This is a genomic window from Bacillus sp. L_1B0_5 (genome assembly GCF_000836715.1).
GTDB classification, from domain to species: domain Bacteria; phylum Bacillota; class Bacilli; order Bacillales; family Bacillaceae_G; genus Bacillus_A; species Bacillus_A thuringiensis_S.
This window is the reverse complement of the sequence record NZ_JXIS01000051.1, coordinates 115,343-168,538: the sequence shown is the minus strand read 5'-3', so window position 1 is coordinate 168,538 and position 53,196 is coordinate 115,343. Positions and strand designations below refer to the sequence as shown.

The window sequence follows — 53,196 nt, the reverse complement described above, 5'->3', positions numbered from 1 at the left end:
ATCAATTTTACCCATTTCAGTTGTTGCTGCAGTTACAGCAGCTGCTGTATCAGCACCAGTTAAAGTTCCAACAGCCGCTCCAAGTAATGTATCTGCCTTTGCATTAATAGCTGTAATATCAAGTGTATCGTTTGCAGCGTCAGAAAGTTGAATCTTAATATCTGTACCACCACCAGCTTGGTTTAAGAATGAATTACCGTTAAAGTTAGTTTTTTCAGCAATATGGTCAATTTCCTTTGCTAATTGTTGGTACTCTTTGTTTAAAGAAGCCGAGTCTTTAACGTTATTCGTACCACTAGCAGCTTGTGTAGCAAGATCACGCATACGAAGTAAGATGTTAGAAATTGAGCCTAAAGCAGCGTCACCAGTACGTAAAGCAGACATAGCGTCTTGCGTGTTACGAGCTCCGACGTTTAATCCGCCTTCTTTTGCACGCATACGAGTAGCGATAGCTAAACCAGCCGCATCGTCAGCTGCACTGTTAATAGATTTACCGCTAGATAAACGATTCATCGCAGTATTCATTTTGTCTTGGTTTTGTCGCATGTACTCTTGCGTACGCATGCTGTTAATGTTTGTATTAATTCTCATGTTAAGAAACCCCCATTTTTTTATATTGATTTTTCTGTTAATTGTTAAACGTAAATATGCAAAAAAATCAATTTCGAGATTAATTGTAATCCTTGGTATATATCGTGTCAACGAATAATTGTAATTAATGAATATAAAAAAATGATAATTTCCTATTTGTTCATTTTTTTATTACAATATTATCAAAAGGATTATTGCAAACTTTAAAAAAAAACTCTAATATTAGATTATCTTTGTTTACCGAAAAGGTGATATTATGATAGTTGGAAATATAGTAAAAGAAGTGCTTGCATATAAGAAAGGACAAATTCAGCAAAAGCTAAGTAGTCCACAAGCATTTGTTAGTAGTCGTTTTCAAGAGAAGTTGCAGAGTGAACCTGCGAAGGAGACGAAGGCTACTACGCAGCCGGCAAAAATAGAAGATATGAGTCAGCCGGTACAATCTACGAAAATAGAAACGGTTGTTAATAAGCCGGAACAATCTATTAATAAAGTAGATGAAGCGGGTAAGCCCGAAGAAAAGGGTGAAACGAAAAAAGTAGATGAAGCGAGTAAGCCCGAAGAAAAGGGTGAAACGAAGAAAGCAGATGAAGTGCAAGTTGCGCAAAAAGAGTTTGAACGACGTTTCCCAGAAACGAAAAATGAGGCTGCTGATACGTGGGAATTAACGAAGAAGTATAATATTCAAAAAATACGTTCTTCCAATGAAGGGAAGTATGAGGATATTATTGATCGTGTAAGTCGTACATATGGAATTCCAAAAACGTTAATTCAAAAAATGATTGAAGTAGAGTCTAATTTTAATCCGAAAACGGTGTCACATGCAGGTGCGATGGGACTTATGCAGCTTATGCCAGCGAATGTGAAGGAGATGGGCGTGAAGAATCCCTTTTCACCAGCTGAAAGTATTGAAGGTGGCGTGAAAGAGTTAAGCGGTTATTTAAAGAAGAATAACGGCGACTTAGTATTGGCACTTGCTTCTTATAATGCTGGCCCTGGGAATGTGAGAAAGTACGGAGGCGTACCGCCATTTAAAGAAACGCAAGGATATATTAAAAAAATATTAAATATCGACGTTTCAAAATAGGGAGTTTCATATATAGAGAGAACATGAAATTTTCGTGAACATGATATGGGAGTTGGCTAGATTTGAAATTACAAGATGATATTCCGTTAACAATTTATTTTGAAATCGGAAATACGAAAAAGAAAATTGAAGATTTGCTTCATATTACGAAAGGTACATTGTATCGTCTTGAAAATTCAACGAAAAATACGGTGCGTCTTATGCTTGAGAATGAAGAGATTGGAACCGGAAAGATTTTGACGAAGAATGGGAAGATGTACGTTGAAATCGTTGAATTGAAAAGGTAGGGAAGGGGATTGTCATGAGTGGCGAAAAATTAAGCCAAGAGCAAATTGATGCCCTGCTGAAGGCGGTAAATGAAGGCGAGGAAATGCCAGCTTTCGCACAAGAAGCAGGAAAGCAAGAGAAATTTCAAGAGTATGATTTTAATAGACCAGAGAAGTTCGGTGTTGAGCATTTACGTAGTTTGCAAGCGATTGCTTCTACGTTTGGAAAACAGACGTCACAGACGTTATCAGCGCGTATGCGTATTCCAATTGAACTAGAGCCTTCAACAGTTGAGCAAGTTCCATTTACGAGTGAGTATGTGGAGAAGATGCCGAAAGATTATTATTTATATTGCGTGATTGATCTCGGTTTACCAGAGCTTGGAGAAATTGTTATTGAGATTGATTTAGCATTCGTTATTTATATTCATGAATGTTGGCTTGGCGGAGATAGTAAGCGTAACTTTACGATGCGCAGACCGTTAACAGCATTTGAGTTTTTAACGCTTGATAATATATTCTTGCTTCTTTGTAAAAATTTAGAGCAATCATTTGAAAGTGTTGTTGCGATTGAACCGAAATTTGTAACGACGGAAACAGATCCGAATGCATTAAAGATTACGACAGCGAGCGATATCATTTCATTACTTAACGTAAATATGAAAACAGATTTTTGGAATACGACGGTGCGTATCGGGATTCCGTTCTTATCTGTTGAAGAAATTATGGATAAGTTAACGTCTGAAAATATTGTCGAACATTCTTCGGACAAACGTAGGAAGTATACGTCTGAAGTGGAAGTGAAAGTAAATCAAGTGTACAAACCTGTTCACGTTGCGATTGGTGAGCAGAAAATGACAATGAGTGAGATTGAACAAATTGAAGAAGGCGATATTATTCCGCTTCATACGAAAGTTTCGGATGAATTACTTGGTTATGTAGATGGAAAGCATAAATTTAATTGTTTTATTGGAAAAGATGGAACGCGTAAGGCGCTCCTATTTAAAAGTTTTGTAGAGTAGGAGGATCCATATGAAGCATGAAGTATCTCCCGTGTCATTAATGGGATTAGAAGATTTTGCAGGAAAGCGAAATGAAGCAGGTAAAGCACATATCGATACTGTTTCAGATATTTCGATTGAACTTGGTGTAAAGCTTGGAAAGTCATCTATTACGCTTGGAGATGTAAAGCAGTTAAAAGTTGGCGATGTTCTTGAAGTAGAGAAAAACTTAGGACATAAAGTAGATGTGTATTTAAGTAATATGAAAGTCGGCATCGGTGAAGCAATCGTAATGGACGAGAAATTCGGTATTATCATTTCTGAAATTGAAGCTGATAAGAAACAAGCGGCGCTTATGAAAGCGCAAAGTCAAATGCAAGATAAAGAGTAGAGGAGGAGTCATATGTCGTATATGACGACCTTATTTCAAGTCGTTTTACTGTTTGGTGCGCTCGGTTACGGTGCATATTATATGACGAAAAAGACGCGCAAACAGCAGTTTTTTAAGCAGGGTGAAAATGGCCATATTCAAGTAAAAGACGGCGTGTATTTAAATCATCAAACGAGTGCCTTTTTATTTGAAGTGGACGGAAAGCAAGTGTTCACTGTTATTAGTAATAACGGTGTGCAGTCTGTGCAATTAACCGGAACAGGAAATCAGTTTCAACAAGCACTAGAAGACGCGGTGAAGACTGAAACGAAAAAAGTAGAGGATCCATCATGAGAATAAAGAAACAGTTATCATTATTAGCCGTTATTTTCGTATTTTCTATCGTTTTTTCAATTATTTTTGTAAATCCAGCGTATGCGGCCCCGAACGGTTTTATTAATTTCGAAAATGGAAAAGAGTTTACGAGTAATTCAAGTGTACAACTATTTGCGCTCGTTACCCTTTTATCATTATCTTCTTCTATCGTTCTATTATTTACACATTTTACTTATTTTATGATCGTTCTTGGGATTACACGTCAAGGACTTGGGGTAATGAATTTACCACCAAACCAAGTGCTTGTTGGACTTGCATTATTTTTATCACTCTTTACGATGCAGCCTGTACTCGGGCAACTGAAGAGCGATGTGTGGGATCCGATGACGAAAGAGAAAATAACAGTAAGTCAAGCTGCGGAAACGACAGCTCCTATTATGAAAGAATATATGTCAAAGCATACGTATAAGCATGATTTGAAAATGATGCTGAAAGTACGCGGAGAAGAGTTGCCGAAAGATTTAAAGGATCTTTCCTTATTTACACTCGTACCATCCTTTACGTTAACGCAAATTCAAAAAGGTTTACTAACAGGGATGTTCATTTATTTAGCGTTTGTATTTATAGATTTGATTATTAGTACACTTTTAATGTACCTCGGGATGATGATGGTACCGCCGATGATTTTAAGTTTACCGTTTAAAATACTCGTTTTCGTATATTTAGGTGGATATACAAAAATCGTCGATATTATGTTTAAGACGGTCGCCTGAAGCGCTTGATGCTATGTGATAGGAGTCATATAAATGAATACGTCACCAATTATAGATATTTTCCAAACCTTTTTTTATAAAGGGGTTATGATTTTAATGCCGATTGCCGTTGTAAGTCTGATTGTCGTTATTATTATCGCGGTTATTATGGCAATGATGCAAATTCAAGAGCAAACGCTGACGTTTTTACCGAAAATGGCGAGTATTGTGCTCGTTATTATCATTTTAGGTCCGTGGATGTTCCAAGAGTTAACGATGCTTATTTTAGATTTATTTGATAAAATCCCATCGCTATTGCGTTCGTACTAAGATAGGTGAACTGAAATGAATATGGAATTATGGGCGGCGACGTTTTTTGCGTTTTGTCGCATTACTTCATTTTTATATTTTCTACCGTTTTTCTCAGGTCGATCAATTCCGGCGATGGCAAAGGTTACATTTGGACTTGCTCTTTCAATTACAGTGGCCGATCAAGTGGATGTCTCTCACATCAAGACAGTTTGGGACGTTGCAGCTTATGCAGCAACGCAAATTGTAATTGGTTTATCACTTTCAAAAATTGTAGAGATGCTGTGGAACATTCCGAAAATGGCAGGGCATATTTTAGACTTTGATATCGGTTTATCACAAGCAAGTTTGTTTGATGTAAATGCGGGCTCACAGTCTACTTTACTATCAACCATTTTTGATATATTTTTTCTTATTATTTTTATTTCACTTGGCGGCATTAACTATTTCGTTGCCACGATTTTAAAGTCGTTTCAATATACAGAGGCGATTTCAAAATTGTTGACGACTAGTTTTTTAGATAGTCTACTCGCAACGTTATTATTTGCGATAACATCAGCGGTTGAAATTGCTCTGCCGCTTATGGGAAGTTTATTCATCATTAACTTTGTTCTTATTTTAATTGCAAAAAATGCTCCGCAATTAAACGTTTTTATGAATGCATACGTAATTAAAATTACATGTGGTATTTTGTTTATTGCGATGAGTGTACCGATGCTCGGTTATGTGTTTAAAAATATGACGGATGTATTACTTGAAGAGTATACGAAACTATTTAACTTTTTCTTAACGAAGTAGGGGGACGCGCATGGCAAAGGATAATAAAACAGAAAAGGCCACCCCGCAGAAGCGTAAAAAATCGCGTGAAGAAGGGAATATCGCCCGGAGTAAAGATTTAAATAATTTATTTTCCATTCTCGTATTAGCAGTTGTCGTTTACTTTTTCGGAGATTGGCTAGGGTTTGAGATTGCGAATTCCGTAGCGGTGCTGTTTGATCAAATTGGAAAAAATACAGATTCAACCGAGTATTTTTATTTAATGGGGATTTTATTACTGAAAGTATCGGCTCCGATATTAATACTCGTATATGCTTTTCATTTATTCAATTATATGATTCAAGTCGGCTTCCTATTTTCTTCTAAAGTCATTAAACCGAAAGCGTCACGTATTAATCCGAAAAACTATTTTACGAGATTGTTTAGTCGTAAAAGTTTAGTAGATATTTTGAAATCACTGTTTTATATGGGATTAATCGGTTACGTTTCGTACGTTCTCTTTAAAAAGAATTTAGAGAAAATCGTCAGTATGATTGGATTTAACTGGACTGCGTCACTTACTGAAATTATTAGGCAAATTAAATTTATCTTCTTAGCCATTTTAATTATTTTAATCGTTCTTTCTATTATCGATTTCATTTATCAAAAATGGGAGTACGAACAAGATATTAAGATGAAAAAAGAAGAAGTGAAACAAGAGCATAAAGATAATGAAGGGGACCCGCAAGTAAAAGGGAAACGAAAAAACTTTATGCATGCAATCTTGCAAGGGACAATCGCGAAGAAGATGGATGGTGCAACGTTTATTGTGAACAACCCGACGCATATTTCAGTGGTGCTTCGGTACAATAAACAAGTTGATGCGGCGCCTATTGTCGTTGCAAAAGGGGAAGATGAGCTCGCATTATATATACGAACGCTTGCCCGTGAACATGAAATACCAATGGTGGAAAACCGTCCGCTTGCTCGTTCTTTATATTATCAAGTCGAGGAAGATGAGACAATTCCTGAAGATTTATACGTAGCTGTAATTGAAGTTATGCGCTATTTAATTCAAACGAATGAACTTGAAGTATAATAGCGCGTTTGGAGGGGATCTCTTTGTTTAAGATGGATTCTGCAAGAACCTATTTTTCTATCTTTTTAGCAGCGTCATTCGTTGTGGCGCTCTTAATTCCACTTCCACCATTTATACTTGATATCGTTATCGTTTTTCTACTAAGTATGTCAGTGCTTATTTATATGCGAGCGACAAGTATTAACGAGTGGGATGAGTTAAAGTCATTTCCGACGATGTTGTTATTAATCGGGATTTTCCGCGTATCGATTAACGTTTCGACGACGCGAGCGATTTTAACAGACGGAAATGCGGGTCATGTTATTGAAGAGTTTGGCCAGTTCGTAATTGGCGGGAACTTATTAATTGGTATCGTTATTTTTATAGTTTTAATCATATTCCAGTTTATCGTTGCAAACGGTGCGTCTCGTACAGCTGAAGTAGCAGCTCGTTTTACACTTGATTCTTTACCAGGGAAACAAATGTCTATCGATGCTGATTTAAACCAGCGTATTATTTCAGAAAAAGATGCACAAGCAAAACGAAAAAAATTAAATATGGAAACAGAGTTTTACGGAGCGATGGATGGTGCCGGGAAGTTCATTAAAGGGGACGTTATTTTCGGGATTGTCATTTTATTCGTAAACATTATTTTTGGTTTAATTGTCGGAATGATGCAGCAAGGAATGAGCTTTGCAGATGCAGCTCTTCATTATACACAGTTAACTGTCGGTGACGGAATCGTAAACCAAATCGGTTCGTTAATGCTTGCAATTTCAACAGGTATTATCGTAACGCGTGTATTTGACGGCTCACCGGATACAGTAACAGAAGGTATCTTTAAAGAGCTATTAGCACATGAAGTCGTTGTATATGCACTTGGTGGTTTATTTATTGCAATGGGTATTTTTACTCCGCTACCGTTTTTACCATTCGCACTCGTTGGTGGAACGATTATCTTCTTAGGCATTCGTAATAAAAATCGAATAAAGAAAGAAAAAGAAGACGAGCTTCAAAAAGAATTAGAAATGATTCAAGGTGAAGATGAGCAACTGCAACAAGTGGAAGATTCATTCGGAGTATTTACGGATAAATATCCGATTATTGTAGAACTCGGTTTAGATTTAGCAGCACTTGTAAAGCAGAAAATTAATGGGGAGACAGCTCGTGATAAAGTTGTTCTTATGCGGAAGTCGATTATTACTGACCTCGGTATTAACGTTCCTGGAATTAACTTTAAAGATAATACGAGCTTTAGACCACGTGGTCGTTACATTATTCGTATTAAAGGTGCGAAGGCGGCTGAAGGTGTTTTAAAATCAGGTTATTTATTAGCACTAAAAACACCGAACGTAATGGCTGATTTAGATGCAGAACCAGCGAAAGATCCAATTTTCGGCGAAGATGGATATTGGATTTTAGAGCATATGGTGCAAGATGCACAAATGAAAGGCTATCAAGTGTTAGAGCCACTTAGCATATTAATTACACATTTAGATGTTGTCGTAAGACGTAATCTGCATGAATTAATTCAGCGCCAACATGTAAAAGACTTAATTAACTCGCTTGAAAATGATAATGGCGTTCTATTAGAAGAGATTAAGAAGAAAGAAATTGATTTATCACTCGTTCAAAATGTTATTAAACAACTTCTAAAAGAAGGTATTTCTATTCGTGATTTACCAACAATTATTGAAGGTATTATTGACGGAAAAGAAGTGTATCAAAATCACGTTGATGGTGTGACATCATTTGTTCGTGAATGTATTTCAAAAGTTATTTGTGAAAATGCGAAAAATCCGGACGGAAAAATTTATGCAGCGCTCTTCTCTGATTCAATTGAGTTAGATGCGGATGTTGTGAATAATTCATATCAAGGTTACTTGTTAAACTGGGATTTAGATTTAGAAACACGTGTCGTTGAGCAAGTGCAGCGCGTCTTTAAGCAAGCACGTTTAATGGGAAGAGAACCAGTGTTATTAACACGTAGAAAAGATTTTAGATTTGCAATTGTAAGACTGCTAGAACGTTATCAAGTAGAAGCACAAGTACTTTGTATTAGCGAATTAGCACCAGAAATTGTTGTGGATCAAATTGCCTATATTGAATAGTAGGGGGTGAAGTAATGGAAAGTACAGAAAAGAAAGAAGCGTTAATGCGAATAAAAGCAGCTTCGAAAAATGAATTGTATCGAAAGTTATTTGACCAATATGGTACAGATTATTATTACGTTGTCGATGAAAGTGTAAAACGAAATATACCGTTTTTCTGGAAAAAGGATTATGAAATGTTAGTTGCTTTTCCAGAAGAAAAACAGGAAGAAGTGAATGAAGGTACAGCTCAATTTCATGAACAGTTAATGGATGTTGTGAATGATCCTTCAGAACAAATTGTGAAGGCGAATGGAATTCAATCAGTACTGCACAATTTAGAAAACGTAACGACTTCTATGTCATACGCGGCAATGCAAACAGGAAATAGTGAAGAATGGGCAAGAAAAAAAGAAAAACTATTAAAGCTGTTTGAAAAAGGAATTGTCGTGGTGAAACAGACGAAAGAAACGGAAGTACCGAAAAAGAAAAAAGTTGTGAAACAAGTCGTTCCGGTAAAGAAAGAAGAAGTAGTTCCAAAGAAAGAAAGTCAAGAATCTGTACCGTTTATTATTCAAAAGGTAATTCGGATGCTAGAACAAAACGATGTGGAACAATATTTCATTTATGCATATGCTGAAAAGTTAAAAATAAAGTTTGAAAATGCAACGATGATTACGGAAGAAGAAGTTATTAGGTACATATTGGAAGATATGAAATCTCATTTCAATACGGAAAACGTCTTTGAAAAAGAAGTACAAACAATTGCATTAATCGGTCCAACTGGTGTTGGTAAAACGACGACGCTTGCGAAAATGGCATGGCAATTTCACGGTAAGAACAAAACAGTTGGTTTTATAACGACAGATCATTCGCGCATAGGGACAGTGCAGCAATTGCAAGATAACGTAAAGACAATTGGATCGGAAGTAATTGCTGTGCGTGATGAAGCTGCAATGACAAGAGCGCTTACGTATTTTAAAGAAGAAGCGCGCGTCGATTATATTTTAATTGATACAGCCGGAAAAAATTATCGTACGACAGAAACAGTAGAAGAAATGATTGAAACGATGGGACAAGTAGAGCCAGATTATATTTGTTTAACGTTATCAGCTTCGATGAAAAGTAAAGATATGATTGAAATCATTACAAACTTTAAAGATATTCATATAGATGGTATTGTGTTTACAAAATTTGATGAAACAGCAAGTAGTGGTGAATTGTTGAAAATTCCAGCAGTATCATCAGCTCCTATTGTATTAATGACAGATGGCCAAGACATAAGGAAAAATATACATATCGCTACAGCTGAACATTTAGCGAAACAAATGTTACAAACATCGTAGAAAAGAGGTGAAGAATAAGGCGCTTGCCTTATTCAAACGAATATGAACGGTCTTTATATAGGTTCTATGGGTATGATGAACTACATGCAGCGAATTAATGTTCATTCGAATAACGTTGCAAATGCTCAAACGACAGGATTTAAAGCAGAAAATATGACGTCTAAAGTATTTGATGTACAAGACACATATCGCCGCGGAGATGGGGCGGTAACAAATATCGGTTCGGTCGATTATGCTGTAGTACCAGCTGCAACACATGTGAATTTAGTACAAGGAAATATACAAATGACAAATAGCGCTACAGATTTCTTTTTAGATGACGGCGCAGCCGGCACAACATCATTTTTCGTTACTTCTAAAAATGATGAAACGTTTTTAACGAGAGATGGTAGTTTCACATTAAATAGTGATCGTTATTTACAAACATCTTCAGGTGCTTTCGTAATGGGAGAGAATAATGAGCGTATTCGTATTCCGGAAGGAGCAAAGGTTGCTGTACAAGCAGACGGTACATTATATGATGAAGTAACACAAAATAATATTGCTCGTTTGCAAACAAAAACAGTAGATGCAGAAACGAATGCTCGTCTCGTACAACGTGAAAATAAAAGCTTTACACTAGCAGAAGGAAACATTGCTAATTTACCGAACGGAACAGGAATAGTAAAAAATCATATGCTAGAAAATTCAAATGTAGATATGACGAAAGAGATGGCCGATCTTATGACGGATCAAAAGATGATTCAAGCATCACAGCGCGTTATGACGTCATTTGATAAAATTTATGAAAAAGAAGCGAATGAAATATTGAGATAAAGGACTTCCAAAAGTGGGAGTCTTTTTTGTTATTGCTTTTATTACAGTTACATCATAAAATGATAATGATTATCAATATCATTTTATCTATTTTCATAATGACAGCAATATTTGTTTAACTAAGTGAATTAAAAACAAGGGGATGGTGTATATATGTCTACAAAGAATCAACTTTGCATTGGATTATGTTTAATTTCTAGAAAGAAAGAACAAGAGAATGAGTTTAATTCCGGAATTGATGAACAAGTAGAGTTGGCACTACAGGCAGAAAAGGCTAAGTTAGATTTTGTTTTTAAAGCCGATTATTTAGTGGCGCACCCAGATTTAATTGCTCGTAATAAAGGGAATGTCATTTTAGACCCGACGTTACTGTTTACTGCTATTGCTTATGCGACAGAAAAAATTGGAGTCGTTACAACTGCTTCAACTTCGTTTTATCCACCATATATATTAGCAAGGCAATTACAATCGTTACACTGGATTAGTAACGGCCGAGTAGGGTGGAATATTGTTACATCCATTGACGGTGCTGAAAACTTTGGTGAGGAAGAGATGCCATCATCTGAGGAACGATACGCGAAAGCGGCAGAATGTACAGAGTTAGTAAGAAAACTTTGGAGGAGCCATCCTTATGAAGTGTTGAAAATAGATAACACTGAAGTTATTAGAGAGATGGCTAAGCCAATTGAACATAGCGGTGAATATTTTGAGGTAAAAGGTCCACTTAATATTCCACAGCATATATCAGGAGAAATGCCATTATTTCAAGCCGGTGCTTCAGAGTCTGGTTGGAATTTTGCTGCTTCTGTTGCTGATGCAATTTTTGCTGCAACGCCTGATATAGAGTCAGGTATTGAACTTCGTCAAGATTTAAGAAGAAGAGCAGAAAAACATGGCCGAAAGCAAGATGCTATACGCGTATTACCTGGATTATATTTCTTTATAGGTGATACATATGAAGAAGCGTTAGAAATGCATAGGCAAGCTCATCAACATCTCACAAAAGAGAAGAGATATGCGTTACTTGAAATGGTTCTCGGATTAGATGCGAGAGGGATTCCGCAAGAAAGTAAAATTACAGAAGAGATGCTGCCAAGTCGGGATCAAACTGTTCGCAGTAAAACTCATGCCGAGTTATTACGGAACTTCATTATTAAAAATGAACCAACAGTTGAACAAATACTAGAACGACCAGAAGTTGTTGGATCGGCTCATTGGGTTGCAGTTGGTACACCAAAAGACGTTGCGAAGCAAATTATGGATAGGTTTGAAGCAGGGGCGTTAGATGGATTTATTGCTATTCCAGGAGGACCTCCAAAGTCACTAGATCTATTCTTTAGTGAAGTCATCCCTTTATTTGTGAAGGCGGGTGTATTTAGGGAAGAGTATACAGGTTCTACTTTACGGGAGCATTTGGCGGGGAACATATTAAATACTTTACAGTTAAAATAAATAATAGTATGTAGAAAAAAGCCTTATTATAAAAGGCTTTTTTTGTTTGAAATTAAAAATTCTGAAATATAAGTTGACTGTATGAATGTTATTTTTTATATTAGTAGGTATAACTATAACTACTAAAGAGGTGAGAGTATGACAACGGCATTATATTTAGAAGATGCATACAAAACGAGTTGCGAAACAGAAGTGATAAAAGTAGAAGGGAATAAAGTATTTTTAAAAGAAACAGTTTTTTATCCAACTGGTGGAGGGCAGGAATGTGATACGGGTGTCATTGTACAAGAGGGGCTTGTATTTGACGTTGAAAAAGTAAAGAAGGAGCAGGGAGAAATAGTTCACTATATAAAAGATGAAGCTCAAGTAAAATTAGGTCCAGTTAAATTAGAGATGAATTGGGAAAGACGTCATAATTTAATGCGTCATCACTCGTTACTGCATCTTATCGGAGCTGTTGTTTATGAAAAGTATGGAGCACTATGCACCGGAAACCAAATTTACCCTGATAAAGCACGTATCGATTTTAATGAGTTACAAGAGTTATCGAGCGTGGAAGTAGAAGAAATTGTTGAGGAAGTGAATAAACTTATTGCGCAAAATAAAGAAATTTCCACTCGCTATATGAGCCGTGAAGAAGCAGAAAATGCTGTAGGAATGATTAAAACAGCAATAAATCTCCTGCCAACTACTATCCAAGAAATCCGCATTGTTACAATTGAAAATTTAGACGAACAAGCTTGTGGAGGCACACATGTGAAAAATACAAGTGAAATAGGAACACTTGTTATTGATAAAGTAAAAAGTAAAGGGAAGCAAAATCGTCGTTTTGAAGTAAGGGCGATTTAGATTGTGAGGGGTTACCGATGGATGAAATTATAAAGGAATTACAAAAGTTAGGATTTTCCCAGTATGAATGTAAAGCGTATATTGGATTGTTAAAACACTCCCCAGTAACAGGCTATGAAGTGAGTAAACAAACAGGAGTACCTCGTTCTATGATTTACGAGGTACTCGGTAAGTTAATGGATAAAGGAGCGGTGCATATTGTACCTTCTGAACCAGTTAAATATGTACCAGTACCAGCTACCGAATTAATGAATCGAATGCGAAAAGACTTTGAAAAGTCCTTTGAATTTTTAGATGAGAAATTAAATTGTTTAGAACAAGAACGACAAATAGATGTAATTTCGCATATTCGCTCAAATGATCGTGTTTTAAAAGAAATATGCAATATAATTAATAGGGCAAAGGAAGAATTATGGATTTCTGTATGGGAAGAACAAGTGCATGAAATTGAGCCATACATTCATCAAAAGGAAGAGGAAGGCGTACATATATTTTCAATCTTATTTGGAGCTCCAGAAACAAAAATAGGAGCGACGTTTCACCATAATTATATGACGCCCCACGTTGTTGAAAAGAGAATGGGTGGTCATTTAACTGTTATTGCTCGTGATGGAGAGGAAGTATTAATTGCGAACTTCTCAAATGATAGCACTTCATGGGCCGTTACAACGTATGACCCAGCGCTAGTTCTCGTTGCGACAGAGTATGTGCGGCACGATATTATGGTTGAAGAAATCACAAAGGAATTTGGAGCTGATAAGTTAGATACGTTATGGCGTGAAAATATAGATTTAGTTCATGTCGTAACAGGAAAACGAACTTTAGAAGGAATGGAGGGTGATAAGGATGAGTAAAGCTGAGGCACATGTAGCTTTGCAGAGCGATGATACATTTCAGCAAGGAGTAAAAGATTGTTTACCAACTGTATTTGGTTATTTGAGCATCGGTATAGCAGCTGGTGTAATTGCAAAAACAGCAGGTTTTTCTATCATTGAAATTGCATTTATGTCCACTTTAATTTATGCAGGTTCTGCCCAATTTATATTAGCTGGTATGTATGCAGCCGGTGCTCCTGCTTCCGCAATTATTTTTACTGTATTTTTTGTTAATTTACGCCATTTATTAATGAGTGCTGCCCTCGCACCGTACTTTACGAAACTACCTCTATTAAAAAACGTCATTATCGGTTCTCAAATTACAGATGAAACTTTCGGCGTTGCAGTGCAGCATGCAGCGCAAAAAGGATATTTAGGTGAAAGATGGATGATTGGGCTTAACGTAACAGCGTATTTAAATTGGATACTTGCTACCATTATTGGTGGGCTATTTGGTGAGTGGATACCAGATCCACATACATACGGGATGGATTATGCATTACCAGCGATGTTTATCGGATTATTTGTTCTTCAGCTCATAAGTAGTAAACCAAAACTAGTAATTCATTTAAGTGTTGCAATTGTATCGATTATTATCGCATACGTTTCACACCTATTTATGCCAGATAGTATAGCGGTTATTATCGCAACATTACTAGCTGCGACGATTGGAGTGGTGATTGAAAAATGGAAATGAGATTAGATGTATTATTACTTTTACTAGCAGCAGGAGCTGTTACACTTGTGCCACGTATTTTACCTCTACTCGTATTTAGTAAACTACAAATTCCTGACTGGGGTTTAAAATGGTTAAATTACATACCAATTGCGATATTAGCAGCGCTTTTAGCACAAGTTTTATTTATGCATGAGACGATGCAGTGGGATTATCTTATTACAGCAATTCCAACATTTCTTGTAGCCATATATACTCGTAGTTTATTAGGTACAGTATTAACGGGAGTGGTTGTGATTATTTTGTTACGTTTCTTTTTCTAAAAAGGATTACGCTCATATAATAGCGAAAAGTGTAATAACATGAAAAATATAGGGGTGGTGTTATGATACTTTTAACGATAGGAGCAATTTTGTTAACGTTGTTTATTTTCTTTATTCTCGGTTTTATTACATTTATGATGTTTGTTGATAAGGCGACGCCTCAAATATATTATACACCTTGTGAATCAGTGACAGTGAAAGCTAAAGGTAAACATAGAAGGAAGAAAAGTTGAAAGTTGGCTTTTCTTCCTTCTTCTATTACATCCCCGAAAGAACTAACAACAACAGCCCAAATAGAAAACTAATAAAGGAAAGAAAACCAATACATATCGAGAACACACGATTATTTCTCCATTCGTGCCAAAAAGCGATAAATCCTAAAATACAAAGGAAAAACCAAATGGGCAGGAATATGAACTCGCTAACTTTCTCGGGGAGTAACGAATAAAAAGTTGTTACATATAAAATCCAATTAGTAAAAAATAAAATGCAAATGATAATAGATTGTAGGTAGGGGCGGTTGAAAAATCTCCCTTTTTTTACGGTTTTAAAAATGATAGTTAGCGCTGAGATAAAGGCAATGAGTATGAAAATAAGTAAGAGTAATGTCAGCGTCATTTGATTCTCCTTTATAAGATTGTTTTTATCACGCATGGGCAGTAAGACCCACACCTTAAAACTCAACGTAAGAAAAGAGATTAGGTGGGGGATGAACATCCCCCATTGATTGAAGTTTTACTTTACAAGAAATGAATCTATTAAATTGTATGCTTGTTTTGTAGAGTGCCTGTTATATTTTTCAGTGTACGGATTTAGAAATCCATGTTCACCGTGTAGTTGTTTTATTTCTAATAAAGGATTTTTTTGTTGCTGCAATGTTTGAATTAAAGAGGATACTGAAAAACTAGCTTCTTTTTCAGGAAATATAAGTAGTGTAGCGCATGTAGGCTTTATGTGAACATAGTCGCGTATACGAGAACCGTAACATCCGATAATAAAATCTATTTTCGGATTGTTACTACATAGCCATGAGACGGTAGCTCCAACGCTAAAGCCGATAAGACCAATATGTGTATAACTACTAGAAAGATGAGAAATGAATTCTTCAATTTGCTTTTTTCCATAATCAAATCCAATATGATTTACAAAATGTTCATATGCTTTTTCTTCATCACTATAATGAAATGCATGTTGCGATTGTAGAAGGTTAGGACAGAATACGTCTATATGAGATGAAGTAAAGTGGTTGGTAACGTGATGCATATGGTCGTTCACACCATATATTTCATGAACAATAACGAGAGCTAATTTTTCCTTCATAGTTATATTGTGCCCCTTTGAAACTTAAATTCTTTCTCAACAAGGCAAATACGCAGGTGGAAGTTTTCATACCATTGCTCACGACCTCTTTTTTTCGCTTCTTTATGTAAGGTGTTCTTTTTCCAATTTTCAATCGCATCAAGTGATTCCCAATAAGAAATTGTTATTCCGAGTCCAGAATTACCTCTTGCACTTTCTACACCTAAAAATCCAGGTTGTTGCTTTGCAAGTTTCTCCATTTCTTCGGCAACGGTATTATAGTCTGTTGTATCATTTGATAAATTAGAAGTGAATATCACCGCATAATAATGATTCGCCTTTTGTGAAGCATTTTCCATATAAATTCCCCCTTTAATAAGTATTTTAGCATGTAAAAAAGAAAAGAAGCAGTACGCTTCTTTTCTTTTTTTACGCTGTGAATTTTAATCCAGCATATATTTTACGACCCTTTTTTTGAATCCAACATACTTGTGCATTTTTCTTTTGAATATTACGTTCTTCCATTGTTACTTGTATAATTTGGTCAATCACAAGAGGGATGTTCGTTTGTACTTGGCACCCACCTGTACTATAGTCGATAATGGTCGCTTCAATCGGCATTCCATTCATATGCAATGTTCCAGAAGACATCAGTTGCTCACGTATATGTTGCCTGCGAAATTGTCTTGGTGCTTTTTTGGTATTTTTTATGAAAGATGCAATTGCTAGTGTAAGAAATGCTTTATCGTACACCTTTTCCACCCGGTCATTAACCGGTTTACTAAATAGATGAAGAATGAGTTTACAATATTGCTCATGGGATACATCATCAAATGATACACCAACTTGTACAGAATTTTCTTGTCTCCGAATCCATTTTTTTGTACTATGAATCTTTTCTACCTCGCCAAAAGATAGCGTATAGGAAGATAGACTTGATAAAGTTTCAAATGGAATGGAGGGATCTAATTCAAAACGTGCCCCCGTTTCACTAATATCAAGGACACTGCAAGAAATAATCATATCTTTGGCATATAAAGTACCTGGTAAATTTACTACGAAACGTTCTGAATTTCGAAAACGCGGTCTTTCAAATGCTACAAATAGTGAAGTAACAATAGCTATCCCGTTGTATAGTACCCAGAAAATATTAATATATAAGCTTTCTCTTTCAATATGATATTGCTCAGGATATAAGAGCATAAGTGTTGCTCGAATCAGTGCAATAATTGTTAAAATGAGTAATACGAGGTGAGGGACGCTTGTAATCCATAAAAAATGCCTTGTATTATTTTGAACTCCCTTTCTTGTTACATGAAATTGGAACTTTTTACGTAAGAAAGTTTCTGATAAAATAGCAAATCCCATATAAGGAGCCATAGCAACTTCGTACACATGACTCCACGTAGTTGTGCGTTTCTTATTAGAAACAGCTTTGAAAATAAGCTGTGATGTTAAAAAGGCAGGTGCCCAAAACATAAATAAGTGCATGAAATTAATTTCTAAACTATAAATATCAAATACTAAAAATAATAGCGGTGCTAGTAAAAATATCATTTTATAAATACCGAAAAACCAATAATGGATTCCATCTGCATATAAAAGACGCTGCATAAAAGATAATCCTTTTATAGTGAAAGGATTCCATTTCTTTACGACTTGAATATTCCCTCTACACCAGCGGTCACGCTGTTTTAATAAATCACTAAATGTTTCTGGGGATAATCCAACAGCTAGTGTTTCATTGACAAATATAGTTTCCCATTTGTTAGCTTGTAGTAGCATACCAGTTGCCATATCTTCAGTAATAACTCCAGTCGCAAATCCTCCAATTTCTTCAAGCGCAGTGCGACGAAATAGGGCGTTACTACCAACATACATCGTAGCATTAAAGCGATCTTTTCCTTCTTCTAACTGCCGCATAAAGAAATCTTGTTCATTGGCGATGTTATCTTCAAAAAACAAATTATATTGGAAAGGATCAGCATTATAAAAAACTTGTGGTGCTTGAACGAATACAACATTATTTTTAGAAAAATAACCAATCGTTCGCTCTAAAAAGTTAGCTCGTGGTATCATATCAGCATCCATTGTTACGATAATATCACCTTTTGAATGAAGCATCGCATGATTTAAATTTCCAGCTTTTGCATGCTTATTTTCGGTGCGAGTTATGTGCTGAACAGAAAACTCTGCCGCAAGTTGCTTTACACTTTCACGGCGCCCGTCGTCACAAATATAAATGTTTAGTAACTCTTTCGGATAAGTAATCAACGTACAGCCAGCTACAGTACGTTTTAACAAATCGATCGGTTCATTGTAAGTTGCGATAAATATGTCGACAGTAGGTAGTTTTTCAAAATTGGATAATGGTATTTCTTTTCGTTTATATGGTTTCCATGAAACAATGCTGAAAACGATAGATTGTAAGTAACCAGCCCATTCTGTAATTAACAATATAATACCAGCGATAATACTTATGAGATTAATAGTTGGTAACGAATAAAAAGTTCGCCAAATAAGATAAATAGCATTACAAATGAGAAATAGAATAATAAGTAATTTTTTTGACCATAAATATTTGTGTGCAAGGGCGTAAGTAATAATGATTACGAAAAAAATAATACCTAAACCTTCGTATATAGAAAGGCTCATACAATTCCTCCTTTATGTATAGAGTGGGAAAAATAAAAATATATTATTCGTCTATAAAGATTTAATTATTTCCGGATTATACAATATCACAAAATATAGGGTTAGAGTATAAATTTTACATTTTCTTATTATAAGCTTAAAAAAATTAGAAGAAATAATAGTTGTATTTTTGATTCATAAGAAAAATGCCACTTCAAAAGAGAAGTGGCATTTCTTATATTTCCTCTAAGCTATTAACTGGAACAGTTAATTCGCGTCCTGGGTTTTTTACTTCATATATGCGGGCGGTTTCATTGCTTTCATCGACGTGTTGAATCATAACAGGCATGCCTTGAAAACTGACATTGGCTTGTTCCGCTGACACAGAAAGCTCTATTGCACGTTGTATATTCATTTATATTCCTCCCATCATTATTATCTTTGCTAAAAAAGAGGAATAATATACCATTTAGAGACATTCTTAAAGTTTTTGTATTATTTGTAATGTTTCTTTAATAAATGAAGAAAAGATGGAATCAGGATAACCATCTATCGTTTGAACTGCTTCTTTTGCTTCTGTCAGAGCAGCTGGTTTATCTTGAAGTTCTATATGACACAGGGCACGATATGATCCAGCTGTTAATAACCATGACTGATCAAGTGGATGACTCATATAATCTGGAATATTAGCACGTTTTAATGTTTCTAAAGCTTCCTCGTAACGTTTTAAACCATACAGAGATTTTCCTTTTTCAAGATAATACAATCCATCGTCTTGAAAAATCGGTACATCTTTTAGTTTTTCTCGGAATTGTTCTAAATGTTCTAATGCAATTGTATATTCATTCGTAACGGTATTGTAGTAATAAGCTTTTAATATATCTATATTTGCAGCGGATAAAGTATCTTCTGTAAAAATGGCAAATTGCTCCGATTTTTTTATGTAATATAAATATCGTTCTTTATCTGTTGTAATGATTTTTTGATAAGATAAAATACGGTAAAATTCATCTGTTTTATAATAAACTTGATGTTTTTTTGAAAATGCAAGTGCATCTAAAATGATTTTTTCACATTTTTCATAATTACCATATGCGAGTAAAATAATTGCTTCTTTTAAATATAATTGTATATGTGTAATAAGATCCATTTCTAAATTCTTCGTTTTATATTCATCGCGAATTTTGGTAATCAACTGTAAACATTCTTTATATTTTTTCCGTTTGTAGAGCATATAGTAAAACAGTAGTTTCGTTTCAGTACTTTCGCGATACAAAGTATATTTTTCAAATATAGAAACAGCTGTTTCAACGTAATATTCAATATTGTAATCGTTCATAATAGCCGCTCCAGTTATGAACTGTTTATATAAACGTGCTGTATTTAAAGTAAGAGGTAGTTCTTTTTGAACGATAGGTAGTAAAGTTTCATATACTTCATCGCATTTATTTGCTTTTATTAATGGCTCCATTTTTTGAATGAGTGCTACAATTTCTACATCATCTTCTTCTAATAAAAAACTCGTTTCACATCCAAGTTTTTCAGCAATATATTGTAATGTTTTCATGGAAGGCGTAGCTTTTCCATTTTCAATTTGGCTGAGCATACTTTTTGTCAGTTCTGAACCTGCTAGTTCTGTTTGCGTAAGCTTTTTTTCTTTTCGCAATGCTTTAATTTTTTCTCCGAGAGTAGTCATATTGTAGCTCCTTTATGAATAAAAAGTTAAATGTGATTAAACTTTTGGTTGTAAAAGTTGGAAAGTTGATTATATAATAAGTTTAACACAATTTAACTTTTAAGGGGAGAGAGTCAAAAATGGGAGATATAAGTATAGGACAACATGATTCAAGAATGAAGATTGCAACGAGAAATATCATTTTAATGATGATTGGAAAAATGACGTCTTTATTAGGTGCAGGTATTTATACGTTCGCAATGGGGTTATATGTATTAAAGACTACTGGTTCAGGGATGGGGTTTGCAATTACGCTCGTTTGCGGATCACTTCCAAGGATGATCTGTGGTCCAATTGCTGGTGCTGTAGCAGACCGTGTGAATCGAAAATGGCTTGTCATTGGTACTGATTTATTAAGTAGTTTAACGATGATTAGTATGTTTATTCTTGCTACTATATTTGGACCATCACTTCTTTTTATTTATATTTCAGCAGCATTATTATCAATTTGTGCAAGTTTTTATTCCGTTGCATTAACTTCGTCTATTCCGAGTTTAGTAGATGAAGGACGTATTCAAAAAGCGAGTGCTTTAAATCAAACGGCGGCTTCTTTATCAAATATTTTAGGGCCGATTATTGGCGGAGTTGTATATGGTTTCTTTTCAATTAAATCGTTTTTCCTATTAAATAGTATTACGTTCTTTTTAGCAGTTATTTTGCAATTATTTATCGTATTTGATTTATATAAAAAAGAAGTGGCTGAGAGTACAGAGCATTTCTTGACGAGTATAAAAGAAGGTTTTTTATATGTAAAAAGACAACGTGAAATATATGGTTTAATGAAAATAGCATTGTGGGTAAACTTTTTTGCGTGTGGTCTAACAGTTGCACTTCCATACATTATCGTCCATACATTGCATTTATCTTCAAAGCAACTCGGTACTGTAGAGGGAATGTTAGCAGTCGGGATGCTAATGGGAGCGATTGCTTTATCAGTGCGTAAAGAAGTGAATAATCCGTTTCGTTCTATTTATACTGGACTGTTTTTGTTTGCAGGTTTAAGTTTATGTACAGTCTTTCCGTTGTTAGTTATCATTCCAAAATTAGCAAGTTTTATTTACTATATTGCTTTTATGATGTTAACTGGTATAGCAATTATGATTGTAAACATTCCAATGCAAGTACATATGCAAAAAACGACAGACCCGAGCTACCTAGGGCGTGTGTTTGGCCTACTTGAAACAATTGCGACTGCAATCGCACCACTTGGTATGATTGTATATGGACTACTATTAGATATGTTGCCAACTAGCATTGTTATGATGACAATAGGCGGAGGTTTATTGTTAGTTGTATTAGTTGGAGTAAAGCAACATATGGCGAAAAAACAAGTAGATGTGTCCGCTTAAAAATAAGAAAATAATAAAAATTTGACTTATTATTATAAAAATGACTAAATTAGTATTTTAGTTTTTGAAACTCTTTTTCATGTATGTTAAAGTAAAGTGAGCTTGCAAAGAAAAGGAGACAACAGCATGAAAAAATTAAGTTTTGTTATGCTTTTTCTATTAGTCGTAATGGCTGGATGTAGCAATTATGACACATATATTGAAACAGGTATGCAATCATTGAAAGATGAAAAGTATAGTGATGCAACAATGTGGTTCGAAAAAGCAGAAAAAGAGAAATCAGGAAATGAAGCCAAATCATATAAAGAAGTTGCTGAGAAAATGGATCACGGAGCAACAGCATTAAAAGACGGTAAGTATTTAGAAGCGAAAGACATTGCAAATGAAGTGTTACAAAAGAAAAAAGATGATGAACTTGAAAAAGCCGTAACATCAAATGCAGAGAATATGCTTCAAAAAGCAAAAGATGTGGAAGAGAAAGTAAATGAAAGAGTGGCAAAGCGTAGAAAGGTAGAAGAAGAAGGAATCGATAAAATTATTAAAGCTGTCGATAGTATAGATGAAGTGAAAGAAAAAGAGAAGAAAGTATCAGAAGCATTAGATAAGGCTGAAGAGGCGCAAGCAAAAATTGAGGCAAAGAAAAATAAATAGATTTATAGTTTAAAAGGCTGTCGTGCATAACGACAGCCTTTTAATTTTTTGTTGCAAATGAAGTGATGCTCTGTAGTAAAAAAGAAATGATTTTAGAATTCCATCTGTCCTCATGATGAATCGTATAAATGTTACGCTGAAATTCAAATTCAGGGATTGGTATATAGCATAGCTCATTTCGTTGTATTTCTTGCTCGATAGCAAGTTTAGAAATAAAGGCAATTCCATTACCATATTTTAAAATTTGTTTCATCGTTTCTAATGAGTCTAATTCAATTTCAGATTGGAATGTAATGTTGTGCGCTAACGTCCATTGTGTAAGTAAATCTCTCGTTGTAGATGGATTACGATGCAATAGTATGCGTTCCTTTTCGATATTTTGTAACGATACATTGTCTTTCTTTGAAAAATGATGTTCTTTGGAAAAGGCAAGAACAAGTGTATCGGGCATTATATTCGTTTGTTTTAAAAGTGGTTCATCAAATGGAGCAGCGGAAATTATCCCAAGATCGATTTCGTGATTTTGTAGCATCATTCGAATTTCAGGGGCTGTTTTCACTAGTAGTGTTATTTTTATATTGGGAAATTCACATTGAAATTGATGAACGACTTCTGGCAAAAGATAAGTCGCTGGTACATAACTAGCACCAATTGTTATAGCACCTTTATGAAAATCTTTAAACTCTTGCGTGACACGTCTAGCTTCTTTCATAAGTGCATCTATTTTAGAAGCATAATGATGCAAAGCCTCACCAGCTTCTGTTAAGAAATACCTTCCAGAACGTAATTCGAATAAAGACACACCGAGTTCTTCTTCTAAGCTTTTTATATGAAATGTAATAGTTGGTTGTTTAACGCCAAGTTTTTCTGCAACGATTGTAAGCTTTTTGTATTTCTTAATAAGTACTACAATTTCTAATTTTAAGAGATTCATTATGAATTGCCGCCTTTTTTATTTTAACTATAGAAAAAATCTATAGAAATAAATAGTTTATTAAAAGTTTTTTAATTTAATCTTTACAGTACATTAACATTCAGTATAAATCTTCCATATAGAATGAAAGCAGGTTAAGAATGAGGGGAGAGAGGTGAAGCAATGGATATTAAAATTAGTGGATTAGAAAAGACATTTGGAAAAACACAGGCGTTAAAGCCGTTGCAGATTGTAATGAAACAAGGGGAATTCACTACACTTTTAGGGCCTTCGGGGTGTGGAAAAACGACTTTACTTAGAATGATAGCAGGGCTTGAAGAACCGGATAAGGGAGAAATATATTTTGGAGACCAGTGCATGTATTCTGCTACAAAAAAGATAAAGACATCTCCTCATGAACGGAATATCGGTATGGTATTTCAAGATTTTGCTTTATGGCCGCACATGACTGTTTTTGAAAATGTTGCATTTGGTTTAAGGGCTACAAAGCAAACGAATCATTTACGAGAAAAAGTAGAAGATGCGATAAAGCGAGTTCGCTTGCAAGGTATGGAGAAAAGGTATCCACACGAACTTTCTGGTGGACAGCAACAACGTGTCGCATTCGCTAGAGCAATTGTAACAAAACCTCATTTTATTTTGTTTGATGAACCACTAAGTGCACTCGATGCAATTTTGCGAGAAGAAATGAGAATAGAGCTTATGGATATCGTTCATTCCATTGGTTTAACTGCACTGTATGTCACTCACGACCAAACAGAAGCAATGTCAATGTCAGACCAAATTATTGTCATGAAACAAGGAGAAGTATTACAAAAAGGAACACCGGAAGATATTTATGTGAAACCGTCTCATGAATTTGTTGCCAAATTTATTGGTAAGGCGAATTGGCTTGTAGAGGGTAAGAAAATGATTCGTCCAGAGCATGTGAGTTGGACAAAAAATGATGTGTGCGAAATGTATACAGGTGAAATTAAGCACGTTACATATGTAGGGGAACGTTATGAAGTGAAAATAAATATGGGGACTTTAGGCATCTGGACAGCCTATAACAATAGTAAGCTAAGCATCGGGAAACCAGTATCGTTATATGTACCAAAAAAATGTATTCATCATATAGGGGGAGAATCGTATGAAGAAATTCAGTTCGCTTAAGTCTTTATTTGTATGTACTTTACTATTTTCTACTGTAGTAACAGGTTGTAGTTCAAAGACAGGTAATGCAGATGCAAAGAGTAAAAATTCGAATGAAAAGAAAATTGTTGTATATAGTGCAGGACCAAAAGGATTAGCAGAAAAAATACAAAAGGACTTTGAAAAGAAAACTGGTATAAAAGTGGAAATGTTTCAAGGGACAACAGGAAAAATTTTAGCGAGAATGGAAGCTGAAAAGAAAAATCCAGTCGTTGATGTTGTCGTACTCGCTTCCTTACCAGCGATGGAAGGGTTAAAGAAAGAGGGGCAAACGTTAGCTTATAAAGAAGCGAAACAAGCTGATAAGCTTCGTCCAGAATGGTCAGATGATAAAGGGAATTATTTCGGGTATAGTGCTTCAGCATTAGGAATTGTATACAATACAAAAAATGTGAAGACAGCACCTGAAGATTGGAGCGATATAACGAAAGGAGAATGGAAAGGGAAAGCGAATCTTCCAGATCCAGCACTTTCAGGTTCAGCATTAGATTTTGTAACAGGATACGTGAAAAAGAATGGACAAGATGGATGGAATTTATTTGAGCAGCTTAAGAAAAATGAAGTTACAGTAGCAGGAGCAAATCAGGAAGCGTTAGACCCAGTTGTGACAGGTGCGAAAGATATGGTCATTGCGGGTGTTGATTATATGACGTATAGCGCAAAAGCAAAGGGTGAACCTGTTGATATTGTATATCCAAAAAGCGGAACAGTTATTAGCCCACGTGCAGCGGGGATTATGAAGGATAGTAAAAATGTTGAAGGTGCAAAAGAGTTTATTGATTATTTATTATCCGATGATGTACAAAAACAAGTTGCTAAAGCGTATTTATTGCCTGGTAGAACAGATATAAAAGCTGAAAATAGACCAAATGTAGAAGAGATTCCAGTATTAAATATTGATTGGAAAACAGTTGAGAAAGAGCAAGATGAAATAGGAAAACAATTTAAGAAAGTATTTCAATAAGATGGTGATTCCATGGTAAATCGATTCGTATCAGTAAGACAAGTTGGAATGACGGTATCGTTATTACTTGTGGTGATGTTAATCGTCATTCCACTTTTTCTTATTTTATTTTCTAGTGTATATGAAAATAGCAGTTGGAATTTTTTAAAGCCTTTTGAAGTGATACAGAGTGGTGGATTAGCTGGGATTTTTCTAAATTCGATGCTTCTAGGTGTACTCGTTGTAATAGGAGCTACAATATTTGCATTTCCATTGGCGTTTATTATGAGCAAAACAGATGTAGGAAAGTATAGTAAGTTAGATATTGTTTTTATGATTCCATTTATGACACCGCCGTATATTGGATCGATGGGCTGGATTTTGTTCATGCAACCTAACGGCTATTTTGAACAATTTCTTCCGATGCTAAAGACAGTTTCATCATCGTTTTTTAGTTTAGGAGGTATGGTCTTAATTATGAGCCTGCATTTATTCCCATTCCTTTATTTCATGCTGAAAAACACGTTACTTCAGATTGGGAGTAGTAAAGAAGAAGCTGCAGCAGTTCATGGCGGAAGTTTTTTCTATCGTTTAAGAAAAATAATATTGCCGTTATTAGTATCAAGTTATGTAATGGGTGCTTTACTCATTTTCGTAAAGACGATTGCTGAATTTGGAACACCGGCTACATTCGGACGTAGAATAGGATTTCACGTATTAACATCAGAAATTCATAAATTTATTTCGAGTTGGCCAATTGATTTTAGTAGTGCAACAGCATTATCTTCTTTATTACTTAGTGCTTGTATGCTCATTTGGTATATGCAAAATGTATTGAATCGAAAGTATTCATATGCAATGGTTAGTGGAAAAGGTGTGAAATCTAAAAGATATACTTTGTCTATATTTACGCGCGTTGTAGCATGGATGTATGTAATTGGTTTATTAATCGTATCAATTGGAATTCCATACTTTTCTATACTTATTGCTTCTTTGTCAAAATTAAGAGGCGGCGGATTACATGTAAATAACTTAACAACAAGCCATTATGAGGCATTGTTTACGATGGGATCTCCGGGATTAGAGGCTTTATGGAATAGTTTTCTTTTTTCGCTCGTAACAGCGATTATTGCGGTAATTATTGGAGTCTTTTTGGCACTTATGATTCGAAAGGGGAAAAAATCCTCTGAAAAGTGGCTTGATATGTGCGGTATGTTACCGAATATGGTACCAGGAATCGTTATGGTTGTAGGTCTTATTTTGTTTTGGAATTCACCATATATGCCCCTGTCAATTTACAATACACCAATCATGGTTATCGTAACGTATGTTGTTCTGTTTTTACCTTACACGGTGCAATATGTAAAATCATCACTCGGACAAATTGATGATTCTCTCATGCAGGCCGGAAGTATTTTTTCTGGAAATTATATTTATATTTTTAGAAAAATAATATTGCCTCTTATTATCCCGGGTATTCTTGCTGGATGGGCGATGACATTTACAATTTCGATAAGAGAGTTAGTAGCATCGCTTCTCGTATTACCTCCATCAGTAGAAACTTCAGCAACATTTATTTTTGCTCAATTTGAACAGGGTGAAGTATCTATAGGAATGGCGATGGCCGTTGTTTCTGTTGGACTTACAACAATATGCTTATTACTGCTGCAACATATGGAGCAAAAACGAAAAGGGGTAGCATGATGAGAGTGGAAGTATGGGGAGGAGCAGGAGAATACGGTCGCTCCTGCTATTTTGTAAAAAATAAAGAGGCGAAAATAGTATTTGATTGTGGTATTAATCGATCTTATGAGGATAGTTATCCAAAAATAGAGAGAGAAGCTGTTCCGTTTTTAGATGCGGTATTTTTATCACATATTCATGAAGATCATACGATGGGTTTACCTTTATTAGCGAAGTATGGCTATAAGAAAAAAATTTGGACGACTCGTTATACGAAGGAGCAACTGCCGTTATATTATGAAAAATGGAGAAACTATAATGTGATGCAAGGGTGGGATTTACCTTATAGCGACCAACACATAAAAGATTTAAATTATGTATGTATTGATGAGATTAGCAATCCAAATGAATGGGTACAAATTACTCCTACATTGCGGTTTCAATGGGGATATAGTGGGCATGTATTGGGAGCTGTTTGGTTTTTAGTTGATATGTATAATACATACGTATTTTATTCAGGCGACTATTCAGCAGAGTCTAATATACTACGAGCTAATTTACCTGAGAAATTGGGCCACAATATAAAAGTCGCAATTGTAGATGCCGCTTATCACACAGATGATATTTCGCAAAATGAACGTGTCAACGAACTATGTGCAGAAATTGAACGAGTTGTGCAAAATAAAGGAATAGCATTACTACCATTGCCCGCGCTTGGTAGGGCGCAAGATATAGTATTGTATTTATATGAACGATATAAAGAATTTCCTCTTATAGTAGATAAAGAAATCTTGGCTGGATTTGAAGAGATGTTCGCATATAAAGATTGGATAAAAAATAATGAAGAATTTAAATGGATTATGGAGAGGTTAAAAAGAAACATAATAGTGATGGATAATGACATTAGTATGCAAAATAGTTACGGAATAGTTATAATGAGTGATGCGAATATGCAAACGAAACGAGCACAGTTATACTATGAACAGCTTCGGAATGAAAAACGGAATTCCGTTATTTTTACTGGGCATATTGCTAAAGGGAGTTTTGCAGAAAGAGTTATGAAAGAACATGTAAGGAGTACATGTAGGGTGAATCGAGTTTCGTATAAAGTTCACCAAAGTATAAGAGACGTTAAAAAGATGTTAAATACATTATTACCAGAACATACGGTGCTAGTGCACGCTTTGAAAGAGGATACGGATCGATTACAACAAAAGCTAAGTACAGCAGGATATGAAAATGTATATTCACTTGCAATGGAACGTATAGAAGTCAGTTAAAATACAAAGGGGATAGGTATATGAAAAAAGTATTTGTATTCGTAAGCATTTTCTTTTGTTGTTTCCTTTATAACGTTAAGGAAGGGTTTACTGCTAGTCCAATGAAACCTAGTTTTGAAGTGAAGTTATTATTAAAGCCAGAACAAGTATTAGGTTATAACAAAGAGATGAAGCAAGAGGTGCTAGAACATTTCCAGGCTGGTACAAAATATGAAAGAATACAAGTGCAATTTTTAGATACTGCAAATAAAAGTTTAAGTGATGAAGGTTGGTTTGCTAGAATTCGAAAGAAAGAATTTAGTAAAGATTTTGAACTAACATATAAAAAAAGATATCCTATTCAAAATGGTGTAATTCAAGATGCACTAGAAGTAGCTAAAAAAGAAGGATTCGATAGTAATACGGATAGTTATGAGGCGGAAATAGATTGGGGATTTGAGAAGAAAACATTAAGCATTTCAAATAAGAAAAGTTACAGTGCTAAAGGATATGGGATACTTGATTTACCAAATGAACAAGCTGCTCAAAACATGTTAATAGAAAAATTACCAGGGAAAATGAACAAATGGTTGTATACAAATTGGGGAGAAGAGATGTTAAAGAATTCCCGTATTTACGGTCCTGTATTAATGAAGCGATATACAGGAGAGTTTGAAAACATAAAAGCAAATATTGAAATTTGGCCATTAAGTAATACTGGGAAATTAGAAGATGACTTCGTAATAGAAGTGTCATTTAAAACAAATGAAGAAAGTATTGCGACAAAACAAAGGGAATTATTAATGGCGAGTTTAGAGAAAAAAGGCTGGTTGTTACCGAAAGATAGTTTGAAGACAGAGCTTATTTTTCAGTAAATGAGAAAAAAGGAATCCATATTTCGTGGATTCCTTTTTATATATGAGTATTAAGCTAAATCATGTACAGAGATAATAAAGTTGTTTAATTTACAATAAAGTCATTTAAAAAATAATATAGTTGTTTAAAAATCCTTCTTCTACTAACGAGGCAGGTTAGTGGAAGAAATAGCAAGTGGGTTTAACTAGGAGAAGTGTCGATGACATTAAAGAGGACACCGAGGTGTCTTCTGTTTTTTAAATTAAAAATATCGATAAATTAGGATTTATTTACTTAACATTATACTTATTTTCGGACCGAGGCATCTAATCGGTGAGTATATACAAACCAAGTAATGCTTGCTGTTAATAATGTTGACGAAATTAAAGCTGTAAGAACACTATATGTTTGCCAAATAAGTATCGTTGACCAATCGAGGGCAAAAAACATTATACACTGGGCAATCGTAGCGATTAGGAAAATAATTGTTACGATTGTTCTCTTTTTTGTCATTGGCTGCTGCTCATTCGTTTTCCTTTTTCTTAATCCTAAGAAAAATAACAGAACGGCTAATAGGCAAAGAATAATTGTGGTAGACGACAAAATGATGTCCAAAAGCTGTGTGCCGCTTATCTCATATGACTGAGTTAGATTGCCGTTTAATATATTTTTAACTTTTAGTACCAGGTTTATATTGGTATTTGCGCCGTTGCTCAGTAAGCAGATGGCTGTTCTTTCATTTGGCAGTATGGCTACTTCGGTACTAAAATTTGGATTACCCCCAGTGTGTTCTATAAACGTTTGTTCGGCGTTTACCGACCAACCTGCCGCATAATACATATCATTGACAGCCGAAACAGACATATCACCCCTATGTGATTTTTCGATAGCCCTGTGAAATATTTCGGGTATGTCCTGCACAATACCCATCTGTATGCCCATCCAACGCGCCATATCTTTTGTATTAGAAATGATATAGCCGGCAGGTTTATTCCCAGCATAATCCGGAGCGTTAAATGGAGTTGTTATAAAAAAGGAAGAACGGTAGCCCTGTGCTAACTGTCCAGTGGCTTGAGCATCTTCTTTATAAACATACGTCTGGTGAAGACCTAAGGGTAGAAATACCTGTTCCTTCATAAAGTCTTCATAGCTTTGTCGTGATACAATCTCAATAACCAAACCCAATACGTCATAATTAACGGTTCCATAGTTATATTGTTCACCGGGAGAGAACGCCAATTCTGCATCTACCAGCGTTTCCACAGTCTTTTGCAACATATCCGGTGTATTGCCTTGTGGAATATTTTGAGTATGCCTAATATTTGTTAGACCACTGGTATGGTGAAGAAAGTTATTTAGTGTAAGACTTTGCATATCAACAGGTTTCCCTTGATACTTTAACGTAAACCAAGGTAAATATTTTTGGACAGGGTCAGTCATTGAGAGCAGCCCTTGCTCTTCCAACAGCATAATACCCATACCGGTAAAAGCTTTACTGACCGAGGCTAACTCATAGAGTGTATTTTCACTTGCAGACAACCCCTTTTCACGGTCTGCATACCCAGAAGAAAAGTAGAACACTTCACCATCAGCAAGTATTGAGAGTGACATTCCAGGCACACCTGACGTACGACAGGCATCATCTAGCAATGCTTGTATTGCCACAGATTTCGAATCTGACAACGCATAACTTTGTGTTGCGAATCCTGAGAATAATATAAATATCGTTAATACAAAAACAATAGTCTTTTTCATACACTCTCCTTTCTGAAGAATTATAAGGGTATAAATAACTTATTTTTATAACTATAAACTAAATTCTGATTTATATTTCTATTTATCTATATAATATCAAATAATTGTGAAGAGTTACACTTAAACTAACGGGGGCGTTAGTTTAATAAGAAGTAAACAACTTTATTATTCATTTTTTAAGCATTACATAAGCAGATGGATATAATTTGAAACAACTTTAAAGAGCCTTGCTGCATATAGAATGTAGTAAGGCTCTTATCTTTTTTAGTCAAAATTCAATAACTTTATTATCACTATACAAATCAGCTGATACGAACATATCACTGTTTTGAAGATTTTTAGAGCGTAAACTATAAGCAACTACCTTCTTTTTATATTGTTTTACAACATCAACATGCTCTTCATGACTGTAAATATAAAATGTGAAATCTTTTTTACCACGTTTTGCATTGATAATTAAAGGAGTGCCTTCATTATGGGGTGGTGCATAATAGCGATCTAAAAATAAACCTTCGTTAAAATCATGAATAATTTTTGATTTCTTTTCGCCTTCTACGTTATTTCCGTGAATTGTAATAGTCACATTCTCTTCGTCAAGTTGTGGATGTGTTTCGTACTTGCTAATAATGGATTCAATAACAGTGTTAGGAAGGCTAGAAACGATAATTTTAAATGCTCCAAATACAACTAACATCACAATAAACCAAGTCGTCATAGTATATCATCCCCTTTATTCTATTTAATAATATAACTCATATGGTAATAGTACATATGGTGAAGTTTTGTATAATTTGTGAAAAATATGCCATTTTTACGAACGAAATGTTAGAAAAATCAATTTTGTTACAAAAAGTTGAAATTGAAGTATTTTAAAAGAAAAAGGTTTATAATAAAAATATAACTAATAACAACATTACTAATTATAAGGAAGTGTAACTATGAGTACTGTAGCAATCGTGTATGGTATTATTCTTTCTACAATTATCGTTTTATTTTTCGTTGGGGTTTCACGTTATATTCATAAATGGAAAGAATGCGTTGCGAAATTAAATCATATTGAAGAAGAACTTAGTGATTTAATGTTACATCATGGTAAATAAAAAGATAATTTTTTAACGAAACAATGTGAAGAATATCACAAAACATGCTCTCATCATGAAAGCATGTTTTTTTGTTATGTGAATGTTAGACATATTCATGAGATTTTTTCGTGCAATACAGTGTGAAATAAAATAATAATTCTTTATGTGTAGGAAGAGTTATTCTGTTTTGTATAATTTTGTAATTTAGTTCGGTATAATTATGATATAGAAGGAAATTTGTTAGAGGAGGTATATTGTGAACATATTAAAGATTATAGGAATTGTTGCAGGAGTGATTATAGTAGCAATTATAGCTTTCTTTGTCATAATGAAGTATTATTTGTCAAAAAAAGATTCTGATTACGTATTAACCTATATAAAAGAACATAAAGACGATGAGACATGTTCATTACTGATTAGAAAAAATGGTGAGATATTAACATCTATAAATGAAAATAAAAAATTGCCATTAGCGAGTACGGCAAAAATCGTAATAGCAGTTGAATTTGCTAAGCAAGTGTCAGAAGGAAAAATAAGTCGTGATGAACAAATTTCATTGCACGAGCTAGAAAAATATTACGTTAAAGATACTGATGGTGGAGCACATCCTAACTGGTTAGAAGATGCCAAAGCGAGAGAATTAGTGAAAAATGGACAAATCGCTTTAGAAGAAGTCGCTAAAGGAATGATTCATTATAGTTCTAACGCAAATACAACATATTTGTTAGATAAGCTTGGAATAGAAAGAGTAAATGAAAGTATAAAAGAGTTAGAGCTTACTAGTCATGATAAGTTCTCTTCGTATACAGCTTCACTATATATGAGAGGGTATGTAGAAAAAGAGCTTCATAAGCCAGAAAATCAATCATTAGAAATGATACGTAACATGTCAAAGGATGAGTATAATAAACATGTGTTACAAATTCATGAATGGATGAAAGATGAAGAAGAATGGAAAAAACGTGAAATTCCATTAAAAGTAGATATGGAATTTCAGCGAATTTGGTCAGATCGATTAGTGAGTGCAAACGCTAAAGATTATATGAGTATAATGGAAAAAATAAATAGTAGAAATTATTTTCCTAAATTAATGCAAGAAGAAATCGAGAATATTTTCAAAGGAACAGTTAATAATAGTAAGTTAGAATTTGCGGGGCAAAAAGGTGGTTCTACCGCATTCGTATTGACAAAAAGCTTGTATACTACAGATAAGAAAGGGAATAAAGTAGAAGTTGTAATTATGTTTAACGATATAGAAGATCAAGTTGTATATCAAAAGCTGACAAATAATATAAATTATTTTATTCAAGATGCTATAACAGATGAAGAGTTTAGAAATAAATTATAATAAAATAATTTTATTATGTAAACAACATGCTATTAAAGGTAGGTATTGAGATGAGGTTGAATGAGTATATGCTTGAAACGTTTCCGAATTTAGAACTTAGACCACCTCTATTTTATAATTGGGATATTGGTATTCGTTTTAGATTAGGTGTGGACTATGATTGTAATAACATTTATGAAAATTGTCTATATTTAGAAAGCGTTTATAAAAGGACGATTACTTTATTTCAGTCTTTACATTCAACAAAAGATGATATTTATATTGTAGTGGATGTAAATGACTATGCAAACGGTGAAATTTTCAAACAGAAATTGAATATCTTTTCTAAGTATGTCAAAGAGAAGTCCGATTTGTTTAAGTTACAGAAAAATACAATCCCTTATGTTTTTCCAGAAGAAGATGAAGATGGAGCATATAAAACACATAGATATACTTTGAAATGTAAAATCTCTGACTTTACATACATTCCTATGCTAAAAGCAATTTGTAATCAAGATATGGGAATAAAACCGAGTATTTTTCATAGGGTGTATTTTATAAATGTTAACAAGAATACTATATTTCACGTTTATGATGATAGAGGTTGTGATGTATTAGCTACCTCTCCTGATACAATTAGGGATATTTATAATACATATAATGATTGGATATTAGAATACGATAGAAATAAAATTGATAAAGTATTTAATTGAATGTAGTCTATTTTAAATGAGGGAAACACCATATGGGGTGTTTCCCTTTTATTAATATGAAAATCAACATTTAAATTTGAAAGCACTTATTATAAAGGTAAAGGGATTTGATGGTAATGTATTGAATTTGGGTAGAAACGGAAAAAGGAGATGAATAAATGACAACAATCTATTTCGTTCGCCATGCCCATTCTACCTATACAAAAGAAGAACGGGAGCGACCTTTATCTGAAAAAGGGTACTTAGATGCAGAGAATGTAACACGCTTATTAAAAGATAAACATATTGATGTTGTGATTTCTAGCCCGTATAAAAGAGCAATCCAAACTGTACAAGGAATTGCGCATACATATAAATTATCAATACAAACAGAAGAAGATTTGCGTGAAAGATTATTGAGCACAGAGCCGGTATCAAATTTTAATGATGCTATGCAGAATGTGTGGGAAGATTGGAGTTTTGCATACGAAGGCGGAGAATCGAATGATGTCGCACAAAGGCGCGCTGTAATATGTATGCAAAATATATTAAAACAATATGAAGGTAAGAATATTGTAATAGGTACGCATGGAAATATTATGGTATTACTCATGAATTATTTTAATTCGAAATATGATTTAGAGTTTTGGAAAACACTTCATATGCCTGATGTGTATCAATTAAATTTTGATAAAAATCGTTTCATTTCTGCTGAAAGAATAGAGAAAACAGGTCATCGGTTAAATATTTTGTAAAAGTTTATCAAAAAAAGAGGAAAGAGAGAAGTTATTGTAGAAGTATGACTTTGTAACATAAAAAATATATGTTAAAGGAGGCTGTTTACATGTTTGAGAAAGAGAAAGAAGGGCTTATTGAAGTTCAAAACGTATATGAAATTGCACCAGAAGATGGAACAATTATTGGTATGGCAACGGAAGAAGAAATGGAAATTGCTGCTGAACTAGAGTTACAGTACTATGCCCATTCTCGTTTGTTAGAAGCAAATATTCAGTTAGACGGTTCCTCCTACAAAGAGTTACTTCAGGAGTTCCAGGAGTACGAAAGAAAATCAATGAGCTTTTGGCGAGCGATACATAAACGTTTAGCTGTGCCATGGGCGTGGGTACTACGTATTGATGTTGCGAATGGCCCTATATATGTAAGTAATGGAAGTTCATATTACGAAGAAATCGATGATGAAGAAGATTATGAATAGATAAGTAAGGAAGCAGCTTTAGTTGCTTCCTTTTTTTATTTGTAAGAAATGAATCGCCTCAATAATAATATCTGGTCGATCATTTTCTATACCGTGACTAGCATGTTCGGCAAGCATATATTGGTTGTTAGTTGAGAGGTGTAATTGTTCGTGAATTAGTTCTTGCCACATTGCTTCAAGTTGTGTTGCTTCCTCTTTAGGCATGCCGCCATTAGTCAATTGAGTAATAGAATATTGAGGATCTCTACCGATAACGATTAATGGTATTTCTAATGTTTTACATAGCTCTTTTAGTGAGAGAGCACAGTTTTTCCACTCCGATAGTTCAGAAGCTGTCGCTTTATATAATGAAGGCGAGGTAGAGAATTCAATTTGCTGTTTTGATTGATCGGTGAGAATAGGTTTTAGTTCGTTATAAAGTGTGTCTACATCCATTTTTGAATACATATTATATTTTTGAAACCAAACATCATCAGAATCAGTTTGATCAGAAATTGGTAAATGAAGTTCATCTAAACGGTGTAAGTTCATCGAAGTAGAATCAACTAAAATAAGTGCTTGCAGCTTATCTTCATGTAACATCGCAAAATGTTGTGCACATAATCCTCCATAGGAATGACCGATTAGAATAAATGGTTCTTGAATAGCTAGTTTGTTTAGTAACATATGTAGCTCTTTTGTAACTTGCCTTATTGTACGCGGCTGATTGCCTAAATCACTTTTTCCGTAACCTGGGCGATGGTATGAAACGACTGTAAAGTGCTCTGAAAGCTTTTCTATAATAGGAAACCAATCATAAAATGAGCAAGTCATTCCGGTTTGAATGACTACAGTTTGTTTACCATCTCCTTTTATATGTACTTCTATATTTTGCCCCATTATTTCTACAAATTTATGAATGTTAATTCCTCCTAAGCTTGAAATAATTTTTGACAAGCAAAAACGATACACCAAACACCTATACCAAGTAGGACAGATGTACTAAGTGTAAATGAATTTTTTAAACCAATATAGACGATAAATAATAGTAGTGCTGATGCGGGGAATCCATATAATACCCCTAAAGCAAATTGACTCAATTCTTGTTTATTTCCGCCTTCGAATGAAATCCAAAATAAACTAAGTAAACTCACGAGAGGAAGGGCAGCAATAAAGCCACCTATCGTACTGTAATGTTTAGCGACTTCAGTGATAACGCCGATAATAAGTGCCGAAACGATTATTTTAACGAGGAAATGCATATTTTGCCTCCTTCGCTAATAAGGAAAATGCTTTTTCAATTAATTGTTGTTCTTCTGTTGATAACTGTGATTCTAATATTTTTATCTTTTCTTTATCTAGTAAAGTATGTTTTTCTAATCCTTCAATTCCTTCAATTGTTAATGTAAGGTTTACCACTCTTTCATCTTTTTTATTTCTCTCTTTAACGATGAAACCCTTTTGAATAAGGCGTTTTATGTGTTCAGACGCTGTGTTATGAGAAAGACTAAGCTCAGTAGCGATTTTTCCAATTGTTATATCTTTCTCACGAGAAACGATTTGTAAAATACGAATTGCTTGGTGGGAAAGGTTGTCCTCGTATTCGTATCGTAAGTGATAATAAATGCTCTCCCAATGTTGATTAATGTTGTACATAATAATAAATCTCCTTTTTATATCGTATAGTAAGATATATTCGTGATTTCAGAAATAAAACCCTTTTATTTGGATAAAAAATGTTGAAAAAGTTTATTTTTATTGAAATATAAGGTAATCTATGTGTAAAGGTATACATTTAGCAAGAGAGAGGATGATAGCTGTGAATACATTCAAATGGATTAGTCATGAACAGATGTATGTAGATGAAATACATGTTGAAAAATGTGGTCCTCTTTCAGTCGGCGTATATGGGGGAAATCAAGAGAGTGATGCATATGAACGAGGAGATGCGGTGCTGGCTTGGTGGGATCCTGAATTACAATTTGAATTTGTTATGATTTTTGATACACATCACAAAACAAAAAATATAGATTATATAATAGAAGCGATTTCGGAAAGAAAAGAAAAACTAAAAGAGTTATTCTCATATCCAATACATTTAGCTTTCCATCATACACATATGTACCTATTAGCGTTATTTACAGATGAGTTATTTATTAAAAAGTGTGATCAAGATGATGAGGAACTCGCTTGCTTAATTTGTTTACGAAAAGGCGAATTTTTATATTGGTTATCAGTTGGTGATTGTTTCGCGTATTTATTCCATTCTGAGAAAACGAAAAATGGAAAAGGACGATTAAATAAACGGAAGAATTACGAATATATTGGCAGGAAAAATATTTTTGCAGCAAATACACCTTGCTTTACGTCAGGTGTAAGAGGATTAGAAAAAGGAATGAATCACATTGTAATGGCAACGGACGGTATTTTAGAGTGTGACAAACGAAGGTTTGATGATGATCAATCTTTAGTAGAAATATTACACGACGGAAATAGCTTGCAGATTGAGCCCGTATTAACAAATGTACTGCAGTGGAAAGGTAGAGACTGTGCCACGATTATTGGATGGTCTATTGATACTGATAATAAACAATGTGCTAATTAATATAAAAGGAGTTCAAGGTTTTTATCCTTGAACTCCTTTTTGTTAAGCAATATGGATGTGATATGTTTTCAACCATTCATTTACTTGTAGCATATACTCCATGGCACTTCTTGCCTCAAAATTGTTAATCTCTTTATTACTTTGATTAGCAATTGAAAGTAAGATGGAATGGTTAATAAGTGAGAAAATAGGATTGTTTTTATTGTTACACATATCAAGTGTTAAATTACGGATTGTTTGTAAGTAGAGTGGATCTTGTGAAGTTGGATAAGCGCTTTTTCTTCTATTGCGTACATCGTCAGGTAAAGCTGGTTGTAGTGCTCTACGTAAAATGCCTTTTTCAATATTATCAATACTTTTTATGTTGAAAGGAACATTCCATAAATATTCAACTAATCTATAATCACAAAACGGTACACGAACTTCAAATCCAACAGCCATACTCATGCGATCTTTACGGTCAAGTAAGAAAGGAAGGAATCGTGTTAAAAATAAATAAAACATTTGACGTTGTTTCGCGGATTTTTTACTTTCGCCTTCAAGAGTAGGTACTTCAAGTATCGCTTCTTGGAATCGTGTATCAATATAGTCTTCTAGATTACATTGGTTACTTACCTCATTTAGTAGAAGAGGAGATGTATTTTTCCAATTTGTTAGCCAAGGAAACTTATCTACATATAGTAGTTCTTCTTGATGAAACCAAGGATATCCACCGAATACTTCATCAGCCGATTCGCCGGATAAAGCTACGGTCGCATCTTTTTTCATTTCGCAAAATAGTAAATATAGTGAAGTTTCCATTTCACCAGCACTCGGTAAATCTTTTGCATGAAGGGGAACGAATAATTGATTTGCTAATTCTTCAGCATTCACAATAATATCATGATGCGCTGTCCCGACATGTTCAGAAACGCGTTTTACCCAAGGTGCGTCTAAACCAGTGCGAGCAAATGTCAGTTCGAAATCTTTTGCGCTATTTACAAAGTCAACAGAATACGTATGAAGTGTTTTATTTTCAGCAGCAAATTCTTTACCCGCAAGTGCAGTAATACCGCTAGAGTCTAATCCGCCTGATAACATACAAACGAGAGGAACATCGGCAATTAATTGTCTTTTTACTGTATCTTGTAAAATTGATAAAATATGCGAAGATGTATCTTCTATAGAGTCTGTATGGAACTTACTTTCTAAATTCCAATACTTCGTAACTACTTTTTTATGACATGTAAATGTTATAGAATGTCCAGCACGTACTTCTTGAATATGTTTAAAGACGCCACATCCTGGAGTGCGAAATAAGCCTAATCCAAATACTTCATTTATTCCATCCGCATCAATTTCAGCAGGGACAGATGGATGCGCTAATAATGCTTTAATTTCAGAGCCGAAAATAATACTGCCATTTCTTTCTGTAAAAAAGAGTGGTTTTACACCTAAATGATCTCGTGCTAAAAACAATTGTTGCTTCTGATCATCCCATAAGGCGAAAGCGAAAATTCCGTTTAAATGTCGTACGCAGTCTTCTTTCCATTCTAAATAAGCATGTAGTAATACTTCTGTATCTGAATGGGTTTCAAATGCATGCCCACATTTTTGAAGCTGCTCTTTAAGTTCACGGAAATTATAAATTTCTCCATTATAAGTAAGAGCATACGTATAATCACCAGCACGGAATGTCTTCGGCTGTGTCCCGCCTTCTGGATCAATTACAATTAAACGCCGGTGTGCAAAGGCCGCATGAGGTGAAAACCAAAATCCTTCAGCATCCGGACCACGATGCTGGATACTATTTGCCATCTTTTTTAAAATAACATGTTGATTTGAAAGGTCTTCTTTCCAATCTACCCAACCTGTAATTCCACACATACATATCTCATCTCCTAAATTAAAATAGTAGATTAATGAAATAAAATGTACACCAAGTTAAAAAATGACTATATAAATAGTGTACTACATGAATTAAATTACAGACTTGAGAAAATTTTCTTTGAACGCATAGTTATGTGAGACAATGGCTAAGGGAAAGTATTCCATTACATACAAAAAATAAAAAAGATGAGAGAAAAAATTTTCTCAGACGTTATATAGGGTGTAAAAGCTTTTACAAAACAATAAGGGGAATCGCTACATGAAATCAAATGAGAAAAATTTTATAAAAAGATTACAGCGGCAAAAAGAAGACGCGTTAGAATTTGTTGTCGATACATACTTACCACTCATAAAGGGGATCACGCATAAAGTTCTACTTCCCATTCAAAATGCTGGACTCATAGAGGAATGTATAAACGATATATTTCTTTCCATTTGGAATAACGCAAATAAATTTCATGGAGAGCCGAGTGATTTTAAAAAGTGGATTGCAGCGATTGCGAAGTTTAAAGCAATTGATTATTACCGAAAATCGACTAAAACAGTAGAAATCATTTCAGATGAGTTTTATATCAGTACAGAAAAATCAGCAGAAGACGAATTAATCGTTATGGAAGATAGGGAAGAATTATTGAAGCTCATTAATCAATTAGAACCGCTAGATCAAAAGGTGTTCATTATGAAATATTTACTTGGTATGAAGACAGAGGAAATAGGTGACAAGTTAGGATTAACTCGGGCAGCAATTGATAATCGAGTGTACCGGGGGAAAAAGAAACTACAACAAAATGCTACGAATATTAGTTTTGGAGGTAGTGCAATATGAAAGACATTTATGAACTATTAAATGATATTGATATAGACGAAAAAGAACTAGAAGAAATTGAGGCTTCTGAAATTGAAAAAGAAAAAGTAAAACGAAATGTAAAACAATCGATACGTACGAAGAAAAAGATGAAAAGTTGGAAAAAAGGTGTCGCTGCTGTATCTATTTTAGTAGGATTATCAGTTGCAACACTCGGTATCGGATTTCCTACATATGCGGGGGGATTGCCAATTGTCGGTGACATATTCCGATTTTTAGATAATGGTAGAACAGGGTTATATGAAAATTATAAAGAATTTTCGACTGAGTTGAATATGACGAGAGAGAGTAATGGGATTAAGATTACACTCAATGATGCTGTTTTTAATGGAAGAACTGTAACGATAACATATTCTATTGAAAGTGATAAGGATTTAGGAGAAAATCCAAATGTAATAGAATTTTTACAAATTGCCGGATTTAATGGTACGACTGGTAGTTCTAAAATTACAAAAGTGGATGACAAGAAATACGTAGGTATGAGTACAGCAACTGATGTTGATGGTATAAAAATGGATGCTGCAAATGTCAAGTGGGAGATAGATAAGATAGAAACAGTAGATGGAACACAATCAATTAAAGGGAACTGGAATTTTGCGCTTTCTTTAAATGCGATGGACAGTAAAGAAGTGAAACTTAAAGGAAGTTCTGAAAATGAATTAATAAAAGTAAATATAAACAAAATGGAAGTAACCCCGATGTCCTTTATCGTTTTTTACAATCAAGAAGAATCTAAGGCGTTAAGAAGTATGTGGGATAGTGCAGATGTTGAGTTAGAAATAAAAGATGATTTAGGAAATCATTATACTGGTGAAGGAAATGGCGGAAGTAGTACAGTAGCAGAGCCACATAAAAGTAGTTGGAGTGCCACCTTCCAAAAACTAAACGAAAATGCAACAAAGCTTATCGTTACACCTCGCGTGCACTTGCGAGTACATACACCTGAAAATCATGGTGGAGTAGAGTATGTGAATGGGAAAGAGAAGAAAATAGAAGTGCCGAAAAAAGAAGCGAAGAGTAAAGATATTGTGTTAGATGATATTGTCATTGATTTAAAGAAATAAAAGAGAGACTGCCTAAAAACATTTAGGCAGTCTCTTTTTCGTTAAGAACTAGTAACGAGCAATGCATGCGGATGCTGCGTTTTATATTCATCTTTCCACGGAATATTTAGTTGTTCCCACGATTCGCCGCTATCATTGGATTGAAAGACGCCATTGTTATTTAACGTGTAAAACGTATGTGGTTCAGCCTTGTTTGTCGCAAACATCGAAATGACTGTACCGATTGCAGATGGTAGTCCTTGTTGTACTTGCTGGAAAGGAGTATCTTTCGTTTTTCGATAAATATAAGATTCATAAGGGATACGGTGATGAGCGAGATCAGCACTTGGCGCGGCAGAAACTAGAATCGTATTACAATCAGCTGGATCAATTGCCATGCTGTATAAATAATGATGTTCAAGTCCTTCACTACATGAGATCCAGCTGTTTCCATTGTTATAACTTTCAAGATAAGCACGATCAGGTCCGCCCATAAATCCGTCACCACATGATGCATAAAGACGATTTGGTGCTTCAGGGTGCATAAGTAATTGATGAGCATCGATAGGAGCACCGAATTTTTTATCAATCCATGTATGCCCTTTATCATTACTTTGAATAACAGCACCAGCTTCGATTGAAACGTGTATTGTATTAGGGTTGTTTGGGTCAACTGTAATCCAGCGTACGTGATGGGTAAAAGGTCTAGGCGGAAATGCCCACGTATAAGAAGATAATAATGATTTCATATTTTTAAGTTCAGTCCACGTTTCACCACCATTTTCAGAGCGAAATAAAGCGCTCGGTTCTGTGCCGACATAAACGACCCCATATCCGTTCACTTGTTCATTTGAGCTTATTGTTATGGAAGTGATAGAGGAGTGCAAAATACCATCTTCTTTAGGAAAATCAAAGTAACGATAGGAATCCCCAATTGGTCGCCAAGAATCCCCACCATCATCGCTTAACCATAAACCTCGTCCAAATGTTCCGCAATATACACGGTTTGGGTGGAGCGGATCAACAGCGATACAGGTAGGTTGCATATTTTGTAAGTGGTAAGTCGTTTCATAGTTATCATATTGTTCTTTCACTACAACAAGTTCACGTTCCATACAGAGAAATAAACGTTTCATTTAAGTAACCTCCTTAAAAATTCTTTCATTAGTAAACAATATGAAAATAAAAAAGAAGTAGTCTTGTTTTATTTGAGAAAAAGGGATTGTTTAAAAAGTAGCGAAGTGTGTATACAGAGGAAGCGGGCGTTTACAATCGGTCAATTCGGGATAAAGATGGGGAGTTTGTTTCATACTAACATACAGATATTGTACTTAAAGGAGTATAAGTATGGGACATTCGCATGATCATGGTCATTCAAAAAATAAAAAGGCGTTACTAATTGCCTTCCTACTAACAACAAGTTTTATGATTGCAGAAGTTGTTGGTGGATTTGTAACAAATAGCTTAGCACTACTATCTGACGCGGGGCATATGCTAAGTGATGCAGTATCTTTAGCTTTAAGTTTACTTGCGTTTAAGCTCGGAGAAAAAACAGCAACAACTGTGAAAACATATGGATATAAGCGAGTCGAAATGTTAGCAGCATTATGTAACGGTGTCGTTCTTATTGTCATTTCGGTATACATTTTTATTGAAGCAATCCGTCGTTTTAAAGAACCAGTTGAGATTGCTAGTAATGGGATGCTCATTATTGCAGTCCTTGGACTGCTTATTAATATTTTATCAGCCTGGATATTAATGAGAGGCGGAGATGTGAAAGGGAATTTGAATTTAAGAAGTGCTTTTCTGCACGTACTAGGCGATCTATTGGGTTCCGTCGGAGCGATTATTGCTGCGTTACTTATTAAATTTTTCGGATGGACTGCTGCAGATGCGATTGCTAGTATTCTTGTGTCTATTTTAGTCATTATTAGTGGATGGTGTGTAACACGTGATACGGTTCATATATTAATGGAAGGTGCACCACAGCACATAAATGTTGAAGAGGTAAAAAGTACATTATTAAATATTCCGATTGTAAAAGAAGTTCATGATTTGCACATATGGTCTGTCACATCGGATTTTCAAGTATTAACTTGCCACTTAATTATTAAAGGTAATGAAACGCAAAGTGTATTAAAAGAGGCTACGGATGTATTAAAGGAGAAGTTTCATGTAGAACATGTCACCATTCAAGTAGAAATAGATGGTGAATTTCATCACGATGAGACAACTTGCAAAGTATGAAAGAAAAAGTGTCATAACATTTTTCGCACGGCATACATATATATAATGTGGCCACAAATACTTTGTAAGGTAAATATTTCATGAAATTACTTTACTTATAAAGAGTCATCTTTTATAATCAAAAGTGGTAATTGATAAAGATTATCATTTTCAATGATCGTAGAAAGGAGTTTTTTAAAAGATGAGTAGTCAACTCCGTTTTGCTGTTGAAAATCGTAAGAGGCATTTAATTGATGAGTTAATTGGAGCAGGTGTGTTTAAGATTCGCGACCGACAATTATACGAGCTGTCTTTAGAGGAATTGGAAAAAGAGTACGAAGATATGGAAGATTATGCAAATATTCAGGCATAACTATATAGATTAGTAAAAGGAGATCTGGTTACGATTTTGTGTAACCAGATCTCTTTTTATTTCGTAGAAATTATTTTTTGTATTTCTTTCATGGGACGGAGCCAGTTTTGAGTCATTATTTGTTCCATTTGTTTTTCGTCCTGCTTTTGTAATGCTTGAATGATAGAGTGATGTTCTTCAATAGATTGACTTGCTGGAACAAAGTTTTGGAAAAACAAATATTCAAGACGTAAAACGTGAAGTTGCATATTTTCTAGAAAGGGTTCAATATATTGGTTTTTAGCAATAGAAGAAATTGTATTGTGGAATTGTATATCTAATTCTAAAGCTTGTTTTGCATTTTTTTTCTCTATAGAGTGCTGAAAATGATTATTTATTTCAGAAAGTAGTTGAATATCAGCGTCTGTAATGTTTTGAAGAGCTTGCTTTCCTATAATAGAGTGAAGACCAGCCATCGTTTCATAAATGATAGATACGTCTTCTAAATTAATAGGAGCAATTTTCGTTTTTTGCCCTGGTACCATTTCCACTAATCCAGAAAGCTCTAATATTTGAAGTGCTTCTCTTACAGGTGTTCTGCTTACTCCTAGTGCCTCAGCCAATTCCCCATCATTAATTTTTTCATTGGGCTTTAGTACACCTTCAATAATCCAATTTTGTAGTTGATTTAAAACGAGTGATTTTGCTGAAATTCTTCCTGGTTTTTTATAATTTTGAGGGACAGGCATAGTGAATTCAATCCTTTCATTGTATATTTTCCTTTTTTGCATGAACAAGTTTTAATTTTTGTTTCCCTTCATCCGGCTTTTGGCTTAAGATGAGCACCATTACAATGACACAAAAAGCGCCTAATAACTGAAAAGATTGAAATGGCACGTGCAATATAAGTACAGAAGAAATAATAGCTGCGAGTGGTTCTGTGCAACCAAATAATGTTGTTTCTTTCGGAGTCAGGTATCGTATGCTGTCTAAGTATAAATAAAAGGCAATAAGTGTCCCGAAAATGACGACAAATGTGATGAGCGGTAGGGTACTTATTTTTACATATTTCATAGTTGATAATAAAATGAATTCGTTTGTAGAAATAAAGTGCACAATCGTTACACCAATACCCCCAATAATCATGCCCCATCCAACGATAACAGAGGAAGACCATTTTTCTAACAATTCCTTTGAATATAAACTATAAAAAGCGAGAGATAATCCAGATAAAATACCCCAAATAATAGCTGGTGTAGAAACAGCCAAGTTATGAACAGACCCGTTTGTTAGTAAGAGAAAAGTGCCTACTAATGAAAGAGTAATTGAAATGAAATCAATTTTTGATGGACGAACATTCCATTTGAAAAGCAAGTATACAGTGATGAATATAGGAGCTAAATATTGTAATAATGTTGCCACGGCAGCATTTCCTTCTTTAATTGAAGCGAAATACGTATACTGTACAGCAAGCATACCGAATAGACCAAACAAAATCATTTTAATAGCATCAGATTTTTGCTTCCAAATACCAAATATCTCTTTTTGTCTCGTTCCGAATGAGGAAATCATGAGCAAAATAATTCCAGATATAAGTAAACGGATCGTAACTAACCATTCTGTTGAAACATTGTCATATTGAAAAAGTTGTTGTGCAGCTGTACCAGACAAGCCCCATAAACAAGCACCGATTATGACCATTATAATTCCTTTTAATCGATTTGAATCCATATGATCTAAAATTCTCCTTTCTAAAAATACAAATTGAATACAATATGCAATATATCACAGAATGACTTATCAATAAACTGAAATTTCTAACTAAAAAATTTTTTATGTATAGTAAAATATTGTAGAGGAGGGGGAAGGATATGTTAGCAGGATTTTTAGTTTGTTTATTTGTAGGGTTACTTATCATTTTTTTAGGGTATCAAATACATGTGAAAAAGAGGTTGTTTTTGCTAGCAGGGTATCAAGAAGAAACGTTTGTTGGAGATAAAAATAAATTAGCGAAGCTTTCAGGAGCATTTTCTTATATAGTTGGAGTTGCTACTATAATATTACCGCTTGGCTTAGAAAAAATAGGTGATGTAGTTGGTATCATATATGCTATATTAATTGTTTTAGGTACAGTTGTATTTATAATTAAAGCAAACTTATTAAATAAGAGTACTATAAAGTAAAAAGGCTTCATTCTACTGAAGCCTTTTATTAATTATTATGAAGTATAAGTAAAAGCCGGAATAGGATCAATAAATGTATTCCACTTTTGTTCCATTTCCTTTTCTGTTAATAGACAATCATCTAATGATTGTTCAATCACAGAACGATTCATATCAATACCGATAAATACGAGCTCAGTTATTCGATCTCCATATTGTTTATCCCAGTTTTTCAATACTTCTGGTTCTTCTGCAATCATTTGATTTCTTTCAGTTTCAGGTAATGCGGCTATCCATTCACCGGCTCCTTGAATTGTAATAGAGGAACCTGCTTGAGATAGAAGTCCTATCATATTATTACGAGATGCAAGCCAGAAGAATCCTTTCGCTCTTACAACATCTAAAGGCCATTTTTCTAGCCAATTCATAAGGCGCTCGGGATGGAAAGGATATTTGCGACGGTAAACAAAGGAATTGATACCGTATTCTTCCGTTTCCGGTGTATGGTGTTCACTATTTAATTCTTGTATCCAGCCGGCCGATTGACTAGCGTCTTCATAATTAAATAGATTTGTGTTTAAAATTTCTTGTAATGGTACTTTGCTAAACGAAGCTTCAAGAATTTTTGCATTAGGATTTAATTTTTTTAGTAAATGATGAAGCTCTATCACATCTTCTTTTTCTAGCAAATCTATTTTATTAAGAATAATTACGTTTGCAAACTCAATTTGATCTATTAATAAATCAATAACTTCCCGGGTATCATTCTCATCGATTGCTTGTTTTCGGTCTAATAAACTTTCTCCGTCTGCAAAATCATCCCAAAATCTATTTGCATCTACAACTGTAACCATCGTATCGAGGCGACAATTTTTCGTTAAATCAATGTTAAGAACTTCGTCTGTATAAGTAAACGTTTGAGCAACTGGAATAGGCTCACTTATACCAGAAGATTCAATAATAATATAGTCAATATCACCATTTTCAACAAGACGATTCACTTCTATCATTAAATCTTCTCGTAGTGTACAACAAATACAGCCATTTTGAATTTCTACTAGTTTTTCCTCCGTACGTGAAAAACCACCCTTTTTTATAAGAGATGCATCAATGTTTACTTCGCTCATATCATTAACGATGACAGCTACTTTTAAGTTATTCTTATTAGTCAAAATGTGATGTAGTAAGGTAGTTTTTCCAGATCCTAAAAAACCACTTAATACAGTGATAGGTACTTTTTTCATGAAATGATCTCTCCTTCAAATCGTAATGATTACGTTTTATGTTAAACGATGGGGAAAGAAAAAGCAAGAATAAATCATAATGATTACGATTTAAGAATAGAAATAGACTATAAAATTTGTGCTGTAGTATGAAGCATTTGGACAAGCACATGTTTACATATAAATAAAATGGAGGCGAGAAGCTTGGTCTTTAATAGAGTTTCAAAAGAATTAATAGGCATAGCTCTTATCGCTATGTTTCTCTTTTTATTATTTTTTGTAGATTTTACAAGTCTAGCAAATTTGCACAAAAATATGCCACAGGAATGGTTGAATGTGAATACAGTATTTTTAAGTATCATTTTTGAAGCAATACCCTTTATTTTATTAGGGGTAATTGTTTCTTCATTTATTCAAGTGTTTGTGACGGAAGATATGATTCAAAAAGTAATGCCGAAATCTCCGATTGTTGCAATGATTCCGGCAGTATTTGTGGGAGTTCTTTTTCCAATGTGTGAATGTGTCATTATACCAATTGTAAGAAGGCTCATTCAAAAGGGGTTACCACTTCATGTAGGTATTGTTATTTTACTGAGTGCACCCATTATGAATCCAGTTGTTCTTTTATCTACTGTATATGCGTTTCCAAAAAATGATTATGTAGTATATGCACGCTTTGGGATAACAATTTTAGTTGCTCTATTCATAGGTCTAATTGTGTATTATTGCTATCGCGAAAGAAATGTTTTAAAAGATGTAGAGGTTTCAGTTCAAACAAGCAGAAAAAAGAGTTGGAAAGATGTTATGAATCATATTGTAGATGAGTTTTTTGATACTGGTAAGTATTTATTGATTGGTGCTTTTTTAGCAAGTGTATTTCAAACGTTTTTTGATCGGAATGTACTGGATACAATAGCACATAACGAAGTAATTGCCCCCTTTATTATGATGGGATTTGGTTATGTTTTATCAATTTGCTCTGCAGCAGATGCTTTTATAGCGGCATCTTTTGGACATGTTTTCTCAGTAAAGGCACTTCTCGCATTTCTTGTGTTTGGGCCTATGCTTGATATGAAAAATACGTTAATGCTATTTGCATATTTTCAAAAGAGATTTGTATTCTTTTTGATAGGAATTGTGATTGTATCTGTGTATACCATCATGCAAATCATAATGTTATAGGAGGTGAGAAAGAATGGAGAAAGAGGAGCAGAAGGCATATCATCGCTATATTCGTGGCATTATTTTAATTGGTTTAGCAATGCTCTTATTTAAACTACTTGTAACAGGGAATATTTATAATTTTATCGCTCCAAAAATGATTAAATTTACGTATATAGCTTTTGTAGTGATTTTAATTTTTGGTACTGTACAAGTTTGGGGAGATGGAAGAGAGAAACAGCATGATTGTAATTGTTGTAAACATCATACAACATCAAAATCAGGGATAAAAAGTTTCTTTGTATATGTTTTATTTGTTGTTCCGATAGTTAGTGCTTTTCTCTTTGGAAGTGTAACAATTGATGGAAGTTTAGCAGGAAAAAGGGGTATGAATCAAAGTGTACAGGCGAGAAGTCTGGAAAGGAATGAAAAAGAGGGGGAACAGGTTAATTTTGATGGGCGAGAAGTATCCGTTGATCCAGAAGAAACATCAAATTTATCAACGACTTATAAAACGGAAGAGCAAGTAGTAAAAAGTATGTTAGGACAGAGTAAACTACAAGTAAAGGATAAGGACTATGTTCAAACAATGAATGTAATTGGTCAAAATGTTAATTGGTTTAAAGGGAAAGAAATTACATTCTTAGGGTTTATATATAAGGATAAGGATGTGACGGGTAATAAAGCAGTAGTGGCTCGATATGGCATAACTTGTTGTATTGCGGATGCATCAGTCTGGGGGATGATTGTTACCGGGCAAAATGTTGAAAAAATATCAGAAGAAACATGGGTGAAAATAACAGGATTATTAGATGAAACGACATATAAAGGAACAGTCTTTCCACTTGTAAAAGTAAACAAAATCGAGAAAATTAATAAGCCAACTGACCCATATGTATATGATGCTTTACCGCAATAGAAAAGAATAAATTCTTCATATTTTCATGAAATAGAATCATAATCAAGGCGATAAAAAAATAAAGATAAGAGTAATTTGGTTTGTTAAAAATATGTGCAGAAGGAGTTATGCGATGAACTGGGTTACTCATAAACCATCATTTGAATTTGAAACATTTAGTCCTATTATTCGGTCACAATCTGCGTGGAGTGGACATTTAGATTTTGCATATGACTTAGTACGATTTGAAAAACCAGAAACTTTAGTTGAGTTAGGTACACATCTAGGTGCTTCTTTCTTCAGTTTTTGTCAGGGAGTAAAAGATGGAGGGTTATCGACTAAATGCTTTGCAGTAGATACTTGGGCTGGAGATGGGCATACAGGTCCATATGGAGAAGGGGTTTTTCAAATAGTAGAAAAAGTAGTGAGTGATAACTACCTTAATATAGGAAATTTAATTCGATCTACTTTTGATGATGCTGTAGACCGGTTTCAAGATGAAACGATAAATCTTTTGCATATTGATGGCTATCATACGTATGAAGCTGTTTCTCACGATTATAACACTTGGCTACCGAAAGTCGCGAAAAACGGTATTGTATTATTTCATGATATTGAAGTTAGAAGTGGTGATTTCGGCGTATATAAGTTTTGGGATGAGGTAAAAGCGAAGTACCCTCATTTTCAATTTGCACATTCATATGGACTGGGAGTGTTATTTCCGAAGGGTTGTAGTGATAAGTTTGAGGAAATACTTAAAAATAAAGAAGAAATACAAAATATGTATAAATAAAGGTAGGGCATGCATCATTTTAATGATGTGTGCCCTATTTTTTGCGTAGAAAATAATGGTGTGAATTAAAAAGTTAAGATAGTTGTAAAAAGTTTTGTTGCAGCAAATATTAAAAAAGTTAGTATGGGATTGTTCCTTGTAAATAAAGTGAAGCTTTAATACGTTCATATCAATCCGGGATTTTACAGTAGTTAATTTCTTAACTAGGTACTTTGCACTTACTAAATTTTGATACAAGGGTCTTATTGACCGAAAATATCGGGATAAATAAAAATACAACATTTTTTATATTTTTCATTGCGAAAAACGTAATCTACTTTTACAATAGAAAGGGTTGTGAATATATTATACTGGAAAAATAAATCGAAATAATATGAAAATTTTGTTTTGTCTTCGCTAATTGTATATTACATACATGTAAGACGACATACGTCATGTTATCGACTTGTAAGGAGAGAAAAAAATGAAAAGTGTAAGATTACCATCGATGCTAGAAATCATAGTTCTTTTATTACTATTTCTTGCTGTTGTCTTTTCCTTCCAAACGATTTTTGATCTCCCAATTCAATTAGCGCTATTTATTTCATGGTTTTTAGTAATTGCGCTTGGATTAAGATTAGGATTTCGTTATCAAGAATTGCAAGATGCAATTACGAAAGGGATTTCTAACGGATTAGAAGCAATACTGATTTTAGTTGCAGTAGGTGCTTTAATTGGAACGTGGATTGCTGGTGGGGTAGTACCAACATTAATCTATTATGGATTAGAATTTATTCACCCTAGCATATTCCTATTAGCAACATTAATTATTTGTTCTATAACTTCTATCGCAACAGGAACGTCTTGGGGAACAGTGGGAACAGCAGGTATTGCTATGATGGCGATTGGTGAAGGACTTGGTTTACCACTTCCGCTTGTTGCTGGTGCAGTTCTTTCAGGAGCTTATTTCGGCGACAAATTATCACCACTTTCTGATAGCACAGTTCTTGCAGCTTCTATGGCGAAAGTAGATGTTATTGCTCACGTTCGAGCTATGCTCGTATTAGATGTTCCGGCTTATATTATTACTAGTATTATGTTTACTGTAGCTGGTTGGATGTATGGCGGCGATAATGTAGATTTGAATCGAGTAGAATTTTTAAAAGAAGCTTTATTAAAGCAATTTGATATTAAAATATGGATGCTTGTTCCGGCGGTCATTGTTATCGTTCTATTAGCGATGAAGAAACCGTCTATGCCAACAATTGCAATGGGAGCTTTAATTGGTGCAATTTGGGCAACTCTTTTCCAAGGGATGAACTTTGGAGAGGCGATTGGAACAGCTTATAACGGATTCTCAATTCAATCTGGTGTTGAGTTTGTTGACAAGTTATTAAACCGTGGTGGAATTAACGGCATGCTTGGCTCAGTAGCCGTTATTATTTTCGGTTTAGGATTTGGTGGATTACTTGAAAAACTAGGTGTTTTAAAAGTAATCGTATCAAAATTCGAGAAGAAATTAAATTCTGCAGGTAATGTAACATTGTCTACATTAATCGTGGCATTCTTAGCTAATATATTTGGTTGTGCGATGTATGTATCACTAATTTTAACACCAAAAATTATGGAAGATAGCTATGATAAATTAAAAATAGACCGTCGTGTATTAGCACGTAACTCAGAAGTAGGTGGAACATTAACTTCAGGTATGGTTCCATGGTCTGATAATGGTATTTTTATGGCTGGTATTTTAGGTGTAGCAACGTTCTCATACGTTCCGTTTATGTGGTTAAGCTTCGTATCGTTAATTTTAGCAGTTATTTATGGATATACAGGCAAATTCATCTGGTATGTAGATGATGCAGATAAAGGAAAGCAAGCATCATAAAATAAAAATCACCTTCTACAATATGTAGAAGGTGATTTTTATTTTTTAATAGCATTTTCTGAAGTTATTTCATTCTCATATTTAGCAATTTTTTGTTGTATCTTTTTTAAGTTTTTTTCAGTGTCTTGAATGAGCTGTAAGACATTGGTCTCCTGTTGTTTCATTAATTCTAACCTTTGAAGGATGGTAGATTCTCCTTCCATAGACCAGTCGATAAATTGTTTTATTTTTTGAATTGGCATACCAGTGTTTTTTAAACACAAAATCATCTCTAAATATTTCAGTGCTTCTTCATCAAAAACTCGATCTCCTTTTTCATTTCTTTGAAGAAAAGGGAACAGTCCTTGTTTATCGTAATAACGTATTTGAGAAATAGTTAAGTGTTGCATTTTGGCGACTTGCCCAATTGTATAATACATATCATTCATCCTTTTATTACCAAGGTATAATGCCATCTTTATTTAGTATTTTACCATTATAATTTGTTTCACTTAATGCATATTTAATAATAATTTTAGCACTTTCAGTGGTTGTATGGCCACCAGGGGAATTTCCATTAAGATCCGTAGTTG

Annotated in this window: 61 protein-coding genes (1 of these 61 running past the window's edge); 41 read left to right on the top strand and 20 right to left on the bottom strand. The window is 34.3% G+C overall.

Translation table 11 applies throughout. The annotated features are described in order from the left end of the window. Positions 1 to 591, bottom strand: a 591-nt coding sequence (locus tag RT27_RS18475; RefSeq protein WP_043936926.1) for a flagellin, incomplete at its 3' end; no start/stop codon positions are given. A gap of 256 nt (positions 592 to 847) precedes the next feature. Here RT27_RS18475 and RT27_RS18470 point away from each other — a divergent pair. The 18 genes from RT27_RS18470 (at position 848) to RT27_RS32460 (ending at position 15,206) form a co-directional block, all read left to right on the top strand. Further along, complete coding sequence (locus tag RT27_RS18470; protein WP_043936925.1) at positions 848 to 1,678, top strand: lytic transglycosylase domain-containing protein; 831 nt, start codon at positions 848 to 850, stop codon at positions 1,676 to 1,678. Positions 1,679 to 1,740: 62 nt separating this feature from the next. After that, complete coding sequence (locus RT27_RS18465; protein ID WP_000775712.1) at positions 1,741 to 1,965, top strand: flagellar motor switch protein FliN; 225 nt, start codon at positions 1,741 to 1,743, stop codon at positions 1,963 to 1,965. Positions 1,966 to 1,979: 14 nt separating this feature from the next. Beyond that, positions 1,980 to 2,966: a flagellar motor switch protein FliM gene (fliM, locus tag RT27_RS18460; protein ID WP_000012361.1), complete on the top strand. Its 987-nt coding sequence runs from the start codon at positions 1,980 to 1,982 to the stop codon at positions 2,964 to 2,966. A 10-nt stretch (positions 2,967 to 2,976) separates the two neighbouring features. Next, positions 2,977 to 3,336: a flagellar motor switch protein FliN gene (fliN, locus tag RT27_RS18455; RefSeq protein WP_000680010.1), complete on the top strand. Its 360-nt coding sequence runs from the start codon at positions 2,977 to 2,979 to the stop codon at positions 3,334 to 3,336. A 12-nt stretch (positions 3,337 to 3,348) separates the two neighbouring features. Further along, complete coding sequence (locus RT27_RS18450) at positions 3,349 to 3,669, top strand: hypothetical protein (RefSeq protein WP_000121178.1); 321 nt, start codon at positions 3,349 to 3,351, stop codon at positions 3,667 to 3,669. After that, a complete protein-coding gene (locus RT27_RS18445) occupies positions 3,666 to 4,424 on the top strand; it encodes a flagellar type III secretion system pore protein FliP (RefSeq protein ID WP_001220582.1) in 759 nt (252 codons plus the stop codon). The genes RT27_RS18450 and RT27_RS18445 overlap by 4 nt, the downstream gene beginning before the upstream one ends. A 33-nt stretch (positions 4,425 to 4,457) precedes the next feature. Further along, entirely contained in the window at positions 4,458 to 4,733 is a 276-nt protein-coding gene (locus RT27_RS18440) for a flagellar biosynthetic protein FliQ (protein ID WP_001098080.1), read from the top strand. A 15-nt stretch (positions 4,734 to 4,748) separates the two neighbouring features. After that, positions 4,749 to 5,510 carry a flagellar biosynthetic protein FliR gene (locus RT27_RS18435; RefSeq protein ID WP_001055695.1) on the top strand — a complete coding sequence of 254 codons (762 nt, stop codon included), beginning with the start codon at positions 4,749 to 4,751 and terminating at the stop codon, positions 5,508 to 5,510. 10 nt (positions 5,511 to 5,520) lie between these two features. Continuing rightward, positions 5,521 to 6,567 carry a flagellar type III secretion system protein FlhB gene (locus RT27_RS18430; RefSeq protein ID WP_016082171.1) on the top strand — a complete coding sequence of 349 codons (1,047 nt, stop codon included), beginning with the start codon at positions 5,521 to 5,523 and terminating at the stop codon, positions 6,565 to 6,567. Between the two features lie 23 nt (positions 6,568 to 6,590). After that, entirely contained in the window at positions 6,591 to 8,657 is a 2,067-nt protein-coding gene (gene flhA / locus RT27_RS18425) for a flagellar biosynthesis protein FlhA (protein ID WP_029441911.1), read from the top strand. Between the two features lie 14 nt (positions 8,658 to 8,671). Then, positions 8,672 to 9,982, top strand: coding sequence for a flagellar biosynthesis protein FlhF (gene flhF / locus RT27_RS18420; RefSeq protein WP_000446182.1), 1,311 nt, complete (start codon positions 8,672 to 8,674; stop codon positions 9,980 to 9,982). A gap of 42 nt (positions 9,983 to 10,024) precedes the next feature. Next, a complete protein-coding gene (locus RT27_RS18415; RefSeq protein WP_001013934.1) occupies positions 10,025 to 10,798 on the top strand; it encodes a flagellar basal-body rod protein FlgG in 774 nt (257 codons plus the stop codon). 153 nt (positions 10,799 to 10,951) lie between these two features. Further along, positions 10,952 to 12,250: an NtaA/DmoA family FMN-dependent monooxygenase gene (locus RT27_RS18410; RefSeq protein ID WP_043936924.1), complete on the top strand. Its 1,299-nt coding sequence runs from the start codon at positions 10,952 to 10,954 to the stop codon at positions 12,248 to 12,250. A gap of 138 nt (positions 12,251 to 12,388) precedes the next feature. Then, positions 12,389 to 13,099 (top strand): alanyl-tRNA editing protein, encoded by a 711-nt coding sequence (locus RT27_RS18405; protein ID WP_043936922.1) that lies wholly within the window; start codon positions 12,389 to 12,391, stop codon positions 13,097 to 13,099. Positions 13,100 to 13,116: 17 nt separating this feature from the next. Continuing rightward, entirely contained in the window at positions 13,117 to 13,953 is an 837-nt protein-coding gene (locus RT27_RS18400; protein ID WP_043936921.1) for a helix-turn-helix domain-containing protein, read from the top strand. Further along, entirely contained in the window at positions 13,946 to 14,671 is a 726-nt protein-coding gene (locus tag RT27_RS18395; RefSeq protein ID WP_029441917.1) for an AzlC family ABC transporter permease, read from the top strand. The genes RT27_RS18400 and RT27_RS18395 overlap by 8 nt, the downstream gene beginning before the upstream one ends. After that, a complete protein-coding gene (locus tag RT27_RS18390; protein WP_023521614.1) occupies positions 14,662 to 14,973 on the top strand; it encodes an AzlD domain-containing protein in 312 nt (103 codons plus the stop codon). Before RT27_RS18395 ends, RT27_RS18390 begins: the two co-directional genes overlap by 10 nt. A gap of 62 nt (positions 14,974 to 15,035) precedes the next feature. Then, a complete protein-coding gene (locus RT27_RS32460) occupies positions 15,036 to 15,206 on the top strand; it encodes a DUF3951 domain-containing protein (protein WP_000602245.1) in 171 nt (56 codons plus the stop codon). Between the two features lie 25 nt (positions 15,207 to 15,231). Here the strand turns inward: RT27_RS32460 and RT27_RS33695 are convergent, their stop codons facing one another. The 6 genes from RT27_RS33695 to RT27_RS18365 all read right to left on the bottom strand — a co-directional run bounded on the left by RT27_RS33695 (position 15,232) and on the right by RT27_RS18365 (position 20,602). Continuing rightward, on the bottom strand, positions 15,232 to 15,591 hold the full coding sequence (locus RT27_RS33695; protein ID WP_080681727.1) for a hypothetical protein: 360 nt from the start codon (positions 15,589 to 15,591) through the stop codon (positions 15,232 to 15,234). Between the two features lie 117 nt (positions 15,592 to 15,708). Continuing rightward, positions 15,709 to 16,293 carry a dienelactone hydrolase family protein gene (locus tag RT27_RS18385; protein WP_043936919.1) on the bottom strand — a complete coding sequence of 195 codons (585 nt, stop codon included), beginning with the start codon at positions 16,291 to 16,293 and terminating at the stop codon, positions 15,709 to 15,711. 2 nt (positions 16,294 to 16,295) lie between these two features. Continuing rightward, a complete protein-coding gene (locus tag RT27_RS18380) occupies positions 16,296 to 16,631 on the bottom strand; it encodes an antibiotic biosynthesis monooxygenase (protein WP_043936917.1) in 336 nt (111 codons plus the stop codon). Positions 16,632 to 16,701: 70 nt separating this feature from the next. Next, entirely contained in the window at positions 16,702 to 18,927 is a 2,226-nt protein-coding gene (locus RT27_RS18375) for a glycosyltransferase (protein WP_043936915.1), read from the bottom strand. Between the two features lie 214 nt (positions 18,928 to 19,141). After that, the gene (locus tag RT27_RS18370; protein ID WP_001025734.1) at positions 19,142 to 19,321 is read right to left on the bottom strand and encodes an H-type small acid-soluble spore protein; all 180 of its coding nucleotides are present in this window, start codon (positions 19,319 to 19,321) and stop codon (positions 19,142 to 19,144) included. 66 nt (positions 19,322 to 19,387) lie between these two features. Next, positions 19,388 to 20,602, bottom strand: coding sequence for a helix-turn-helix domain-containing protein (locus tag RT27_RS18365; protein WP_029441921.1), 1,215 nt, complete (start codon positions 20,600 to 20,602; stop codon positions 19,388 to 19,390). Between the two features lie 119 nt (positions 20,603 to 20,721). Between RT27_RS18365 and RT27_RS18360 the strand changes: the two genes are divergently transcribed. Both RT27_RS18360 and RT27_RS18355 read left to right on the top strand, forming a co-directional pair. Then, a complete protein-coding gene (locus RT27_RS18360; RefSeq protein WP_043936913.1) occupies positions 20,722 to 21,990 on the top strand; it encodes an MFS transporter in 1,269 nt (422 codons plus the stop codon). Positions 21,991 to 22,116: 126 nt separating this feature from the next. Then, positions 22,117 to 22,641, top strand: coding sequence for a DUF4398 domain-containing protein (locus RT27_RS18355; protein WP_000736437.1), 525 nt, complete (start codon positions 22,117 to 22,119; stop codon positions 22,639 to 22,641). A 40-nt stretch (positions 22,642 to 22,681) separates the two neighbouring features. Here the strand turns inward: RT27_RS18355 and RT27_RS18350 are convergent, their stop codons facing one another. Continuing rightward, positions 22,682 to 23,575, bottom strand: a complete 894-nt coding sequence (locus RT27_RS18350; RefSeq protein WP_043936912.1) for a LysR family transcriptional regulator — start codon at positions 23,573 to 23,575, stop codon at positions 22,682 to 22,684. A 162-nt stretch (positions 23,576 to 23,737) separates the two neighbouring features. Between RT27_RS18350 and RT27_RS18345 the strand changes: the two genes are divergently transcribed. From RT27_RS18345 to RT27_RS18325, 5 genes are read left to right on the top strand one after another with little or no spacing between them, the layout of a single operon-like run. Next, the gene (locus tag RT27_RS18345) at positions 23,738 to 24,730 is read left to right on the top strand and encodes an ABC transporter ATP-binding protein (RefSeq protein WP_016082158.1); all 993 of its coding nucleotides are present in this window, start codon (positions 23,738 to 23,740) and stop codon (positions 24,728 to 24,730) included. Continuing rightward, the gene (locus RT27_RS18340) at positions 24,708 to 25,733 is read left to right on the top strand and encodes an ABC transporter substrate-binding protein (protein ID WP_043936910.1); all 1,026 of its coding nucleotides are present in this window, start codon (positions 24,708 to 24,710) and stop codon (positions 25,731 to 25,733) included. The genes RT27_RS18345 and RT27_RS18340 overlap by 23 nt, the downstream gene beginning before the upstream one ends. Before the next feature lie 12 nt (positions 25,734 to 25,745). After that, on the top strand, positions 25,746 to 27,416 hold the full coding sequence (locus RT27_RS18335) for an iron ABC transporter permease (protein WP_043936908.1): 1,671 nt from the start codon (positions 25,746 to 25,748) through the stop codon (positions 27,414 to 27,416). Further along, positions 27,413 to 28,675 carry an MBL fold metallo-hydrolase gene (locus tag RT27_RS18330; RefSeq protein WP_043936907.1) on the top strand — a complete coding sequence of 421 codons (1,263 nt, stop codon included), beginning with the start codon at positions 27,413 to 27,415 and terminating at the stop codon, positions 28,673 to 28,675. Before RT27_RS18335 ends, RT27_RS18330 begins: the two co-directional genes overlap by 4 nt. Positions 28,676 to 28,695: 20 nt before the next feature. Further along, positions 28,696 to 29,529: a hypothetical protein gene (locus RT27_RS18325; RefSeq protein WP_000755327.1), complete on the top strand. Its 834-nt coding sequence runs from the start codon at positions 28,696 to 28,698 to the stop codon at positions 29,527 to 29,529. A 286-nt stretch (positions 29,530 to 29,815) separates the two neighbouring features. Here the strand turns inward: RT27_RS18325 and RT27_RS18320 are convergent, their stop codons facing one another. Together RT27_RS18320 and RT27_RS18315 are read right to left on the bottom strand one after the other, a co-directional pair. Further along, positions 29,816 to 31,264: a serine hydrolase domain-containing protein gene (locus RT27_RS18320; protein ID WP_043936905.1), complete on the bottom strand. Its 1,449-nt coding sequence runs from the start codon at positions 31,262 to 31,264 to the stop codon at positions 29,816 to 29,818. 268 nt (positions 31,265 to 31,532) lie between these two features. Further along, the gene (locus tag RT27_RS18315) at positions 31,533 to 31,979 is read right to left on the bottom strand and encodes a YfmQ family protein (protein WP_029441929.1); all 447 of its coding nucleotides are present in this window, start codon (positions 31,977 to 31,979) and stop codon (positions 31,533 to 31,535) included. Positions 31,980 to 32,020: 41 nt separating this feature from the next. Here RT27_RS18315 and RT27_RS33690 point away from each other — a divergent pair, with 41 nt between their 5' ends. The 6 genes from RT27_RS33690 (at position 32,021) to RT27_RS18290 (ending at position 35,581) form a co-directional block, all read left to right on the top strand. Continuing rightward, positions 32,021 to 32,137 (top strand): hypothetical protein, encoded by a 117-nt coding sequence (locus RT27_RS33690; RefSeq protein ID WP_001987133.1) that lies wholly within the window; start codon positions 32,021 to 32,023, stop codon positions 32,135 to 32,137. Between the two features lie 65 nt (positions 32,138 to 32,202). Then, positions 32,203 to 32,364, top strand: a complete 162-nt coding sequence (locus RT27_RS18310; protein WP_016088490.1) for a hypothetical protein — start codon at positions 32,203 to 32,205, stop codon at positions 32,362 to 32,364. Between the two features lie 238 nt (positions 32,365 to 32,602). Further along, complete coding sequence (locus RT27_RS18305; protein ID WP_043936903.1) at positions 32,603 to 33,694, top strand: serine hydrolase; 1,092 nt, start codon at positions 32,603 to 32,605, stop codon at positions 33,692 to 33,694. 68 nt (positions 33,695 to 33,762) lie between these two features. After that, positions 33,763 to 34,386 carry a DUF3885 domain-containing protein gene (locus RT27_RS18300; RefSeq protein ID WP_043936931.1) on the top strand — a complete coding sequence of 208 codons (624 nt, stop codon included), beginning with the start codon at positions 33,763 to 33,765 and terminating at the stop codon, positions 34,384 to 34,386. A 158-nt stretch (positions 34,387 to 34,544) separates the two neighbouring features. Then, positions 34,545 to 35,120, top strand: a complete 576-nt coding sequence (locus tag RT27_RS18295; protein ID WP_043936901.1) for a histidine phosphatase family protein — start codon at positions 34,545 to 34,547, stop codon at positions 35,118 to 35,120. Between the two features lie 89 nt (positions 35,121 to 35,209). Next, positions 35,210 to 35,581: a hypothetical protein gene (locus RT27_RS18290; RefSeq protein WP_000461779.1), complete on the top strand. Its 372-nt coding sequence runs from the start codon at positions 35,210 to 35,212 to the stop codon at positions 35,579 to 35,581. 18 nt (positions 35,582 to 35,599) lie between these two features. On the opposite strand, the gene RT27_RS18285 is transcribed toward RT27_RS18290, so the two are convergent. The 3 genes from RT27_RS18285 to RT27_RS18275 are packed head-to-tail and all read right to left on the bottom strand — an operon-like array spanning position 35,600 to position 37,216. After that, the gene (locus RT27_RS18285; protein ID WP_043939928.1) at positions 35,600 to 36,532 is read right to left on the bottom strand and encodes an alpha/beta hydrolase; all 933 of its coding nucleotides are present in this window, start codon (positions 36,530 to 36,532) and stop codon (positions 35,600 to 35,602) included. After that, positions 36,493 to 36,822 carry a DUF3147 family protein gene (locus RT27_RS18280; protein WP_000545608.1) on the bottom strand — a complete coding sequence of 110 codons (330 nt, stop codon included), beginning with the start codon at positions 36,820 to 36,822 and terminating at the stop codon, positions 36,493 to 36,495. The genes RT27_RS18285 and RT27_RS18280 overlap by 40 nt, the downstream gene beginning before the upstream one ends. Beyond that, the gene (locus tag RT27_RS18275) at positions 36,806 to 37,216 is read right to left on the bottom strand and encodes a MarR family transcriptional regulator (protein ID WP_043936897.1); all 411 of its coding nucleotides are present in this window, start codon (positions 37,214 to 37,216) and stop codon (positions 36,806 to 36,808) included. Before RT27_RS18275 ends, RT27_RS18280 begins: the two co-directional genes overlap by 17 nt. Before the next feature lie 121 nt (positions 37,217 to 37,337). On the opposite strand from RT27_RS18275, the gene RT27_RS18270 reads away from it, so the two are divergent. Further along, positions 37,338 to 38,165 carry a protein phosphatase 2C domain-containing protein gene (locus tag RT27_RS18270; protein WP_002040904.1) on the top strand — a complete coding sequence of 276 codons (828 nt, stop codon included), beginning with the start codon at positions 37,338 to 37,340 and terminating at the stop codon, positions 38,163 to 38,165. Positions 38,166 to 38,207: 42 nt separating this feature from the next. Here the strand turns inward: RT27_RS18270 and asnB are convergent, their stop codons facing one another. Continuing rightward, on the bottom strand, positions 38,208 to 40,031 hold the full coding sequence (gene asnB / locus RT27_RS18265; protein WP_043936895.1) for an asparagine synthase (glutamine-hydrolyzing): 1,824 nt from the start codon (positions 40,029 to 40,031) through the stop codon (positions 38,208 to 38,210). Between the two features lie 262 nt (positions 40,032 to 40,293). Between asnB and RT27_RS18260 the strand changes: the two genes are divergently transcribed. Further along, entirely contained in the window at positions 40,294 to 40,860 is a 567-nt protein-coding gene (locus RT27_RS18260) for a sigma-70 family RNA polymerase sigma factor (protein WP_043936893.1), read from the top strand. Beyond that, positions 40,857 to 41,963, top strand: coding sequence for a DUF4179 domain-containing protein (locus RT27_RS18255; protein WP_043936891.1), 1,107 nt, complete (start codon positions 40,857 to 40,859; stop codon positions 41,961 to 41,963). Before RT27_RS18260 ends, RT27_RS18255 begins: the two co-directional genes overlap by 4 nt. 41 nt (positions 41,964 to 42,004) lie before the next feature. On the opposite strand, the gene RT27_RS18250 is transcribed toward RT27_RS18255, so the two are convergent. Next, positions 42,005 to 43,078 carry a hypothetical protein gene (locus tag RT27_RS18250; RefSeq protein ID WP_029441936.1) on the bottom strand — a complete coding sequence of 358 codons (1,074 nt, stop codon included), beginning with the start codon at positions 43,076 to 43,078 and terminating at the stop codon, positions 42,005 to 42,007. A gap of 211 nt (positions 43,079 to 43,289) precedes the next feature. Between RT27_RS18250 and RT27_RS18245 the strand changes: the two genes are divergently transcribed. Both RT27_RS18245 and fbpA read left to right on the top strand, forming a co-directional pair. Beyond that, positions 43,290 to 44,189 carry a cation diffusion facilitator family transporter gene (locus RT27_RS18245; protein ID WP_043936890.1) on the top strand — a complete coding sequence of 300 codons (900 nt, stop codon included), beginning with the start codon at positions 43,290 to 43,292 and terminating at the stop codon, positions 44,187 to 44,189. A 181-nt stretch (positions 44,190 to 44,370) separates the two neighbouring features. Continuing rightward, complete coding sequence (gene fbpA, locus RT27_RS18240; protein WP_000098302.1) at positions 44,371 to 44,541, top strand: Fur-regulated basic protein FbpA; 171 nt, start codon at positions 44,371 to 44,373, stop codon at positions 44,539 to 44,541. A 56-nt stretch (positions 44,542 to 44,597) separates the two neighbouring features. On the opposite strand, the gene RT27_RS18235 is transcribed toward fbpA, so the two are convergent. Beyond that, positions 44,598 to 45,269 (bottom strand): GntR family transcriptional regulator, encoded by a 672-nt coding sequence (locus RT27_RS18235; protein ID WP_016082142.1) that lies wholly within the window; start codon positions 45,267 to 45,269, stop codon positions 44,598 to 44,600. Between the two features lie 16 nt (positions 45,270 to 45,285). Then, positions 45,286 to 46,251, bottom strand: coding sequence for a DMT family transporter (locus RT27_RS18230; protein ID WP_016082141.1), 966 nt, complete (start codon positions 46,249 to 46,251; stop codon positions 45,286 to 45,288). A gap of 140 nt (positions 46,252 to 46,391) precedes the next feature. Between RT27_RS18230 and RT27_RS18225 the strand changes: the two genes are divergently transcribed. After that, positions 46,392 to 46,703 (top strand): DUF3784 domain-containing protein, encoded by a 312-nt coding sequence (locus RT27_RS18225; RefSeq protein WP_043936889.1) that lies wholly within the window; start codon positions 46,392 to 46,394, stop codon positions 46,701 to 46,703. A 35-nt stretch (positions 46,704 to 46,738) separates the two neighbouring features. On the opposite strand, the gene RT27_RS18220 is transcribed toward RT27_RS18225, so the two are convergent. Next, complete coding sequence (locus tag RT27_RS18220; RefSeq protein ID WP_016082139.1) at positions 46,739 to 47,926, bottom strand: GTP-binding protein; 1,188 nt, start codon at positions 47,924 to 47,926, stop codon at positions 46,739 to 46,741. 168 nt (positions 47,927 to 48,094) lie between these two features. Here RT27_RS18220 and RT27_RS18215 point away from each other — a divergent pair, with 168 nt between their 5' ends. The 4 genes from RT27_RS18215 (at position 48,095) to nhaC (ending at position 52,624) form a co-directional block, all read left to right on the top strand. Continuing rightward, positions 48,095 to 49,087, top strand: coding sequence for a permease (locus tag RT27_RS18215; RefSeq protein ID WP_172452113.1), 993 nt, complete (start codon positions 48,095 to 48,097; stop codon positions 49,085 to 49,087). 13 nt (positions 49,088 to 49,100) lie between these two features. Beyond that, entirely contained in the window at positions 49,101 to 49,985 is an 885-nt protein-coding gene (locus RT27_RS18210; protein WP_029441940.1) for a TIGR03943 family protein, read from the top strand. A gap of 112 nt (positions 49,986 to 50,097) precedes the next feature. Then, positions 50,098 to 50,757, top strand: coding sequence for a class I SAM-dependent methyltransferase (locus tag RT27_RS18205; RefSeq protein ID WP_001104670.1), 660 nt, complete (start codon positions 50,098 to 50,100; stop codon positions 50,755 to 50,757). A gap of 463 nt (positions 50,758 to 51,220) precedes the next feature. After that, positions 51,221 to 52,624 carry a Na+/H+ antiporter NhaC gene (gene nhaC / locus RT27_RS18200; RefSeq protein WP_000843992.1) on the top strand — a complete coding sequence of 468 codons (1,404 nt, stop codon included), beginning with the start codon at positions 51,221 to 51,223 and terminating at the stop codon, positions 52,622 to 52,624. A 38-nt stretch (positions 52,625 to 52,662) separates the two neighbouring features. Here nhaC and RT27_RS18195 read toward each other — a convergent pair whose 3' ends face one another. Both RT27_RS18195 and RT27_RS18190 read right to left on the bottom strand, forming a co-directional pair. Next, positions 52,663 to 53,043: a MerR family transcriptional regulator gene (locus tag RT27_RS18195; RefSeq protein WP_002153132.1), complete on the bottom strand. Its 381-nt coding sequence runs from the start codon at positions 53,041 to 53,043 to the stop codon at positions 52,663 to 52,665. A 16-nt stretch (positions 53,044 to 53,059) separates the two neighbouring features. Beyond that, positions 53,060 to 53,196 carry the end of an SDR family NAD(P)-dependent oxidoreductase gene (locus RT27_RS18190; protein ID WP_016082135.1) on the bottom strand. The gene runs 574 nt beyond the window's last position, so only the last 137 of its 711 coding nucleotides appear in the window; the start codon falls outside the window, past its right edge; its stop codon occupies positions 53,060 to 53,062.

Bases quoted from the DNA above. Each gene is read 5' to 3' on its own strand.
- RT27_RS18195 (WP_002153132.1), bottom strand. From the start codon at position 53,043: ATGTATTATACAATTGGGCAAGTCGCCAAAATGCAACACTTAACTATT.
- RT27_RS18255 (WP_043936891.1), top strand. From the start codon at position 40,857: ATGAAAGACATTTATGAACTATTAAATGATATTGATATAGACGAAAAA.
- RT27_RS18210 (WP_029441940.1), top strand. From the start codon at position 49,101: ATGGAGAAAGAGGAGCAGAAGGCATATCATCGCTATATTCGTGGCATT.
- RT27_RS18245 (WP_043936890.1), top strand. From the start codon at position 43,290: ATGGGACATTCGCATGATCATGGTCATTCAAAAAATAAAAAGGCGTTA.
- RT27_RS18330 (WP_043936907.1), top strand. From the start codon at position 27,413: ATGATGAGAGTGGAAGTATGGGGAGGAGCAGGAGAATACGGTCGCTCC.
- RT27_RS18445 (WP_001220582.1), top strand. From the start codon at position 3,666: ATGAGAATAAAGAAACAGTTATCATTATTAGCCGTTATTTTCGTATTT.
- RT27_RS18410 (WP_043936924.1), top strand. From the start codon at position 10,952: ATGTCTACAAAGAATCAACTTTGCATTGGATTATGTTTAATTTCTAGA.
- RT27_RS18435 (WP_001055695.1), top strand. From the start codon at position 4,749: ATGAATATGGAATTATGGGCGGCGACGTTTTTTGCGTTTTGTCGCATT.
- fliN (WP_000680010.1), top strand. From the start codon at position 2,977: ATGAAGCATGAAGTATCTCCCGTGTCATTAATGGGATTAGAAGATTTT.
- RT27_RS18395 (WP_029441917.1), top strand. From the start codon at position 13,946: ATGAGTAAAGCTGAGGCACATGTAGCTTTGCAGAGCGATGATACATTT.
- RT27_RS18350 (WP_043936912.1), bottom strand. From the start codon at position 23,575: ATGAATCTCTTAAAATTAGAAATTGTAGTACTTATTAAGAAATACAAA.
- RT27_RS18345 (WP_016082158.1), top strand. From the start codon at position 23,738: ATGGATATTAAAATTAGTGGATTAGAAAAGACATTTGGAAAAACACAG.
- RT27_RS18355 (WP_000736437.1), top strand. From the start codon at position 22,117: ATGAAAAAATTAAGTTTTGTTATGCTTTTTCTATTAGTCGTAATGGCT.
- RT27_RS18310 (WP_016088490.1), top strand. From the start codon at position 32,203: ATGAGTACTGTAGCAATCGTGTATGGTATTATTCTTTCTACAATTATC.
- RT27_RS18275 (WP_043936897.1), bottom strand. From the start codon at position 37,216: ATGTACAACATTAATCAACATTGGGAGAGCATTTATTATCACTTACGA.
- RT27_RS18250 (WP_029441936.1), bottom strand. From the start codon at position 43,078: ATGAAACGTTTATTTCTCTGTATGGAACGTGAACTTGTTGTAGTGAAA.
- RT27_RS18315 (WP_029441929.1), bottom strand. From the start codon at position 31,979: ATGACGACTTGGTTTATTGTGATGTTAGTTGTATTTGGAGCATTTAAA.
- fliM (WP_000012361.1), top strand. From the start codon at position 1,980: ATGAGTGGCGAAAAATTAAGCCAAGAGCAAATTGATGCCCTGCTGAAG.
- RT27_RS18470 (WP_043936925.1), top strand. From the start codon at position 848: ATGATAGTTGGAAATATAGTAAAAGAAGTGCTTGCATATAAGAAAGGA.
- fbpA (WP_000098302.1), top strand. From the start codon at position 44,371: ATGAGTAGTCAACTCCGTTTTGCTGTTGAAAATCGTAAGAGGCATTTA.
- RT27_RS18270 (WP_002040904.1), top strand. From the start codon at position 37,338: ATGTGTAAAGGTATACATTTAGCAAGAGAGAGGATGATAGCTGTGAAT.
- asnB (WP_043936895.1), bottom strand. From the start codon at position 40,031: ATGTGTGGAATTACAGGTTGGGTAGATTGGAAAGAAGACCTTTCAAAT.
- RT27_RS18430 (WP_016082171.1), top strand. From the start codon at position 5,521: ATGGCAAAGGATAATAAAACAGAAAAGGCCACCCCGCAGAAGCGTAAA.
- nhaC (WP_000843992.1), top strand. From the start codon at position 51,221: ATGAAAAGTGTAAGATTACCATCGATGCTAGAAATCATAGTTCTTTTA.
- RT27_RS18405 (WP_043936922.1), top strand. From the start codon at position 12,389: ATGACAACGGCATTATATTTAGAAGATGCATACAAAACGAGTTGCGAA.
- RT27_RS18320 (WP_043936905.1), bottom strand. From the start codon at position 31,264: ATGAAAAAGACTATTGTTTTTGTATTAACGATATTTATATTATTCTCA.
- RT27_RS18440 (WP_001098080.1), top strand. From the start codon at position 4,458: ATGAATACGTCACCAATTATAGATATTTTCCAAACCTTTTTTTATAAA.
- RT27_RS18300 (WP_043936931.1), top strand. From the start codon at position 33,763: ATGCTTGAAACGTTTCCGAATTTAGAACTTAGACCACCTCTATTTTAT.
- RT27_RS18335 (WP_043936908.1), top strand. From the start codon at position 25,746: ATGGTAAATCGATTCGTATCAGTAAGACAAGTTGGAATGACGGTATCG.
- RT27_RS18360 (WP_043936913.1), top strand. From the start codon at position 20,722: ATGGGAGATATAAGTATAGGACAACATGATTCAAGAATGAAGATTGCA.
- RT27_RS18415 (WP_001013934.1), top strand. From the start codon at position 10,025: ATGAACGGTCTTTATATAGGTTCTATGGGTATGATGAACTACATGCAG.
- RT27_RS32460 (WP_000602245.1), top strand. From the start codon at position 15,036: ATGATACTTTTAACGATAGGAGCAATTTTGTTAACGTTGTTTATTTTC.
- RT27_RS18215 (WP_172452113.1), top strand. From the start codon at position 48,095: ATGGAGGCGAGAAGCTTGGTCTTTAATAGAGTTTCAAAAGAATTAATA.
- RT27_RS18280 (WP_000545608.1), bottom strand. From the start codon at position 36,822: ATGCATTTCCTCGTTAAAATAATCGTTTCGGCACTTATTATCGGCGTT.
- RT27_RS18235 (WP_016082142.1), bottom strand. From the start codon at position 45,269: ATGCCTGTCCCTCAAAATTATAAAAAACCAGGAAGAATTTCAGCAAAA.
- RT27_RS18365 (WP_029441921.1), bottom strand. From the start codon at position 20,602: ATGACTACTCTCGGAGAAAAAATTAAAGCATTGCGAAAAGAAAAAAAG.
- RT27_RS18290 (WP_000461779.1), top strand. From the start codon at position 35,210: ATGTTTGAGAAAGAGAAAGAAGGGCTTATTGAAGTTCAAAACGTATAT.
- flhF (WP_000446182.1), top strand. From the start codon at position 8,672: ATGGAAAGTACAGAAAAGAAAGAAGCGTTAATGCGAATAAAAGCAGCT.
- RT27_RS18375 (WP_043936915.1), bottom strand. From the start codon at position 18,927: ATGAGCCTTTCTATATACGAAGGTTTAGGTATTATTTTTTTCGTAATC.
- RT27_RS18225 (WP_043936889.1), top strand. From the start codon at position 46,392: ATGTTAGCAGGATTTTTAGTTTGTTTATTTGTAGGGTTACTTATCATT.
- RT27_RS33695 (WP_080681727.1), bottom strand. From the start codon at position 15,591: ATGACGCTGACATTACTCTTACTTATTTTCATACTCATTGCCTTTATC.
- RT27_RS18325 (WP_000755327.1), top strand. From the start codon at position 28,696: ATGAAAAAAGTATTTGTATTCGTAAGCATTTTCTTTTGTTGTTTCCTT.
- RT27_RS18370 (WP_001025734.1), bottom strand. From the start codon at position 19,321: ATGAATATACAACGTGCAATAGAGCTTTCTGTGTCAGCGGAACAAGCC.
- RT27_RS18390 (WP_023521614.1), top strand. From the start codon at position 14,662: ATGGAAATGAGATTAGATGTATTATTACTTTTACTAGCAGCAGGAGCT.
- RT27_RS33690 (WP_001987133.1), top strand. From the start codon at position 32,021: ATGGTAATAGTACATATGGTGAAGTTTTGTATAATTTGTGAAAAATAT.
- RT27_RS18400 (WP_043936921.1), top strand. From the start codon at position 13,117: ATGGATGAAATTATAAAGGAATTACAAAAGTTAGGATTTTCCCAGTAT.
- RT27_RS18340 (WP_043936910.1), top strand. From the start codon at position 24,708: ATGAAGAAATTCAGTTCGCTTAAGTCTTTATTTGTATGTACTTTACTA.
- RT27_RS18450 (WP_000121178.1), top strand. From the start codon at position 3,349: ATGTCGTATATGACGACCTTATTTCAAGTCGTTTTACTGTTTGGTGCG.
- RT27_RS18295 (WP_043936901.1), top strand. From the start codon at position 34,545: ATGACAACAATCTATTTCGTTCGCCATGCCCATTCTACCTATACAAAA.
- RT27_RS18230 (WP_016082141.1), bottom strand. From the start codon at position 46,251: ATGGATTCAAATCGATTAAAAGGAATTATAATGGTCATAATCGGTGCT.
- RT27_RS18220 (WP_016082139.1), bottom strand. From the start codon at position 47,926: ATGAAAAAAGTACCTATCACTGTATTAAGTGGTTTTTTAGGATCTGGA.
- RT27_RS18205 (WP_001104670.1), top strand. From the start codon at position 50,098: ATGAACTGGGTTACTCATAAACCATCATTTGAATTTGAAACATTTAGT.
- RT27_RS18260 (WP_043936893.1), top strand. From the start codon at position 40,294: ATGAAATCAAATGAGAAAAATTTTATAAAAAGATTACAGCGGCAAAAA.
- RT27_RS18380 (WP_043936917.1), bottom strand. From the start codon at position 16,631: ATGGAAAATGCTTCACAAAAGGCGAATCATTATTATGCGGTGATATTC.
- RT27_RS18385 (WP_043936919.1), bottom strand. From the start codon at position 16,293: ATGAAGGAAAAATTAGCTCTCGTTATTGTTCATGAAATATATGGTGTG.